Annotated in this window: 46 protein-coding genes and 1 pseudogene (1 of these 47 running past the window's edge); 16 read left to right on the top strand and 31 right to left on the bottom strand. The window is 37.4% G+C overall.

The genetic code is table 11. The features are described 5' to 3' along the window. Window positions 1-1,443: the final stretch of a sugar-binding domain-containing protein gene (locus IIF7_RS17460; RefSeq protein ID WP_245801668.1), read on the top strand. It extends 1,467 nt beyond the left edge of the window; the window shows 1,443 of its 2,910 coding nt (coding positions 1,468-2,910); its start codon lies off the left edge, out of view; its stop codon occupies window positions 1,441-1,443. A 24-nt stretch (window positions 1,444-1,467) separates the two neighbouring features. Next, window positions 1,468-3,297 (top strand): rhamnogalacturonan lyase, encoded by a 1,830-nt coding sequence (locus tag IIF7_RS17455; RefSeq protein WP_176218989.1) that lies wholly within the window; start codon window positions 1,468-1,470, stop codon window positions 3,295-3,297. An 11-nt stretch (window positions 3,298-3,308) separates the two neighbouring features. On the opposite strand, the gene IIF7_RS17450 is transcribed toward IIF7_RS17455, so the two are convergent. From IIF7_RS17450 to IIF7_RS17440, 3 genes are read right to left on the bottom strand one after another with little or no spacing between them, the layout of a single operon-like run. After that, window positions 3,309-4,115 carry an SDR family oxidoreductase gene (locus IIF7_RS17450; protein ID WP_084842971.1) on the bottom strand — a complete coding sequence of 269 codons (807 nt, stop codon included), beginning with the start codon at window positions 4,113-4,115 and terminating at the stop codon, window positions 3,309-3,311. Between the two features lie 4 nt (window positions 4,116-4,119). Then, window positions 4,120-5,304: a mannonate dehydratase gene (gene uxuA, locus IIF7_RS17445; RefSeq protein WP_084842970.1), complete on the bottom strand. Its 1,185-nt coding sequence runs from the start codon at window positions 5,302-5,304 to the stop codon at window positions 4,120-4,122. Between the two features lie 6 nt (window positions 5,305-5,310). Continuing rightward, window positions 5,311-8,148, bottom strand: a complete 2,838-nt coding sequence (locus tag IIF7_RS17440; protein ID WP_084842969.1) for a glycosyl hydrolase 115 family protein — start codon at window positions 8,146-8,148, stop codon at window positions 5,311-5,313. A gap of 161 nt (window positions 8,149-8,309) precedes the next feature. Here IIF7_RS17440 and IIF7_RS17435 point away from each other — a divergent pair, with 161 nt between their 5' ends. Continuing rightward, window positions 8,310-10,112, top strand: coding sequence for an alpha-amylase family glycosyl hydrolase (locus tag IIF7_RS17435; RefSeq protein WP_084842968.1), 1,803 nt, complete (start codon window positions 8,310-8,312; stop codon window positions 10,110-10,112). Window positions 10,113-10,352: 240 nt separating this feature from the next. Here the strand turns inward: IIF7_RS17435 and IIF7_RS17430 are convergent, their stop codons facing one another. Beyond that, window positions 10,353-10,943, bottom strand: a complete 591-nt coding sequence (locus IIF7_RS17430) for a nucleotidyltransferase family protein (protein WP_084842967.1) — start codon at window positions 10,941-10,943, stop codon at window positions 10,353-10,355. Window positions 10,944-10,954: 11 nt separating this feature from the next. Continuing rightward, window positions 10,955-11,965: an XdhC family protein gene (locus tag IIF7_RS17425; RefSeq protein WP_084842966.1), complete on the bottom strand. Its 1,011-nt coding sequence runs from the start codon at window positions 11,963-11,965 to the stop codon at window positions 10,955-10,957. Window positions 11,966-12,220: 255 nt separating this feature from the next. On the opposite strand from IIF7_RS17425, the gene IIF7_RS17420 reads away from it, so the two are divergent. From IIF7_RS17420 to IIF7_RS17370, 11 genes are all read left to right on the top strand, one after another. Then, a complete protein-coding gene (locus tag IIF7_RS17420; protein ID WP_084842965.1) occupies window positions 12,221-12,457 on the top strand; it encodes a MoaD/ThiS family protein in 237 nt (78 codons plus the stop codon). 31 nt (window positions 12,458-12,488) lie between these two features. Then, complete coding sequence (locus IIF7_RS17415) at window positions 12,489-12,908, top strand: molybdenum cofactor biosynthesis protein MoaE (RefSeq protein ID WP_084842964.1); 420 nt, start codon at window positions 12,489-12,491, stop codon at window positions 12,906-12,908. A gap of 33 nt (window positions 12,909-12,941) precedes the next feature. Next, entirely contained in the window at window positions 12,942-13,928 is a 987-nt protein-coding gene (moaA, locus tag IIF7_RS17410; protein ID WP_084842963.1) for a GTP 3',8-cyclase MoaA, read from the top strand. Further along, a complete protein-coding gene (gene moaC, locus IIF7_RS17405; RefSeq protein WP_084842995.1) occupies window positions 13,921-14,394 on the top strand; it encodes a cyclic pyranopterin monophosphate synthase MoaC in 474 nt (157 codons plus the stop codon). Before moaA ends, moaC begins: the two co-directional genes overlap by 8 nt. A gap of 155 nt (window positions 14,395-14,549) precedes the next feature. Continuing rightward, the gene (gene mobA, locus IIF7_RS17400; protein ID WP_084842962.1) at window positions 14,550-15,146 is read left to right on the top strand and encodes a molybdenum cofactor guanylyltransferase; all 597 of its coding nucleotides are present in this window, start codon (window positions 14,550-14,552) and stop codon (window positions 15,144-15,146) included. Continuing rightward, entirely contained in the window at window positions 15,136-16,233 is a 1,098-nt protein-coding gene (gene moeB / locus IIF7_RS17395) for a HesA/MoeB/ThiF family protein (RefSeq protein ID WP_084842961.1), read from the top strand. Before mobA ends, moeB begins: the two co-directional genes overlap by 11 nt. Window positions 16,234-16,237: 4 nt before the next feature. Beyond that, a complete protein-coding gene (gene modA / locus IIF7_RS17390) occupies window positions 16,238-17,008 on the top strand; it encodes a molybdate ABC transporter substrate-binding protein (RefSeq protein ID WP_084842960.1) in 771 nt (256 codons plus the stop codon). Window positions 17,009-17,323: 315 nt separating this feature from the next. Beyond that, complete coding sequence (locus IIF7_RS17385; RefSeq protein ID WP_084842959.1) at window positions 17,324-17,725, top strand: TOBE domain-containing protein; 402 nt, start codon at window positions 17,324-17,326, stop codon at window positions 17,723-17,725. Next, entirely contained in the window at window positions 17,722-18,393 is a 672-nt protein-coding gene (gene modB, locus IIF7_RS17380; protein ID WP_084842958.1) for a molybdate ABC transporter permease subunit, read from the top strand. The genes IIF7_RS17385 and modB overlap by 4 nt, the downstream gene beginning before the upstream one ends. Next, complete coding sequence (locus IIF7_RS17375; RefSeq protein WP_084842957.1) at window positions 18,390-19,265, top strand: ABC transporter ATP-binding protein; 876 nt, start codon at window positions 18,390-18,392, stop codon at window positions 19,263-19,265. The genes modB and IIF7_RS17375 overlap by 4 nt, the downstream gene beginning before the upstream one ends. Before the next feature lie 47 nt (window positions 19,266-19,312). Then, window positions 19,313-20,497 carry a molybdopterin molybdotransferase MoeA gene (locus IIF7_RS17370; protein ID WP_084842956.1) on the top strand — a complete coding sequence of 395 codons (1,185 nt, stop codon included), beginning with the start codon at window positions 19,313-19,315 and terminating at the stop codon, window positions 20,495-20,497. A gap of 113 nt (window positions 20,498-20,610) precedes the next feature. Here the strand turns inward: IIF7_RS17370 and IIF7_RS17365 are convergent, their stop codons facing one another. The 6 genes from IIF7_RS17365 to IIF7_RS17340 all read right to left on the bottom strand — a co-directional run bounded on the left by IIF7_RS17365 (window position 20,611) and on the right by IIF7_RS17340 (window position 28,793). Next, on the bottom strand, window positions 20,611-22,782 hold the full coding sequence (locus IIF7_RS17365; RefSeq protein ID WP_084842955.1) for a xanthine dehydrogenase family protein molybdopterin-binding subunit: 2,172 nt from the start codon (window positions 22,780-22,782) through the stop codon (window positions 20,611-20,613). A 24-nt stretch (window positions 22,783-22,806) separates the two neighbouring features. Beyond that, window positions 22,807-23,793, bottom strand: a complete 987-nt coding sequence (locus IIF7_RS17360; RefSeq protein WP_084842954.1) for an FAD binding domain-containing protein — start codon at window positions 23,791-23,793, stop codon at window positions 22,807-22,809. Window positions 23,794-23,862: 69 nt separating this feature from the next. Then, window positions 23,863-24,663: a 2Fe-2S iron-sulfur cluster-binding protein gene (locus IIF7_RS17355; protein ID WP_084842953.1), complete on the bottom strand. Its 801-nt coding sequence runs from the start codon at window positions 24,661-24,663 to the stop codon at window positions 23,863-23,865. A 174-nt stretch (window positions 24,664-24,837) separates the two neighbouring features. After that, window positions 24,838-26,040, bottom strand: a complete 1,203-nt coding sequence (locus IIF7_RS17350) for a Gfo/Idh/MocA family protein (protein ID WP_084842952.1) — start codon at window positions 26,038-26,040, stop codon at window positions 24,838-24,840. Between the two features lie 40 nt (window positions 26,041-26,080). Then, a complete protein-coding gene (locus tag IIF7_RS17345; protein WP_084842951.1) occupies window positions 26,081-27,433 on the bottom strand; it encodes a Gfo/Idh/MocA family protein in 1,353 nt (450 codons plus the stop codon). A gap of 1 nt (window position 27,434) precedes the next feature. Continuing rightward, on the bottom strand, window positions 27,435-28,793 hold the full coding sequence (locus tag IIF7_RS17340; protein ID WP_084842950.1) for a 3-keto-disaccharide hydrolase: 1,359 nt from the start codon (window positions 28,791-28,793) through the stop codon (window positions 27,435-27,437). A gap of 171 nt (window positions 28,794-28,964) precedes the next feature. Here IIF7_RS17340 and IIF7_RS17335 point away from each other — a divergent pair, with 171 nt between their 5' ends. Continuing rightward, on the top strand, window positions 28,965-31,577 hold the full coding sequence (locus tag IIF7_RS17335) for an alpha-L-rhamnosidase (RefSeq protein WP_084842949.1): 2,613 nt from the start codon (window positions 28,965-28,967) through the stop codon (window positions 31,575-31,577). On the opposite strand, the gene IIF7_RS17330 is transcribed toward IIF7_RS17335, so the two are convergent. The 16 genes from IIF7_RS17330 to IIF7_RS17255 form a co-directional block, all read right to left on the bottom strand. Continuing rightward, on the bottom strand, window positions 31,574-31,882 hold the full coding sequence (locus IIF7_RS17330; RefSeq protein ID WP_084842948.1) for a hypothetical protein: 309 nt from the start codon (window positions 31,880-31,882) through the stop codon (window positions 31,574-31,576). The two genes, IIF7_RS17335 and IIF7_RS17330, sit on opposite strands and share 4 nt — an antisense overlap. A gap of 174 nt (window positions 31,883-32,056) precedes the next feature. Then, window positions 32,057-33,367 (bottom strand): xylose isomerase, encoded by a 1,311-nt coding sequence (xylA, locus tag IIF7_RS17325; protein WP_084842994.1) that lies wholly within the window; start codon window positions 33,365-33,367, stop codon window positions 32,057-32,059. Window positions 33,368-33,371: 4 nt separating this feature from the next. Then, complete coding sequence (locus tag IIF7_RS17320) at window positions 33,372-34,859, bottom strand: xylulokinase (RefSeq protein ID WP_084842947.1); 1,488 nt, start codon at window positions 34,857-34,859, stop codon at window positions 33,372-33,374. Window positions 34,860-35,218: 359 nt separating this feature from the next. After that, window positions 35,219-36,349: a formylglycine-generating enzyme family protein gene (locus IIF7_RS17315; RefSeq protein ID WP_084842946.1), complete on the bottom strand. Its 1,131-nt coding sequence runs from the start codon at window positions 36,347-36,349 to the stop codon at window positions 35,219-35,221. A 160-nt stretch (window positions 36,350-36,509) separates the two neighbouring features. Beyond that, on the bottom strand, window positions 36,510-37,922 hold the full coding sequence (locus IIF7_RS17310; RefSeq protein ID WP_084842945.1) for an MBL fold metallo-hydrolase: 1,413 nt from the start codon (window positions 37,920-37,922) through the stop codon (window positions 36,510-36,512). Window positions 37,923-38,271: 349 nt separating this feature from the next. After that, window positions 38,272-39,408, bottom strand: coding sequence for a DUF4625 domain-containing protein (locus tag IIF7_RS17305; protein WP_084842944.1), 1,137 nt, complete (start codon window positions 39,406-39,408; stop codon window positions 38,272-38,274). Between the two features lie 92 nt (window positions 39,409-39,500). After that, the gene (locus tag IIF7_RS17300) at window positions 39,501-39,833 is read right to left on the bottom strand and encodes a hypothetical protein (protein ID WP_084842943.1); all 333 of its coding nucleotides are present in this window, start codon (window positions 39,831-39,833) and stop codon (window positions 39,501-39,503) included. Beyond that, window positions 39,830-42,208 (bottom strand): TonB-dependent receptor, encoded by a 2,379-nt coding sequence (locus IIF7_RS17295; RefSeq protein WP_176218988.1) that lies wholly within the window; start codon window positions 42,206-42,208, stop codon window positions 39,830-39,832. The genes IIF7_RS17300 and IIF7_RS17295 overlap by 4 nt, the downstream gene beginning before the upstream one ends. 84 nt (window positions 42,209-42,292) lie before the next feature. Beyond that, window positions 42,293-42,634 carry a hypothetical protein gene (locus IIF7_RS17290; protein ID WP_084842941.1) on the bottom strand — a complete coding sequence of 114 codons (342 nt, stop codon included), beginning with the start codon at window positions 42,632-42,634 and terminating at the stop codon, window positions 42,293-42,295. 173 nt (window positions 42,635-42,807) lie between these two features. Beyond that, window positions 42,808-44,424 (bottom strand): D-xylose transporter XylE, encoded by a 1,617-nt coding sequence (gene xylE / locus IIF7_RS17285; RefSeq protein ID WP_084842940.1) that lies wholly within the window; start codon window positions 44,422-44,424, stop codon window positions 42,808-42,810. 125 nt (window positions 44,425-44,549) lie between these two features. Then, window positions 44,550-45,923, bottom strand: coding sequence for a glucuronyl esterase domain-containing protein (locus IIF7_RS17280; RefSeq protein WP_084842939.1), 1,374 nt, complete (start codon window positions 45,921-45,923; stop codon window positions 44,550-44,552). A 230-nt stretch (window positions 45,924-46,153) separates the two neighbouring features. Continuing rightward, window positions 46,154-47,878 (bottom strand): glycoside hydrolase family 43 protein, encoded by a 1,725-nt coding sequence (locus IIF7_RS17275; protein ID WP_084842938.1) that lies wholly within the window; start codon window positions 47,876-47,878, stop codon window positions 46,154-46,156. A gap of 53 nt (window positions 47,879-47,931) precedes the next feature. Beyond that, complete coding sequence (locus IIF7_RS17270) at window positions 47,932-49,182, bottom strand: SGNH/GDSL hydrolase family protein (RefSeq protein ID WP_084842937.1); 1,251 nt, start codon at window positions 49,180-49,182, stop codon at window positions 47,932-47,934. Between the two features lie 28 nt (window positions 49,183-49,210). Beyond that, a complete protein-coding gene (locus tag IIF7_RS17265; protein ID WP_084842936.1) occupies window positions 49,211-50,257 on the bottom strand; it encodes an aldose epimerase family protein in 1,047 nt (348 codons plus the stop codon). 84 nt (window positions 50,258-50,341) lie between these two features. Then, window positions 50,342-52,258 (bottom strand): sialate O-acetylesterase, encoded by a 1,917-nt coding sequence (locus IIF7_RS17260; RefSeq protein WP_084842935.1) that lies wholly within the window; start codon window positions 52,256-52,258, stop codon window positions 50,342-50,344. Window positions 52,259-52,261: 3 nt separating this feature from the next. Continuing rightward, a complete protein-coding gene (locus IIF7_RS17255) occupies window positions 52,262-53,374 on the bottom strand; it encodes a glycoside hydrolase family 43 protein (RefSeq protein WP_084842934.1) in 1,113 nt (370 codons plus the stop codon). A gap of 308 nt (window positions 53,375-53,682) precedes the next feature. Here IIF7_RS17255 and IIF7_RS17250 point away from each other — a divergent pair, with 308 nt between their 5' ends. After that, window positions 53,683-54,720: a LacI family DNA-binding transcriptional regulator gene (locus tag IIF7_RS17250; protein ID WP_084842933.1), complete on the top strand. Its 1,038-nt coding sequence runs from the start codon at window positions 53,683-53,685 to the stop codon at window positions 54,718-54,720. A gap of 50 nt (window positions 54,721-54,770) precedes the next feature. Here the strand turns inward: IIF7_RS17250 and IIF7_RS17245 are convergent, their stop codons facing one another. The 4 genes and pseudogenes from IIF7_RS17245 to IIF7_RS17230 form a co-directional block, all read right to left on the bottom strand. Continuing rightward, window positions 54,771-56,057, bottom strand: coding sequence for a TRAP transporter large permease (locus tag IIF7_RS17245; protein WP_084842993.1), 1,287 nt, complete (start codon window positions 56,055-56,057; stop codon window positions 54,771-54,773). 5 nt (window positions 56,058-56,062) lie between these two features. Next, entirely contained in the window at window positions 56,063-56,518 is a 456-nt protein-coding gene (locus IIF7_RS17240) for a TRAP transporter small permease (protein ID WP_084842932.1), read from the bottom strand. Then, complete coding sequence (locus IIF7_RS17235) at window positions 56,515-57,492, bottom strand: TRAP transporter substrate-binding protein (RefSeq protein ID WP_084842931.1); 978 nt, start codon at window positions 57,490-57,492, stop codon at window positions 56,515-56,517. The genes IIF7_RS17240 and IIF7_RS17235 overlap by 4 nt, the downstream gene beginning before the upstream one ends. Continuing rightward, a pseudogene (locus IIF7_RS17230) lies at window positions 57,489-57,671 on the bottom strand (bifunctional 4-hydroxy-2-oxoglutarate aldolase/2-dehydro-3-deoxy-phosphogluconate aldolase); the annotation flags it as partial. The gene IIF7_RS17235 and the pseudogene IIF7_RS17230, both read right to left, overlap by 4 nt.

The raw sequence follows: 57,671 nt of genomic DNA, 5'->3' as shown, positions 1-57,671 counted from the left end.
CCTCCTTTTCACAAAGAAGGCGACGGGCCGCTCTACAAAGGAAATCCTGCCACTTCATATAACCACAATCAAGATGCACACGCTATTGAAAATGTGGTGCGTTGGTTTGATTATTTTGAAGCAAGACCCGGCACCGGAAATCGAGTAAGTTCGGGGGGCGTCAACATCATTTTTTCAGACTCGAACACGCATCATCGCGGTGAAGAAAATTACCGTTCTAGTGGTGAAGTAGATCCTATGCGCATTCCGAAAGATAATTATTTTGTGCATCAGATAATGTGGAATGGTTGGGTAGATATTGAAAAGCATTCTTCACATATTTTAGGACATTGGAATTACAAAGAAGGTACCGTAAAGAATGAATATGTAGTTGCTACCGGAGCTAAAGTAGAATTATTTCTGAATGGAAAATCGCTTGGTTTTGGCAAACAGAGTTATCAATTTTTATTCACTTTTGAAAACATCCAATTTGAACACGGAACTTTAAAAGCGGTGAGTTATGATGCTGATGGAAATATTCTTTCAGAAAGCACTAAAAAAACAGCCGGCGAACCTAAAGAAATTCGTTTACAGCTACGAACTGCTCCAAATGGATTGCTTGCCGATGCTGCAGATATTGCCTTGGTAGATGTAGAAGTTGTAGATGAAGATGGAAATCGTTGCCCTGTAGATCATTCAGAAATCACCTTTGAACTTTCTGGAAAAGCTGATTGGTTGGGCGGACTAGCAGATGGCTCTAACAACAATATTCTTTCTAAAAAGTTACCAGTGATCAACGGTATCAATCGCGTAATGTTTCGTTCTACCACTGAAGCTGGAAAAATCAAATTAAAAGCAAAAGCAAAAGGATTAAAATCGGCGCAAATCACCTTGAATTCTGTTCCTTTTGAATCTACAAACGGATTGTCTACACAATTTCCGGGAGCAGATCTACCGCTGAATTTAGAACGTGGTCCCACACCAAAAACGCCTTCTTACAGTAAAAAAAGAGAAACTATTTATATCGCCAATGCTACTGCTGGGGCAAATCTGGAAGAAACCTATCATACCTACGATGACAACGAATTAACCGAGTGGACCAACGATGGCAGCATAAACACCGGATGGATTGAATATGAATTTGCAAAACCCGTAACTGCAAGTCAATGCGTGATAAAACTTACGGGATGGCGCACCAAAACGTATCCAATTCGCATTACCGCAAAAGATCAAGTTTTGTTTGAAGGTGAAACCTGGCAAAGTTTGGGGTATATTACGATTCCACTAGAAAAAGTAGAAACAGATGCTATCAAAATCGCATTGATTGGTGCCAATACCGAAGCTGATGCTTACAACGAAATTATAGAAGTAGACCCAACAAAAGAACTTGATTTGTACAAAGACAAAAAAGCCGCCGATGCCAAAGGCCAATTACGTATTGTTGAGATCGAGTTTTACGAATAAAATCAATAGCTATAAACCAAAACCATGTTCTGTAAATCCCTACCAAGCCTTTTTATTCTATTCATATTTCCAATGTTGGTAATGAGTCAGCAACCGGAAAAATTAGATCGTGGATTGGTGGCGATCAAAAAAAGTGAAAAGGAAGTTTTTATCAGTTGGCGCTCTTTTCAAGAAGATGCGGCCGACTTAGGTTTCAATATCTACAGATCGTCAGACGGAGAAACTGTTAAATTGAATTCTACTCCCATTACCTCAAAAACATGGTTTATAGATGCTACTTTTCAAGCTAAACAAAACAATACCTGGTTTGTAAAAAGTGTATTGAATTCAAAAGAAAAAAAGGAAGCCGGAGAATTTACAATTTCGGCAAATAGTGAAGTAAACCCATACTTTTCAATTCCATTACAAACTCCCGAAGGTTATTCGCCCAACGATGCCTCTGTAGGCGATTTAGATGGTGATGGTGCCTATGAAATTGTGTTGCATCAAAGTGGTCGTGCACATGACAATTCACATAGCGGTTTGACAGATCCTCCAATTTTTCAAGCTTATAAAATGGATGGCACTTTTCTTTGGGAAATCAATTTAGGGAAAAACATCCGTGAAGGTGCACATTACACGCAGTTCTTAGTGTATGATTTTGATGGAGACGGAAAAGCTGAACTAGTTTGTAAAACCGCCGATGGCACTACAGACGGAGCAGGAAATGTGATTGGAGACGCTAGCAAAGACTGGCGTAGTTTGGACGAAAATGCAAAAACCTACGGAAAAATTTTAGACGGACCTGAATACCTAACTGTTTTTGAAGGCACTACCGGAAAAGCACTTGCAACAACAGATTATATTCCAGCTCGCGGAAACATTGGTGGTTGGGGCGGTAAAGGTGGTAACGGTGGAAACGACCGAAGCGGTAATCGTGTAGACCGTTTTACTGCTGCTGTAGCTTATTTAGACGGAAAACATCCTAGTTTTGTGATGTGTCGTGGATACTATGGAAGATCAGTTTTGGCGGCTTTCGATTTTAAGAATGGAAAAATTAAATCTCGTTGGGTATTTGATACCGAAAATGGTAGAAATCCATATTCCGGACAAGGAAATCATGGCTTGTCTGTTGCCGATGTTGATGATGACGGAAAAGACGAAATTATCTTTGGCGCTATGACGGTTGACGATGATGGAACCGGACTGTACACTACCGGATTTAGACATGGCGATGCCTTGCATGTTTCAGACTTAGATCCTGAAAATCCGGGATTGGAAGTTTTTGGAGTCCACGAAATTGAAGATCACACCACAGGTCCCGGAGTCACCCTTAGAAAAGCCATTGATGGTAGTGTTTTGTTCACTGCAGCACCTAATAGAGATATTGGCCGTGGTGTCGCTGCTAATATCGACACAAATACTATTGGTGCCCAAATGTGGTGGCTTGGCGACCGAAATTTGTATGATATAAAAGGAAATAAAATTGGTAGAGCGCCACGTGAAACAAATTTTTTGATCTGGTGGGATGGCGATGCTACACGCGAGATTTTAGATCGCACACACATTACCAAATACGGAAAAGGAGTAATTTTTGAAGCTATTGGAACACGATCCAACAATTGGTCTAAAGCAACACCTACGTTATCAGGTGATATCTTAGGCGATTGGCGTGAGGAACTCATCTTGCCTTCTAAGGACAATCAGGAACTAAGAGTTTATTCGACCACAATTCCTACGGAAATCAAACTACCAACTTTAATGCAAGACAGGCAATACCGTTTAAGCATTGCCTGGCAAAATGTGGGTTACAATCAGCCGCCACACCCTAGTTTTTATTTGGGAACAGGCTGGGAAAAATTTTATTCAGAATAGATAAATAAAGATCAAACACCTCCAAAAGCGCTAAAACCACCATCTACAGGTACAACGATACCCGTTACAAAAGCTGAGGCGTCGCTTGCTAACCAAACTGCAGCACCCTGCAATTCTTCAGGTTTTCCAAATCTGGCCATTGGTGTGTTATCTACAATCTTTTGCCCACGAGCTGTTAAAGAACCATCTTGATTCAAAAGAAGATCACGGTTCTGCTCTCCAACAAAAAATCCAGGTGCAATCGCATTTACACGAACGCCTTCACCATACTTATGATTTAATTCTACAGAAAGCCATTTTGTAAAATTATCAATTGCTGCTTTTGAAGCAGAATATCCCATTACTCTGGTAATCGATTTTTGTGCCGCCATCGAAGAAATATTGATAATACTTCCTTTCTTTTGCTTCACCATTTCTTCTGAAAAAATTAAAGTTGGAAGAATTGTACCATTAAAATTCAGCTGATTAACACCATCTAAAGCTTCCATAGAAAGATCAAAAAACTCCTGATCTGGTGTGATTACCGCACCTTTTTTATTTCCGCCGGCTCCATTCACTAAAATATCGATGCTTCCCCATTCGGCAAGAATTTTATCTTTCGCTTTGATTAAACTTTCCTTATCTAACACGTCGGCAACTAAAGCTAAGGCTTCACCGCCTGCTTCTTTAATCTCTTTTACTCTTGCATTAACTGTCTCTTCAGTTCTACCTAAAACAGCCACTTTAGCACCATTTTTTGATAGTCCGTGTGCAATCGCTCCGCCTAAAACACCATTTCCACCGGTTACAATTGCTACTTTACCATTTAATTTAAACATATTTTTATTTCAATGAATTTATAATTCCGAATTCTAAACCTCGTAATTCTGCTAAACCACGTAAACGACCAATAGCTGAATACCCCGGATAATACGGTTTTCCCTGATCATCCATCATTTCATGACCGTGATCTGGTCGCATTGGTAAGACCCTTTGATTGGTTTGATGACAATCATAAAAAGTTTTTATCAATTCAAACATTTGAGCACTTCCTTCTAAATGATTGGCTTCATAAAAATGATATGGCGCTACCCTATTTACCGAACGCAAATGCACAAAGTGAATGCGATCGTAATACGTTTTAATAATTTCCGGCAGATTATTTTCTTCTGAAGCGCCTAAACTTCCGCTACAAAATGTAAGTCCGTTATGAATTGAAGGAACCGCTTCAAAAATAAATTTGAGATCTTCAGCAGTGCTTACAATTCTTGGTAAACCAAAAACAGGCCATGGCGGATCGTCTGGATGAATGGCCAACACAACGCCTAATTCTTCCGCAACCGGAATTACTTCTTTCAGAAAGTAAATTAAATTCTCCTGTAATTGCTCCCGTGAAATTCCATCGTATTGTTGTAAACCGTTTTTCAATTTTTCAATAGTAAAACCATCTTTATCTCCCGGCAATGCCATCAATAAACTCTGCTTCAAAACAGCAATTTCTTCGTCACTAAGACTTTCATATTTTGCTTTAGCCTGAATTAAAATAGCTTCTGAATATGATTTTTCAGCACCTTCACGTTGCAACATATAAATATCGAAAATCACCACATCTACCATTTCATGAAGTAAAGCTGTACTTCCATCTTCCAACTCGTAGCGAACATTAGTTCTTAACCAATCCAGAATCGGCATAAAATTGTAGCAAATGCTTGTAACTCCGCAAGCCGCTAAATTTTTCAGACTCTCTTTATAATTCTCGATCAAATGATCTCGTTCAGGCTTTCCTTGTTTGATAAATTCATGCACCGGAAGACTTTCCACTACATTCCAATGCAATTTAAAAGGATGTAATCGATTGCTTTCATCGAGCTGAGAAATACGTTCTTGAATAGCTTCTTTTGTCCATATATCGCCAACAGGAATTTGGTGTAAAGCAGTCACCACACCGTGCGCTCCTGCTTGTTTTATTGTAGCTAGATTTACAGGATCATTAGGCCCGTACCAACGCCAGCTTTGTTCAAAAATCATGATGAATTAGTTTTGTAAGCTTGTTTCCTTTATTAATGTGTAAGGTAACGAAATATCTTTGGTTTTTAAATAAATAAAATCTAGCGCAACTCCCTGATCTATCATAAAAACCTTCAAAGTATGTTTGCCGATATTCGATAATTTTAAAGGTAATTTTACCTGTGCTTTATTACTCAACACATTCACTTTCCAAACAGCACTTCTACCAAAGGTTTCAAAATTTAAAACCTCAACAGGCTCATCATCCCATTGTACTGCAATGCGAACTTTATGCTGATTCGTTAATGGATGCGTTGGCACAGCATTGATGATTAGCTCAGCCGAATCGGTAATTGTTTCTGTGTTGATTTCATAGGTCAGTTTTGGATGATCTTCTTTAAAATTCAGCGTATCTAAAGGCAATTGATCCAAGGGCTTTGCCTGCATTACTGCACCAGAATAACCTAAACCTCCAATTTTCTGCCAAAATCCATTTTCTGAATCTGATTTATTTTTGAAATGCTCGGCATAAACTACCGCAAGATAATTTTTCTCAACAATAGTAGCTTCGCTAAGCTGATATTCGTTAATTTTAAGCTGAATTTCATGGAAATCATCACCAATTTTTAGGATGAGACTATCTTCATTTCTAGTTGAGTTTCCGAATTTATCCCAATCGATTTTGAAATAAATTCGTTGCTGAAATTGCCCAAAATCGGCATTTAATTCTCCATTTTTAGTGGAAACCATTACATATTCTGGCACATCATCTAAACTCCATTTTACAGTTTCAGTCTGACTTAAAAAAACATCAATAAAATAGGTTTCATTCGTTCCTTTATAGAAATTAGGCAATTGATTTTTGCTACCGCCTTCTATAAAAAACGAAGCGGTTTTCTCGATATGCTGAATACTATCCTTAAACTCAGGTTTGTGAAAAACAGGCAGATTTCTTGGTTTCATAGACATCATCCCGTTCCATTTTCCTTCTGAAATAACCTGATTGTATTGGTCTGTTAACTGCTGAACACTATCATAAGCGTTTACTGACTTTCGCTGATATTTTTTAGCTGAAAGTCGGCCTTGTTTAGCATATTTTTCAGCCAAATCTCTGTTCAATTGTTTTTCATTCATCAACGCAGCACCTTTTATCGGATAGTGTACCAACTGGAAATAACTATCTTTTAAATCGGCTGGTAATTTCTTGAAAATTGAATCTGTTTTATGTGCTAAACTTTGATATGCGTTTAATCTATGTTGAATTTCATCTCCAAAATCAAAAGGCGAATAGTCGGTTGACTTTACCTCAGTTGTTGGTTCGGTTTGACTCCATCCCATAAACTCCGGTTTGCGTTCCCAGGCCAGTTGATAATATTCTTTTCTGATGGCTGAAACTTCATTTCCAAGATCATTTCCGAAGATATCTTTATAAAATTGATTTCTATGTTTTTCAATCTTTTCAGGTGCATCAAATTTTTCCATGTCATAAGCCATATCCATAAAAAACTGCATGTTGTACTCTGCCGGTTTGATATCGCCTACATTTAAAATCCATATTTTTTTAGCGTTCATTTGATAGGCCTTGTGCATTTCTTCCCAAATCAAAGCAGGATTAGTAGTGCTTAACCACAAATAATCGTGCGGGCGTCCCCAATATGACGCATGATAATAAACTCCGGCACCACCGCTTCGGGCACGCTCCTGCTCATTTCCCAAACGTCTGATGTATCCATAATTATCATCCGTCCAAACCAGTGTAATATCTTCCGGTAACTGCATCCCGTGATCGTACAAATTCAAAACTTCTTTATACACTGTAAAGGCTTGCGGAATTTCAGAGGCACTTTTGCCACGATGTTTTTCTAGCATAGATCGCTGATCGGCAATCACGGTTTTTAACAAATTCGCTGCTTCTTCCGTGCTCTTCACGCCTTCCATTCCACTATCGTGAATACCGCGCATGCCAACTGTGAAAATCGCGTCAATATCTTTAGATTCTGCTACGCGTTCATCCCAATAGTTCTGAACAGTTTCACGGTTGCTTTTATAATCAAATCTCCCAAATTCTTTTGTCCATTCGTCTACATTGTTCCGTAACATTGGTTCGGCATGCGAACTACCCAAAACAATATGGTATTTTTCGGCCATTTTAGGATTTCCGGGATAATGAAAAAAGGCTTTGGTAGACGGATGCATCGCCGGCCAAATGGTGTTGGCTTTTAAGCGTAGAAGCAACTCAAAGATTTTTGCGTAAGTTTTGGGTCCAATATCTCCTGTTTCAGACTCAAAAGTATTCTCTGCCCACGGCTGTAATCCCCAATCTTCATCATTTAAAAAAATACCACGAAACTCTACCGATGGCTCTTTAGAAAAGTACGATTCGGCTGGAAAATCCAATTTTGTTTTTTGCTCTACAGGAACATCAGCCCACCAATACCATGGTGAAACACCGTTCAATTTAGAAAAATCGAATACACCAAAAGCTGTTCCGCGAGCATCGGTTCCGGCAATGATAAAATGCGTTTGATCTTTTGACCACCCTTGGTAATAACTTTCTTTTAGTTGCTGAAAAGAAGCCGGAATTTCTTCTGAAAGTTGTTCTTGAATAAATTCAGAATTGATACTCCCGATAAGAATCGAGTTTTCTGAAATAGCTTTATCAGACGTTAAAACTTCAGGTTTTTCACCGGTAATTTTGAAAATATCTTCTGCCAGTAAATGAGCGGAAATAGAATCTAGCGAAGTTCCGTTTACATCATAATAAACAAAATCTACATCCTTTCGATCTAAATTTGCCTGCTGAAAAGCAAAACTCTGTATTGAAACTAAAATTAGTAAGCTAAATATCAAATTTATTTTAGACATAGATATAATTTATACCTCAAAGCTAATAATTGCCAGAAGTTACTCATCCTGTTCTTTCCTGAAAAATGACAAAATTCTTAAATAATTCACAGCAGGTTAAATATCTCACAATTAAAATCATACAATCAAACTGGGTATTAAATTAGAATAAAAAATTGAAGATGAAGAACGAAAATGTTTTAAGTTATCCCATTGCTCCTTCTGCTGGTATGGGTGCAATAATCGAAAATAATTACACCACCTTTAGAGTTTGGGCGCCAAATGCTAATCGAGTTTCGGTAGTTGGAGATTTTAACGATTGGAATAATGATGATCTTGAATTAGAATCTGAAGAAAATGGTTATTGGGCGGGAACAACAGACAAAGCTAAAAAAGGAGATCAGTATAAATATTATATCGAAAATGGCGAAATATCGTTGTTTAAAAATGATCCATACGCTTTTGAAGTAACCAACAGCGACGGCAATTCGATAATCAGAGATCTGGATTTTGATTGGGAAGATGATAACTATCAATTACCAAGCTGGAATTCGCTAGTGATCTACGAACTTCATGTAGGTACTTTCAATCGTAAAGATCCCAATTCCGTTGGTACATTTCAGGATGTTATCGAAAAACTGGATTACCTAAAATCACTTGGCATTAATTGTATCGAATTACTTCCGGTAGCCGAATTTGCCGGTGGAATTTCATGGGGTTACAATCCTGCACATCCTTTTGCTATCGAGCAGGATTATGGTGGTCCAGATGGTTTATTTCAGCTAATAAAAACAGCACATCAAAAAGGAATTGGTGTTATTATGGATGTCGTATATAATCACTTAGGGCCATCTGATGTAGATCTTTGGCAGTTTGATGGCTGGCACGAAAATGATAAAGGCGGAATTTATTTTTATAACGATCACCGTAGTGATACGCCCTGGGGCGATACTCGACCAGATTATGGCCGGCCAGAAGTTAGACAGTATTTTAGGGATAATGCCTTGATGTGGATCGAGAAATATCATTGTGATGGTTTGCGAATGGACGCCACATCCTATATTCGTTACGAAGGTGGTGGATTAGGTTTTGATACTGAAATTTTAGAAGGTATCATTATGATGCGAGATATTAATGCTGAAATTCGACATAAATACCCCTATATTATTACCATTGCTGAAGATCTAAAGGCCGATAATATTATCACGGCTTCTACCGAAAATGGTGGCATTGGTTACGCAACGCAATGGGATATGAAGTTCGTGCATCCAGTTCGAGAAGTTTTAACTCAGCTAAATGATAATGATCGCGATCTACAAAAAATCGTCGATGCTATTCTTTACAAATATAACTACGATGTTTTCAATCGCGTGATTTACACTGAATCCCACGATGAAGTGGCTAACGGCAAAGCCAGAGTTCCTGAAGAAATTCAACCTGGTGATGCTGAAAGTGCGTTTGCGAAGAAAAGGGCCATTTTGGGATTAGTTTTGGTGATGACGTCTCCCGGTATTCCAATGATCTTCCAGGGACAGGAATTTTTGGAAGACGGCTATTTTAAAGATACCGAGGAGCTTAATTGGGATAAATTAAACCGACTGGAAGGAATCGATCATTTAAGCGCAGATCTAATTAAACTAACAACCGGTGAAACTGAAGGTGCAGGCGGACTCCAAGGTCAGCAAACCGAAATTATACATTTTAACCAGGAAAATAAGATTCTGGCTTACAAACGAAATATGGATGAGCAGTCTGTTCTCATTATTCTTAACTTCGGAAATAAGGATTTTGAAGACTACGGAATTGGTGTTGAAGAAGATAAAAACTGGAAAATAAAATTTAACAGCTCCTGGAAAGGATACGACCAGGATTTCTCTGATCTACCGGTTGAAGATATCGAAAAAATTCATGAAGAAACCGACCAAAAACCATGGACAGGTAAAGTAAATATTCCTGCTTACGCTGCACTTATTTATGCGTTGTAAACGTTAGACAATGTGATGATTTGTTAATTCGGTAATATGGTAATGTCGTGATGTGAAGATTCGGTGATTAATTTGAAAATGTTATAATTTGAAGATTAAACCTAATTAATACTGAAAGCTGAGACCTTGAAAATGTGATATTTTTTTTATTCGGAAAAATTATAATTTGAAGTTGATTAATGTTGAATTTTCAGTATTGAATCTCAAAATCACTAAAAGCTGACGGCTGAGAGCTGAGAGCTAAAATCTCAAAACCTTTTTATAATCCTCGGGGCTATCGACATCAAATGTGTTTTCAGCTTCGAGTTTTACGATATTTTTCTCACCTCGCAATAACTCTTTTGCGCCGCTATCACCACTAAGTTTCGTTAATTCTGAAAAGATTTTCTGCGGAAATAATGCAGGAACACCCGGCTTCCCTGAATAACTGGTGGCAACGATCTCTGATTGATTTTCGTTATATTTCTCGATCATTTTATCCAAATATTCTGAAGAAATAAACGGCTGATCGCCCAACATCACTAAAATTCCGTCATAATCTTTACAATTCTGAATAGCTTCTACTCCAACCGCAATAGATTTCCCTAAACCCTCATTCCAATCGTCATTTTGGATAATTTCTATACTCTGAAAATCTACTTTTTGCTGAATTTCTTCCTTATTTGCTCCTAAAACACAAAAAACCTGATCATTTTTGCTCATTTTGGCTGTTTTCAAAGCATTTTCTAAAAGCGTAGAATCCTTAAAAGCTAAAATTTGCTTTATATCGTTCATTCTTCGGGAAGCACCAGCGGCAAGTACCAAAACTGCAACTTTAAAATCTGTATTCATTTTATCGAATCTTAGTGTATAGCGCCCATTTTTTCTCGTAAAGACGGAATCGATTTTCCTCGTTTTACTGCCAAAATTTCTGCTAAGATCGAAACAGCAATTTCTTCTGGAGTTATCGCGCCGATATCAATTCCGGCCGGGCCATAAAGCTTATCGAAAAAATCAAATTCGATATCATTTTGCATTTCGATCAATTCATTATACATTTTTTCACGACGCTTGGTCGAACCTAAAATACCAATGTAAAAAGGATCTTTATCTTTTATCGATAGCAAAAAGTGAAGATCACGTGCATAATTATGCGTCATTAGAACAACCGCGGTTTGGCTATCGATTTCCAAATCTTTCGCCTGCTCTGGATCGATCGCTAAAACTTCTTTACTTCCGGGGAAATTTTCTGTGGTTTTAGGATCTCTAGGCGAAGAAATAATGCTTACCTCCCAACCTAATTGAGACGCCGAAAGTCCTAATTTTACAGCATCATGTTCAGCACCGATCAAAATTAATCTTGAAATCGCCGGTAACTGCTGACTAAATTTTTCTAAACCAGAATGATCTGCTAATTCTCTTGAAGTCATCGAAAATTGCCTTTCTCCAAAATCAATTAAAGATTCTAAAGCTTCAAATTCACCGACTTCCTTTCTAAAAAACGAATCAATTTTAAAGGATTTTCTATTCTCAATTTGCTGAAAAAATAACTGCTCAAATTCCGAAGAAATCGCCACAGGCTCCAGTAAAATATATAAAATGCCTTCGCATCCTAAACGATACCGGCCATCGTAGGTCATCATTTTTGCGACTCCGGTTTTTAATACGGTTTGTGCTTCTAACAAAACATCTTTTTCTACACAACCACCACTCACAGCTCCGGTCATTCCTCCATCTTCAGTGATCAACATTCTAACGCCCGGTTTTCGGTAAGACGAACCATCTAATGCAACCACACTTGCCAAAACACTTCGTTTCCCTTGTTGCTGATTTTGTAAAACCTGACTTATTATTTCTTTAAACTCGTGTGTCATTTTTATTCATTTCCTCTACAAGCTAAATTTTCTCTGCTTAAATCTACAATATCAGGATGTAAACAGATTGTTTTTCATAGTTTAAAATTCACTTGTAAAACTGCACATTTTAAAATCAATTTTGAAATTAATCAATAGAATAGCTTCAATTTGAGCAATAGCTCTTAAATCTTTCTTAATTTTAGAAACTTACTAAAGGAAAGTTTGAATTTCATAAGTGATTGTGCAATTCAGCTTTTATATTTACCTTAAAAAATGAAAATCTTACTTTTCGGAGTTGCGAAAGATATTGTAGGAAATCAGGTGCTGGAAGAGCCTTCTTTTAAAGCTAAAAATGTAGCCGAATTAAAGCAGGAGCTCATCAAAAAATATCCGGAATTTGCGAAGCTTTCTTCTCTGGCTATCGCTGTAGACGAAGAATATGCCAGTGATGAAAAATTAATTTCCGCAGAAAATGAGATCGCAATTATTCCACCGGTTAGCGGAGGTTAATGAAGTTTGAAGGATCCTTAACTAGGGATATATGGAAAAGAAAATTGAAATTATAGAAAATATCGATCCGTCTTTGATCCATAAAGACCTTTCCCACCCTGCAAGCGGTGGAATTTGTGTTTTTATAGGCGCTGTTCGTGATACTACCCAAAATCAAAAAGTAAACTCCCTTTTTTTTGAAGCCTACGAAGCGATGGCGCTTAAAGAAATGGAGAAGATCGCAGAGGCAGCAAGTAAGCAATGGAATTTAAACCGACTTATTATGCAGCACGCGGTTGGCGATAAGAAAGTTGAAGAACCCGTTGTGCTTGTGGGTGCTTCCTCTGCACATCGCGATGATTGCTTTGAAGCCTGTAGATTTTTAATCGATACGCTAAAAGAAAAAGTTCCCATCTGGAAAAAAGAATTTTTCGACGGTAAAGACGAAGTTTGGGTGACACCGCATCCATAATCGCACATTTTAAATCCCCAAAAGAAGACGTTAATGCTTATAGATAATCACCAAAGAAAAATTAATTACCTGCGACTAGCGGTGACCGACCGTTGTAACTTGCGATGCAATTATTGCATGCCAGAAAGCGGAATTAATTTTGCAAAAAAAGATAAACTACTATCGATCGATGAGTTATATCGCTTAAGCAAAACTTTGGTAGAACAGGGCATCACAAAGATCAGGATTACCGGCGGCGAACCTTTTGTTCGCAAAGATTTAATGATATTGCTTCGTAAACTTTCTGTGCTCCCAAAACTCGAAGATATTAGCATTACCACAAACGCAACTTTAATTGGGCAGCATATTCCTGAGTTAAAAGAATTAGGCATAAAAAACATCAATTTGAGCCTGGATTCTATCACTCCAGAAACTTTTAAAAAAGTAACTCGGCGTGACCAGTTTGAAACAGTTTATGGCAATTTGATCAAGTTGATTCAGGAAGATTTTAATGTAAAGGTGAATTTTATCGCATTAGACGGGCAGAATACTGAAGATATGATTCCGATTTTGGAAGATCTAACGCGACATTATCCGGTTTCGGTTCGTTTTTTAGAAGAAATGCCTTTTAACGGTGGAAGCAAAAATTTCCAAACCATAAAATGGAATCATAAAGCGATTTACAATTATATCGCTTCCTATTACCCAAATATCGAAAAGCTTTCTTCTGAAAAAACTTCGACTTCAGTAAATTATAAGATTGCAGGTTTTGAGGGTAGTTTTGGAATCATCCCAAGTTTTACCCGTAATTTCTGCGGAAGCTGTAACCGCTTAAGGATTACCGCTACCGGCGATGTTATTACCTGCCTTTACGCCAGTTCCGATCGAAATATTCGCGATATTCTTCGTGCTGAAAATTCTGAAGAAAATATCAAAAATGAAATATTAAAAGCTGTTGGAAGTAGAGCAAAAGATGGTTTTGAAGCTGAAGCTCGAAATAAAAATTATTACGAAAATTCAATGACAAGTATTGGTGGATAAAAAACTCTCACATATCAACAAGCAGGGAAATGCTGAAATGGTAGACGTTTCTGAAAAGGAAATCACCAGCCGAACTGCGATTGCAAGCGGCCGAATTATATTTCCTGCGGAAGTTTTTAAGCAACTCCAAAAAGATGATTTTCTAAGCAAAAAAGGAAGCATCACTCAAACAGCGATCATTGCAGGAATTCAGGCGGTAAAGAAAACTTCAGATCTAATTCCGCTTTGTCATCCGCTTCGTTTGTCGAAAATTAATATTGACATTCAACCTGGTGAAAATTCGTTGGATATTGAATGTTTGGTAAAATGCAACGAACGCACGGGAGTAGAAATGGAAGCCTTAACCGGAGTTTCTACCGCAGCGCTTACCATTTATGATATGACCAAAGCTTTAAGCCACGATCTGGAAATTTCAGAAATAAAACTGAATAAGAAAACCGGCGGAAAAAGCGACTTTGGAGTTTGATGATGTGTTGATTTGCTAATTTGCTGATGTGTAAATTTGATAATGAGATATTCGATTGTGTTGAATTTTGAATGTCAAATTTTGAACTTTGAATATGCCATAAGCTGACAGCTAAAAACTGTTAATTGTAAACCGTGAACTGTAAACTTCACTCAATGAAAACTAAACTAAACGGACTCGTACTTGCAGGTGGAAAAAGCACCCGAATGGGCACCGATAAAGGTGAGCTTGCTTACCACGGCAAACCGCATCGCGAGTATTTATACGAACTTTTAGCAGAATTTTGCGACGATGTTTACCTAAGCGTACGACGTGAGCAACAGCAAAATTTATCTGAAAACTTAAAAACGATCACCGATAAAGACCAATATCGAGGTCCGCTAAACGGAATAATTAGTGCGCATCAGGAATTTCCTGAAGTCGCCTGGTTAGTAGTTGCGACCGATTTACCGTTAATCGATAAAAATTCAATTGAGCAATTGATCGAGCAGCGAAATCCTGAAAAAATAGCCACGGCTTACGCCACGCATCAATCGGGATTACCAGAACCGATGTTTGCGATTTGGGAAGCAAATTCTTTTCCAAAAGCCATCGAATATCTGGAAAGCGGCACGAATACTTGTCCGCGTAAGTTTTTGATCAATTCAGAAACCGAATTGATTTTCCCTTCCAGCGACGATATTTTGATCAACGCGAACAATAAAGAAGAATACCAACTCGCACTAAAAAAATTACACCAAGTTGAATCCTGAACGCTATACAAGACAAACTCGGCTTCAGGGATTTGGTGAAGCCGGGCAAAAGAAATTGGCTGATGCTAAAGTTTTGGTGATCGGTGCAGGTGGTCTTGGCGTTCCCGTTTTACAATATCTAAGCGGAATGGGCGTGGGAACTATCGGTATTGTTGATAACGACGTGGTTGATATTAGCAATTTACAGCGACAAATTTTATATTCAGAAAATGATCTTGGCCAATCCAAAGTTGAAATTGCGAAGCAGAAATTAACTGCCCTAAACAGCGAAATTGAGATCATAACTTTCCCGACTTTTATTTCTACGGAAAATGCTTTGGAAATTATAACCGATTTTGATGTGATCGTTGATGCATCAGATAATTTCCCTACTCGATTTTTGGTAAATGACGCCTGTGTAATTCTGAAAAAACCTTTGGTTTACGGTGCTTTGCATGCTTTTGAAGGGCAGGTAAGCGTTTTTAATTATAAAGGCGGCCCAACTTATCGATGTTTATTCCCTGAAATGCCAAATCCTGAAGAAATCCCCGATTGTAATGAAAATGGTGTTTTAGGAATTATCCCCGGAATTATAGGAAGTTTACAGGCTTTAGAAGCTATAAAAGTGATTACCGGCATTGGCGAAACTTTATCGGGAAAATTGCTTTTATTTGATGGATTAAATCAGTCTCAGCAAAAAATAAAATTCGGTTTAAATCTGAAGAATCTTGAAATTAAGGAACTTCAAAAATCCTATGAATTTAGTTGCGCTACCGAAGTAAAATCGATAGAAGCTGAAGCATTTCTCAAAAAATGGAATTCAGAAAATATTCAACTTATTGATGTGCGAAATCCTGAAGAAGTAGAAAGACAAAATTTACCCGAAACTCAGCAGAAAGATTGGAAAAATATTCCGCTAAGTGAAGTTCAGGAAAAATCGGCAAAAATCGATCTTCAGAAACCAACATATTTTTTATGCCAATCGGGTATGCGGAGTTTAAAAGCGATCAATCTATTGCAAGATTTAAAAATCTACGGAGATTTTGTAGACGTAAAAGGTGGAATGAATGCAATTTCAAAACTAACCACAACTACAAAAAACTCTTGATTTAATGCCAAAATTCGATAAAATCAGGCTGCTTTTTTTATGTTGTTTTGCAATCTTCTTTTTCTCTTGTAAATCTGAAAAAGAATCAGATGTCCTAAAAATCGCTACGGCTGCGAATATGCAGTTCGCGATGAACGATTTAATTGAAACCTTTCAGCAGGAAACCGGTATACAATGCGAGATCGTAATAACTTCTTCTGGGAAATTAACGGCACAAATTAAAGCAGGAGCGCCTTTTGACGTTTTTGTTTCCGCAGATTTAAAATATCCGAATACACTTTTTAAAGAAGGTTTTGGTGAAGAAAAACCAAAGATTTACGCTAACGGAACTTTGGTGTTGTGGACGACTTCAGAAAATATAGAACCCTCATTGGACATTCTTTTCAAAGAAAAAATAAAACATATCGCAGTTGCGAATCCTAAAACCGCTCCTTATGGTCGTGCTACGGAAGAATTCTTAGAAAAAACAGGGAAATTCAACGAATTAGAGTCAAAATTAGTGTTTGGCGAAAGTATTTCAGCAGTTAATCGCTATATTCATTCAGGTTCCGCAGCAATTGGATTTACGGCCAAATCGGTTGTACTCTCTCCAAAAATGAAAAATGTGGGAAATTGGATCGAAATAGATCCTTCTCAATACTCATCTATTCAACAAGCAGCATTATTATTGAAATCTGAACAGCCAGAAACTATAAAAAATGCTCGTAAATTTTACGAATTTCTGTTTTCAGCAAAAGCGAAAGAGATTTTGGAGGAGTATGGATATAGAAGTTGATTTTTATGATTTGAAAAAATATGGTGATGTGATAATCTTGAATTCTGAATGTTGAATATTGAGTGTTGAATGATGAATGATGAATGATGTAACTAAAAGCTGACTGCTTTAAAATGTGGCGATGTTAGCATATCTATTATCAAGTAATAATGATGCGCCACCCTGAACTTGTTTCAGGGTCTCATAGTCTTAAAAGCTCTTATGAGATTCTGAGTCAAGCTCAGAATGACAGGTGTCAAATATTAAGGATTCGTAATTGCTGAAAGCTGACAGCTAGAAGCTGAGAACTCAGCTATAAACCGTTAACTAACTAAAATGAATAACCTCTCCGGAAAAATAAAACACATCAAAAATTCAGAATATCTCTCTGAAGTCAGTATCGAATTAGAAAATAATTCAATTTTCAGTGTTTTTCTGGTGGAAACTCCGCAATCTGCTTCGTACTTAGCACCGGACAAAAAAATCAAACTCCTTTTTAAAGAAACTGAGGTTATTATTTCAAAGCATTTGATGCCAGAAATTTCAATTCGAAATCAATTAAAAGCTGAAATTATCGAAATTAAACCGGGGAAAATTTTAAGCGAAATTGTACTGAAATCAGCTGTAGGTGAAATTAAAAGTTTACTAAGTTCTGCTCTTTTGCAACAAATGAATTTCGCCGAATCCCAAGAGGTTCTTATTTTAGTAAAAGCGAACGAAATTATGCTTTCCGAATGATCTGGGAATCCCTTTGGCTCACCTTAAAACTGGCTTTAATTACAACGCTTTTGCTATTTGTGATCGGTACGCCATTAGCGTACTGGCTCTCGGCGACCAAAAGTAAAACCAAACCCGTTTGGGAAACCTTAATAAGTATGCCGCTTATTCTACCGCCAACGGTTTTAGGTTTTTACATCTTAATCGCGTTTGGACAATCAAGTTTTCTAGGCAAGTTTTTAGATGGAGTATTCGGGTTGCAATTGGTGTTTTCGTTTAGCGGACTAGTACTTGCATCAGTCATTTACAGCTTGCCATTTATGGTGCATCCCATCCAAAGCGGATTTAGTTCGCTGCCAATTCATTTAAAAGAAGCTGCATATTCTTTAGGGAAATCGAAAACTACTACGTTTTTTAAAATCATGCTCCCAAATATCAAGCCTGCCTTGTTAACGGGAATTGTACTTTCTTTTGCGCATACGATTGGCGAATTTGGTGTGGTTTTAATGATCGGCGGGAATTTACCCGGCGAAACCCGTGTGGCTTCGATCGCTATCTATGATGAAGTTGAAGCGCTAAATTACAGCAGCGCTAATACGCTTTCCTTTATTCTTTTTGTGCTGAGTTTCGCTATTTTACTTTCTGTTTACCTCATCAATAATAAATCTTTAAACCGAATTGTAAAATGATCGAATGTAAACTGAAAAAAGAGCTATCTGCCGCAGAAGGAAAAATGATTTTGAATGTTGATTTTCGATTAAATGAAGGCGATTTTGTAGTGTTATATGGAAATTCTGGTGCGGGAAAAACGTCAATTTTAAGAATGCTTTCGGGTTTATTACGTCCGGAAGATGGCTATATAAATCAGGATTCTAATGTTTGGTTTAATGCTGAAAAAAAGATCGATATACCGATACAAAAACGGAAAATCGGACTCGTTTTTCAGGATTATGCGTTGTTTCCGAATATGAATGTAGAAGAGAATATTTACTTCTCGCTTCCGCAGAAAAAAGACAAAAAAACTGCTGAAGAATTAATCGAATTGATGGAGCTTGGAAATCTTCGGAAACAAAAAATTCAGCAACTCTCTGGTGGGCAACAACAGCGTGTTGCACTGGCCAGAGCTTTGGCTAGAAAGCCTAAACTTTTATTGTTGGACGAACCTTTAAGCGCTTTAGATCATGGTATGAGAACTAAGCTTCAGGAGTATATTTTGAAGCTACATAAAACCTACAATCTAACTACTATTCTGGTAAGCCACGATCCTGCAGAAATTATTAAAATGGCCAATAAAGTTTTGGTTCTTGAAAACGGCAAATTTACCAAAACCGGAACTCCCATTTCGATCTTTAGTGAAAGTAAACTGAGTGGAAAATTTCAGTTTACCGGAGAAGTATTAGCAAAGATCGACGAAGAAGTGGTTTCGATCTTGCATATTTTGATTGGTAATAATGTGATCAAATCGGTTTCTGCAAAAGATGAAATTGCACATATTCAAAAAGGCGATAAAGTGCTTGTTGCATCAAAAGCCTTTAACCCCATTGTAACAAAGATTGAATAAAATTTGATATAATTTGAAAAGATAAGATTCAGCCTAAATAAAAATTTATGATCTCACACCCTGAAGCTTTACAAAAAGTACTCGCTACAATCACCAATTTCGGTACAGAAAAAGTCGCGCTATTAGAAAGTGTAAATAGAATCTTGGCTGAAGATATTTTTGCCGATCGTGATTTCCCTCCTTTTGATCGTGTAACCAAAGATGGAATCGCGGTAAATTCAAAAGCCTTGGAAAATGGCAAAACTTCTTTCAAAATTGAAGCAGTTTACGCAGCCGGGAGTCCGCAGGGAATTTTAAAAGATCCTGAAAATTGCGTAGAGATTATGACGGGTGCGATGTTGCCGAAAAATTGTGATTCGGTTATTATGTACGAAGATATTGAAATTGAAAACGGAATTGCGACACTTCAGACTGAAGTAAAAGCTAAGGTAAATATTCATCGCCAGGGAAGTGATCGCCAGAGCGGAGAAAAAATATTATCCAAAAATCAACGAATTTCGGCTATAGAAATTGGGGTTTTGGCTACGGTTGGGAAAGCTGAAGTTATGGTTAAGAAATTGCCCAAAATCGCTATTATCTCTACCGGAGATGAATTGGTTGATGTTGCTGAAACTCCGCTTCCACATCAAATTAGGACTTCAAATACCTTAAGTTTATTTGCTGCTTTGGAGCAAGAGAAAATCACACCGACTTTACTACATATTCGAGATGAAAAGAAGGTAATGTTACAGCAGGTAGAAAACGCTATTAATAACCACGATGTATTATTGCTGAGTGGTGGCGTTTCTAAAGGGAAATTCGATTATTTACCTGAAATCTTAGAAGAATTAAAGGTTGAAAAGCTCTTTCATCGTGTTTTGCAACGTCCCGGCAAACCTTTGTGGTTTGGGAAGCAACACGAAAAGAATGTTACTGTTTTTTCATTTCCTGGAAACCCAAATTCCACTTTTGTGAATTTTCATATTTACTTTGAAAGATGGCTTGCAGCATCTTTGGAACTTGAAACCTCAACTTCAGAAGTTATTCTAAAAACTGATATCGCTAACAATCCAAAGATTACAAGATATTTACTGGTAAAAACTAAAGCTGAAAATGGCCAATTTCAAGCTGAATTATTAAATGAAAATGGCTCTGGCGATTTAATTAGTCTGGCAAATGCCGATGGCGTAATTATGCTTCCGCCAGAAAAAGATTTTAAACAAGGTGATGTTGTTGAGTTTATTAAGTTTTGATTTGTAGTGAGCAATGAGCAAAATAAAAAACAGGGACTGAAATTTCTCAATTTAGTCCCTGTTTTTAATCTAATTTCTATTTTCTAGCAGCGAAACGGTCTATTTTCTTTCCATTAAGCAACTCCCGGTTCTAAACCTGCTTCAATTAGTTTTTCAGGAGTAATTGGTAAATCTCTCATTCGCTTACCGGTTGCATTGAAAATTGCATTGGCAATCGATGCCGCCACACTGGTAATTCCTAATTCTCCAATTCCTTTAACGCCCATTTCATTGGCAATTTTATCGTCTTCCGGTAAGAAAACCACGTCGATATTAGCCATATCCAAATTTACAGGTACGTGATAATCGGCTAAAGTCCTGGTTATAAAATTACCATAATTTGGTTCTACCTGCGTACGTTCGGCAATGACCATTCCTGCACCCATTGTTAGTCCGCCAATAATTTGTCCGTAGGCCGTTTTTGGATTCAGGATCTTTCCGGCAGAACCCACATTTACCATACGTTTGATTCGGTACATACCGGTGTCTTTATCTACCCAAACTTCAGTAAAATTGGCTCCAAAAGAGAAAACCGAATGTTTTTTGTATTCTTCGGAAGGTTCTGCTGTTCCTTCAGCTTCAAAAGTAGTCAGGTTATTTTGCTGCAATAATTCAGCAACTTCAATCTCCTCAGATTCGGTAATATTTTGCTTCTTTTTTAATTTAGCAATCGCATTTTCGCAAGCTTTTCTAGCTCCATTACAATACGAAGCGGCTCCCCACGAACCACCAGAACCCGGAGTTACAGGAAATTCAGAATCTCCAATTTCAACTTTTACATTTTCTACCGGAATTCCTAAATATTCAGAAACTGTCTGTGCCACGATCGTATATGTTCCTGTACCAATATCTGTCGCATCCATCTTGATGTTCGCGTTTACCGCAGCTTCATTGAGCTCTAACACTACTTTAGCAGATGTTTTCATATACGGCGCGCGACGTGAAGCTGCACTTACACCATAACCTATTAACCAGTTTCCTTTTTTATTGGTTCCAGGTTGCATTTTGCGATTTTCCCAACCAAATTTATCGGCTCCAATACGTAAACATTCTATAAGCAAGCGAGAAGAGAATGGCTTATCGGCTCCCATATCTACCTGCGTATCATTTTTTATTCTGAAATCGATAGGATCCATTTTTAATTTCCACGCCAGCTCATCCATTGCCGACTCTAAAGCGAAACTCCCGGTAGCTTCTCCTGGTGCACGCATAGAACTTGGACACTGAATATTAAGTGGAATCAAGCGATGCGTAACCGCATTATTCGGAGTTTTATATAACATTTTAGACACATTCCCACAAGCCTCGAAATACTGAAGATTCTTAGCGGTATGCGAAGTTGTATGATGCGCTAAAGCGGTTAAAGAACCATCTTTCTTAGCTCCCAATCGCATTTCTTGCTCATCGAACTGGCGCATCCCGGTATTCGTAAACATTTGGTGACGAGTCACTGTAATTTGCACTGGTCTTCCAATCATCTTAGAAGCCATCGTTGCCATGGTGATATGCTTATATACATTCAATTTTGAACCAAAGCCACCACCAATGTATGGCGTAATGATCTGAACATCTTCTTTAGGTATTCCAAAAGTTTCTGAAATTGAAGTTGTAGCCTGATTTAGAATTTGCTGATTAGCATACATCTTCACCTTTCCATCGTTCCAATTTACAATGGCTGCATGCAACTCCATTGGTTGTTGATGCTCGATAGGTGTCGTATAAGTTTGCTCTAGAGTAACATCAGCTTCACGCATTCCTGCATCCATATCTCCGCGGCTAAAATCTGCGCTTTCGCCAGGTTTATATGCTTTTCCTCTATTTTTATCTAAATGTATATCTGGTGTTTCTTCTTCGTAGGTCACTTTTATTAAGCGACAGGCATATTGTGCCTGCTCAAAAGTTTCTGCTACAACGCAGGCGATATATTGCCCGTAATAATGAACCTGGCGATCCTGGAATACTGGAGCTACCGTGGTTAATGAAAAATTGGTCATATCCTTTGGATAATTTTTCAATTTTTCAGCATTTTTATAAGTGATTACTGCTAAGACTCCGTTTTGCTTTTCTGCTTCTGAAGTATCTATGGAAGTAATTTTTCCTTTTGCGATCGTACTGTTTACGCCTTGCGCATACACCATATTTTCGACAGGAAATTCTGAAGCATATTTTGCTTTTCCCGCAACCTTCAGGTGTCCTTCAATTCTATCTATAGGATTTCCTATTCCTGATGCTTTTATTGATTTCATAGTTTTTTGCTAAGATTAGGGATTTTATGCTTCTCTTTCAAAAGCCTGGGTAAGCGCTCTAACGATCGCTTTTTTACCCATTTCAACTTTATATTTATTACCCTCAAAAGGTTTAGCGTCTTGCATTGCCATTTCAGCTGCAGCCTTAAAGTTTACTTTATTCGGCTTCTTTCCTTCTAAATATTTTTCAACTTTAGTAAACTTCCAGGGTTTATGTGCTACGCCGCCCATTGCTAAGCCAGCTTTAGTGATCACACCCCTTTTAATTTGTAAACCGGCAGCTACAGAAACTAAAGCAAAAGCATAACTAGACCGCTCACGTATCTTTAAATAATAATAATGATCTGAAAATTTAGGTTCATCTAAATGAATAACAGTGATCAACTCACCAGGTTCTAAAGTGTTATCTTTTTCGGGCTGATTTCCCGGTAATCGATGAAAGTCAGTAAAATCTATAGTTCTTGAAGAACCATCTGTTTTTTGAACTTCAACTTTTGCATTCATCGCAGCCAAGGCCACGCACATATCTGAAGGATGTGTTGCGATGCATTTATCACTATATCCAAAAATAGCGTGTAAGGCATTCATTCCATCTTTAGCACCACAACCCGAACCCGGTTCACGTTTATTGCAGGGCATTGAAGTTTCAAAGAAATAAGGACATCTTGTACGTTGCAATAAATTTCCTGCATTGGTCGCCATATTTCTAATCTGCGCTGTTGCAGCCGAAAGCATCGCCATTGATAATAATGGATAATTTTTTCGAATATCAGGATGATTAGCAGTTTCAGAATTGCTTAGCATTCCGCCCAGTGTATATCCTCCTTCGTTATTTTTAGTTATATTTTTGTACTCAAGATTGGCTACTTCGATTAATTGATCGGGACGTTCTACATCTTCCTTCATCAAATCGACCAAATTGGTTCCTCCACCTAAATAATGGGAGGTCTTAGTAAAAGTTTGAAGCGCCTGTTCTTTATTTTTAGCATTCGTATAAGAGAATGGTCTCATAGTTAGTTTGTGTTTATCCTCGATAGAGGCATTTGAAAAGATAATCGATTCTAAAAATCAATAAATAGATCAGGAATTTTTAGCTTTCTCCATTTGCTTGGCAGTAGCGAATTCCCAGGTTGGCATCTCATCGTCGCCGGAATGTACTTCTTTAAATGCCTGAACGATATTGTTGTAAGCTCCACAACGGCAAATATTACCAGACATTCTTTCTCTAATTTCTTCTTCGGAAAGTTTTAAGTCGGTTTTTACATCTTTGAAGTCTTCTGTCACATAACTTGCTTCTCCATTCTTTGCTTCTTCCAATAGCGCTACTGAAGAACAGATTTGTCCCGGAGTACAGTATCCACATTGAAAGCCGTCGTGTTTTAGGAAAGCTTCCTGCATTGGGTGAAGATTACCGTTTTCAGCTAAACCTTCTATGGTAGTGATCTCTTTATCTTCACATGTTGCAGCTAAAGTTAAACAAGAAAGTTTACGCTTCCCATCGACCATTACAGTACAGGCACCACATTGGCCATGATCACATCCTTTTTTGGTTCCGGTAAGTTGTAAGCGTTCTCGAAGCGCGTCTAAAAGTGAAGTCCTGGAATCTAGCGCTAGCTGTTTTACCATATCATTTACCCTAAGATTTACACGTACTTCGTTTAAAAGTATTTCAGGGTTATCGGGTAAAGTTCTTGCCGGACTAGCCAACAAATCTGAAGTTAAATAAGATGAAGCCCAAATACTTAAACTCGCGGCAGACATCTGTTTCAGGAATTTCCTGCGTGAAGTTCCGTTTAAACCAATTTCATCAAAGATCTTTTCTTCATCTTTTGAAAGTTGGTCTGTATCTGAACCATTTTTCCATTTTTCCATTTCGTCCATATGCAATTTTTTTGAAGGTAATTGATATTTGAAGTCTAAAAATTTTTAGATAAATTTTAGAAACTGAAAATCAATGCTTCAATTTAAAGAATTGAATACAGAACAAATGTTTTAGGAATGTTATTATTATGCTAAAGAGGCCATAATCGTTAAATAACTATCTCATTTAAAGGATTATGAATATAAATTTTTAAAATCGTTTCTCCATTTAACAATTTCGTTATTATACATGGCATCCAATCCCATCTGAACCGCTATCGCAGCTTTAGCTCCTGTTACAAAATCTGATTTAGGACGTGTGTTATTTAAAACACTATCTGAAAAATCCATTAAAGCCTGTTTTGAAGAATGGGTATGGCCAACCTCTATTGGAATTCCTTTACCTTTTACCCATTGCATTGTAGCGCCAGATACACCATCTACATCACCTAACTCTCTATCATCAAAATTTCCTTCTGGATAAAACCAGGCATTCTCGTAATCCAAAATAATAGTTCCCTTATCTCCTAAAACATTAATTTGATAATCGTTCATGGCGTTCGATGTTAAACAGGTGAATTTTGCTTTTACACCATTTGGATAGTTATAGATCAAATGAATATTATCGTAAGTTTCCCTGCCATCTTTCCAATAATCAATACCACCGGCTCCCATCACCTGTTCTGGTACAGCATCCAATACCCAGTTCACAAAATCAATTTGATGAGAACATAACTCGGCCACCAAACCTCCTGAATATTCGCGATACATTCTCCAGTTAATGAGTCGTTCTAACTCTGGATCAGGTACAGGACGGCGCCAATTGCCATGGCGATTCCATTGGCATTCAAAAGCTGTTATATTACCTATCTTCCCTTGTTGGATCAATTCGACAACATGAGTGTATAGTCGAGAACTATGATATTGATGTCCTGTTTGGAAAATTGATTTGCTCTCTTTTTTCTTATCATTGAGTTTTTTAATGCCCTGGTAACCTTTTGCCGTAGTTTTCTCTCCATAAATATGTTTACCGGCATCTAAAGCATCGATTTCTATAGCCGAATGTGTACTAAATGGCGTGGCCACTAAAACCGCATCGATATCTTTATTATCAAGCATTTTGCGATAATCTGAATAGCCTTTAAGTTTTCTCGAAGCTCGTTCTATACCTTTCTCCAATCGAAAAGGTAAAATATCACAGCAGGCGATTAAATTTAAATTTGGAATTTCATCAATTACGGGCATCAGTCCGCCACCGCGATCACCTGTACCGATAACTCCAATATTAATCTGATCATTTTTAGAAAAAGACAAGGCATTTAAAGAAGGGATGGACATCGTTGCCATAGCTCCAAGAGCTCCCATGCTACTTCGCTTTACAAAACTTCTTCGCTTCATCATATCGTATTTAATGGTATTTTTTTGTAATTGATTCCGGTTATAATTTAAGTTCCCAACCTGGTTCGTAAGTTCTGCTCCATAAATTCATCGCCTCACGATCATATATTCTCCCTGAGTTTTCATCGATAGCAAATCCTTTATTGATGCGGTAGGCAATATTGGCATAATGAACCATGGCCATACTTACACTGGCATCGTCGATAGGGGCATTTAGTGTTTCTTTTCCCCTAATAGTATTAAAGAAGTTAAGCATATGAGCTGTGGTCGTATCGCCACCGCCACCCAATGCTGTACCCGCTTCCTGCGAACCAGATTCCGTGGATTTTATCATTTTACCAGATCGATCGTACATTTCATATTTATTACGATCTACGAAAACTGTCCCTTCGCTACCATAAATAATGGTTCCCCGGCCACCATTAAAAAGATCGTATCCACTTCGGCTGCGGCCATCCCATTCAATAATTTTATCATCTGCAAAATTAAAGGTGGCTTTCATAGTATCATACATTTCCCAGCCATCCTCTTTAAAATGTCGTTTATAAGCTTCTACTTTCGCTTCTCTAGGAAAATCTACACCTAAGGCCCAACGGGCTACATCAAGTTCGTGAGTTCCATTATTCCCTGCTTCAGCAGTACCATAATCCCAGCCATACCAGTGCCAGTTATAGTCCCAGGTATTATCAGTGTATTCCCTTCTTGGTGCAGGTCCCTGCCATAAATCCCAATCCAGTCCTTTGGGAACAGGGGCTGATTTCTGATTAGGAACCTCGCTCCGAGCGTTGGTATAAAATGCGATAGCTTTAAAAGGAGTACCAATTTCACCATTGTGAATTGCTTTAATAACAGCTATGGTATGCGCCGAAGAACGCTGCTGATTTCCCATCTGAACGACCTTACCATATTTATTGGCTGCAGCCACCAGTTTTTCATTTTCGTCCATCGTATGACTACAGGGTTTTTCTACATACACATGTTTCCCCGCTTTTAAAGCCATGATCGATCCCGGTGTATGCCAATGATCTGGTGTAGCATTAACCAGAATATCGATCTTTTTATCATCGATAAGCTTACGGATATCATTTTCTCCTTTAGGTGAATAGCCCAATCGTTCTGAAAAGCGCTTAACCGCATTCTCCCTTTGATGTTGCATAACATCACAAAGGTAAACCAGCTCTACGTTAGATTCCTTTAGCGCAATAGGATCTAAATAAGCACCAAGACGCCTTCCTAATCCGGCAATACCTATATGCAATTTATCATTAGCTCCAATAATCTTTCGATAACTACTGGCAGGCATAGCCATAGCAGTACTTGATGCAACAGTGGATGCGGCTACTGCAGCACTTCCTAAAATAGATTTGGTAATAAAGTCTCTTCTTGATGCCATTCTATAATGTTTTTATCTTGATGTTCTTAAATGATACCCGGTTACCGTGATCCTGCAATAAAATGCGACCTTCCTCCAATTCTCCAAAACGATCCCACTTGGCGTATTTACTCTCGGAAACCAATTTTCTAAACTCCTCGCTACCACGTTCGTATTCTAATACCTTGCTACCGTTTAACCAGTGTTCTACATGATGATCTTTAGATACAATTCTTGCAGTATTCCACTCACCAACCGGATGAATGGGTTTATCAGGATCAGCTTTTATAAGATCATAAAGGGAAGCTACAGTTCGACTGCCCTCGTGATTTCCTAACTTAGCATCTGGATGTTTATCATCATCCAAAACCTGGTATTCCAAACCTATAGAAGATCCAGGACCTTTATTGATATCAGTATCCACATAATATTTGATCCCACTATTGGCTCCTTCCGTAATTTTAAAATCTACGCTTAATTCAAAGTCGCCAAAAACAGCTTCAGTTACAATATCACCACCGGCCGCCGATTCGGCCCCGCCACTAGCAAGAACTGTAAGAACTCCATCCTTAATCTCCCAGCCTTGTTTTGGGAATTCGTCCAAACGCGCTCCACGCCAACCTTTGGTAGTTTTACCGTCCCAAAGCAATTTCCATCCATCCTTTTTTTCAGATGTGGTCAACGCATTTTTGGTACTTCTAGGCTCGATAGCCATTGTTTGAGTATATTGATCAAGACTATCGGTTTGAATACGAATATTCTTCCACATAATGGCTTTTCCGGGTTCATCATCTTTACCTATACTGTGTACCTGTAATGCTATAAATCCGCTTGCGGTTTTATCGTCTATTAGGAAACTGGCAGGTACACCATTGATCCAGGTTTTTATACTATCGCCAATTGCTTCAATACGGTAATGATTCCACTCATTTTGTTTAAATGCCTTTTGGGCCTTAGAATTATCCTCTAAGGATACTAACCAGCCACGGCGGGCTTCATCATATATCCCCGCACTCCAGGCACGATCTGAAGGATCGATCTCGATCTGATATCCATGTACACGACCATTCATATAGGACGGAAGGCTATTACTGCGAATCTGAATACCCGAATTCATACTGGGATCTACTTTATAATCTAATTCAAGAATAAAATCATCATACATTTTATTGGTGGTTAAAAACGAATTAGGGGTACCACTAACGGTTTTCCCTACAATTACACCATCTTCGACAGCATAATCTGCCTCGCCACCCATTTGAGTCCAGCCTGAAAGATCTTTTTCATTAAACAAAGCCTCTCCAGGTTTCTCCTTTTTTGAAGACTCTTTGCAGGACATAAAAAATACTAATAAAACGAAAGTGAGAATACGTAAATACATTATCAATTTATTAAAAGTAAAACGTTATAGCAGTTTGAATCATCAATATATAAATAAATATTTTAATATAATATTACATTTAAAAAAGTTTTTCTTATAAACACTTAGATCACTATAAACACCAGCTAAAACGATTAATTCACTATCTTTAATTTTTCGAATTTTACAATTATGCGATATAGATTTCTTTATCTTTTAATCATACTTCCCAGCATCTTATTGGCGCAATCTAAAATCACCGCTCTGCAATGTGAATACATGATAAAACCTAGCGGAATAGACATGCAAAATCCCAGACTAATGTGGAAGTATGAATCTGATTCTTATTTAAAACAGAAATCTTATAGAATTCTTGTAGCTACTTCAAAAGAGAAATTAAGCGCAGCAAAAGCAGACATATGGAATTCTGGCTTTATTAAATCTCAGGATCAATTGGTGTATTATTCAGGAGAAGAATTGACTTCAGATCAAACTTATTATTGGTTAATACAGGCCAAAACTTCTGAAGGAAAAATAAGCTCTAATATTACACATTTTCAAACAGGAAAATTTCATAAATCAGATTGGAAAGCAAATTGGATAACCGATAGCCATGACAAATCTTTTGAGCCTTCGCCCCGATTTAGAAAAGAATTTGAAACTAATAAAAAGATTGCTTCGGCTAAATGCTATATAAGTGGTTTGGGGTATTATCAACTTTCAATAAATGGCAAAAAAATTAACCAAAATCATCTTGATCCAGGATTTACAGATTATGGTAAACGAGTACTCTACAATAGCCTGGATATTACAAAGCATCTAAAACAAGGAAAAAATGCCATTGGAGTAGAATTAGGTAATGGATGGTTTAACGAGCAGACACCTACTGTTTGGAATTTTGATATAGCTCCCTGGCGAAAACGACCTCAACTACTTTGTGAAATTAAGATTACATATAATGACGGCTCTACTAAAGTTATAGCCACAGATACTACCTGGAAAACCAATACCGGCCCCTTACTTTTTGATAATATTCATGTAGGTGTAATTTATGACGCTCGATTAGAACAATCCGGCTGGAACACGATTAATTATAATGATAAAAACTGGAATAATGCAAAAATTACCCAGGAACCTTCAACAATCATAGAAAGTCAGAAAATGGCTTTAATTTCTTCCGAAGAAATTTTAGAACCTATTGCAGTGCAGCAATTAAACGACACTTCTCTAGTTTTTGATATGGGTATTAATACCGCCGGTGTGGTAGAATTAAATATCGAAGGAAAAAAAGGAATGGAAGTTAAACTGAAACATGGTGAAATGTTGCTGGAAGATGGTAGTGTAGACCAGCGAAATATCGATATGCATTTACGACCAAGAAATGAAAAAGAACGCATCCAAACCGATACTTATATTTTAAAGGGAGATGGCGTTGAAACTTATACCCCAAGTTTCACCTATCACGGTTTTAGATATGTACAGGTAAGCAGTAAAGATCCTTTGTCTGCCCAAAATGTATATTTAAAGACGATAAAATTACATAGCAATGTAGAAAGTATTGGCTCTTTTAAAACTTCTAATGAGACCTTAAATTCTATTTTCGAAATTTGTAAAAACTCTTATTTAAGCAATCTTTTTAGTATTCCAACAGATTGCCCAACCCGAGAAAAAAATGGTTGGATGGCAGATGGGTTTATGGTGCAGGAAGCAGGAATGCTTAATTATGATTCCCGAAATATTTACGCTAAATGGATAAAAGACATGGTAGATGCCCAGCAGGAAAACGGAAATATGCCAGGTATCGTTCCCACTTCTCACCATTGGGATAGTAATTGGGCCGGGCCAATTTGGGATGCAGCTATCTTTATCGTCCCAGATCTTTTATATCAATATTCTGGCGATGTAGAGAGCATCAAGACCATTTATCCCAGCGCTAAAAAGTACCTTAAATATTTAGAATCTCAGGAAAATGAAATGGGAATTATCGATTTTGGCCTTGGGGACTGGCTTTTTTATAAAGCTGAAACCTCAACTCCGTTTATGGTCACCGCCTATTATTATTACGACAATGTTTTAATGGCGAAAATGGCCAGATTATTAGAGAAAAATGAAGAAGCCAAGAAATACGATGAGAAAGCAGCAATATTAAAAGAAAGGATAAATAGGATCTTTTTTGATACTGAAAATCTTACTTATGCCAACCAAACCCAGCTTTCTTATGCATTACCGCTTTATATGGATATCGCTCCTGAAGCCTATAAAAATCAACTTGCTGAGAAATTAAATCTACAATTAAAAAACAATGACTATTTTCTTGATTTTGGCTTTATAGGCAGCTTAATTGTTCCTGAAGTATTATCTAATTACGGCTACCAGGAAAGTGTTTATAAAATGGTTGCCAAAGAAGAAATGCCATCATGGGGATATTGGATCAAAGAACATAATGCTACCAGTTTATTTGAAACCTGGGATATCAAAAGAAGAATTTTTGATGCCTCTCTAAATCATCCTTCAATGGGAGCGATTGCAGCCTGGATGTACAAATCTTTAGCGGGTATCAAATTAGATAAAAATGAGACCTCTTTTAAAAAGATCATTATAGAACCCTCTTTTATAGAAGATTTGGATTTTGTTGATGCAAGCTACAATTCTCTATACGGAGAAATTAAGGTAAAATGGACAAAAGAAAATAACAATGTAAAACTGGAAATTGAAATTCCGTCTACGTCAACAGCTCAATTAAAATTACCACAAAAAAGCCATAATATTAAGGGAGGAAAACACCAATTTGAATTTCAACTTTAAACAGATTGCATACTAACAGAATTTAATAATTGTTTAAGATAGGTAGCAAAATTCTCTCTGGATCTTAAACGATCCCATTCTTCTCTTCTCTTAAATTCATCCTGAAATTCACCCAAAAAGAAATTATAGATTTCAGGATATTTTGATGTATAGATTTCAAAATTAAAAATTACGAGGTCCATTTTGTAGTTTGCCCTATCTCTTCGTCTTTTTCGATCTGCTATTTGGTATAATCCTTCAGCAGTTTTAAAATCTTTTATAAATTGTTCTATAACATCAAAGTGTCTGTAAATTAAATGATTCATAATAATTTTAGTTAGATTATCTTGCAAAGTACAATGACTACTAAATTATTAATCATTTGTACTTACATCAATACCCATTTACGGGTATTTTACAATTTCTTTAACAAAGAAAATTATAATATAAAAAAGAGACCGTAAAAATGGTCTCTTTCATAATCTTTTAAAATTCAAAACTTAGTATGCATTCGCAATTATTTGCTCGTAAAGCTCTTGTTTTCCACTCATTTTTGTTGGTTCTCCATTTGCTTTTCCTATTTCGCCTAATTGCTCTAATGTAAGTTTTCCTGTTTCAAAATCTTTACCGCTACCACTATCAAAAGAAGCGTAACGATCTTTTTTAAGGCTGCTGTATTTTGTATTATTAAGAATATGCTCTGCAGTAATTAATCCACGTGCAAAAACATCCATTCCAGAGATATGAGCAATAAATTTATCTTCAAGATCTGTAGAATTTCTTCTAACTTTTGCATCAAAGTTAATTCCGCCTCCCTGAATTCCGCCACCTTTAAGAATGATCATCATTGCCTGGGTAACTTCAAATAGATCGATTGGGAATTGATCTGTGTCCCATCCATTTTGATAATCTCCACGGTTTGCATCGATACTTCCTAATTTTCCGGCATCGATAGCAGTTTGCAATTCATGCTCAAATGTGTGACCAGCAAGTGTAGCGTGATTTACTTCGATATTCAGTTTAAAGTCATCTTGCAATCCATATTTATTGATAAAACCTAAACAAGTTGCTGCATCAAAATCGTATTGATGTTTAGTTGGTTCCATTGGTTTTGGCTCTAAGAAAAAGTTCCCTTTAAAACCTTGCTTTCTGGCATAATCTCTACACATTCCTAAGAACATTGCCATGTGCTCCTGCTCTCTTTTCATATCGGTATTAAGCAAGCTCATATAACCTTCACGACCACCCCAGAATACATAATTCTCGCCGCCTAAAGCCATAGTAGCATCTAAAGCGATCTTTGCCTGTGCACCGGCATACGCCACAACATCAAAATTAGGATTGGTTGCCGCACCATTCATATATCTTGGATTGGTAAACAAGTTAGATGTTCCCCAAAGTAATTTTAAACCACTTTCTTCCTGCTTTTGCTTTGCATATTCTGTAACAGCCTGAATTCTTTTTTCAAACTCTCCCAAAGTTGGTGCTTCATCTACAAGATCTACATCATGAAAACAATAATAAGGAACACCAAGCTTGGTCATAAATTCGAAAGCAGCATCCATTTTATCTTTGGCGCGCGCTACCGGATCTTCTTTCTTATCCCACTCAAAAACTTCGGTATCTGCTCCAAAAGGATCTCCTCCTTTGTTATTAAATGTATGCCAGTACGCCACCGCAAATCTTAAATGCTCTTTTAAAGTTTTGCCGGCTACAACTTTATTTTCATCATAATATTTAAAAGCTAAAGGATTATCACTCTCTTTACCTTCAAATTTTATGGTATCGATGTTCTTAAAATAATTACTCATAATATTAATTTTTAATGGCTTTTTTCCAGTTATTATATATTGATTTATAGGTTTCAACCAGTTCTGGTTTTGGTTTTATAGTTTGAAGACATTCCAGGCTTTCAAAGGCATCTTCAAGGCTTTCGTAGTGGCCATAACCATAGGCTGCTCCTCTGGCCGCACCATCTGCACCGTTGGTTTTATAAAGCTGAAGTGTAGTATTGGTAGTATTCACGAAAATTTCCTGAAAAACCGGACTCAAAAACAAGTTATCTTTCCCGGCTCTTACTGTTTTTCCTGAAGCGCCAACTTCCTGCATAATTTCGAATCCGTAATTCATCGCAAACACGATTCCCTCGCAGGCTGCTCTTACTAAATGCGGAGTTTTATGAATGTTGAAGTTAAGATTCGATATCCCAGAAGAAACTTCTTTATTCTGAAAAATTCGTTCTACTCCATTTCCAAAAGGATGAAAAAGTAAACCTTCACTTCCTGGTTTCGACTGTGCAGCCATCTCATTTAAATACTCATAATCGACAATTTTCTCTCGGCCGGAAGACAAAATATTTCGTAACCACTGGTAAAGAATCCCAGAACCGTTGATGCAAACCATCACACCATTCCTAATTTCATCTACATTGTTATTTACGTGCAAAAAGGTATTGATCCTGTTTTTTCTGTCGAAAGAATGGTTCTCACTAACCGAATAAATTACTGCGGAAGTTCCTGCGGTAGTCGCAATTTCACCCGGACTCAGCACATTCAGCGACATCGCATTATTGGGCTGATCACCGGCACGATATGTTATTTTCACGTCTTCTGAAAGACCAAGCTCTTTTGCAACTTTTGAAGAAATCACGGCCTGATCTCCAAAATTAGAAACCACTTCAGGAATAAGATCTTCTGAAATTCCGTAGTGATCTAGAATCTCTTTTGCTAATCGCTGTTCTTTAAAATGCCAAAGCATTCCTTCAGATAATCCACCTTTACTTATTTGCGGCTTTTCACTAAAACAGGCAGCGATATAATCGCCAGGCAACATCATATAAGCCGCTTTTTGATAAATTTCAGGCTCATTTTCTTTTACCCATTTTAATTTTGAAGCCGTAAAATTTCCCGGGCTACCCAAGATCATATCGTGACATTGCTCCTCCCCTATTTCTTCGAATGCTTTATCTCCAATTGCAGCTGCACGGCTATCGCACCAAATTATAGATGGACGCACAGGCTTTAGATCCTTATCGGTTAACACCAAACCATGCATCTGGTAAGCGACACCAATGGCTTTTATTTTGGTTAAATCGATTTCGTGTTCAGATCGTAAACGTTGTAGTGCAATTTTCACATTTTCCCACCATTGATTTGGATCCTGCTCTGCCCAACCGGGCTGCAAAGCTTCCATTGCCATTTCAGATTTTGGCTCGCCCACGGCAGCAATACTTTGTTGAGAATTAGCATCGAAAATCGATAATTTCACCGAACTACTTCCCAGATCTATTCCTAAAAAATACATTCTAAGTCGATTTTATTAGTTTTTGAAGTAATTTTCAAAACACTAATAGTTTATTTGACTACAAGTATAATTTAAATTTTGAATATTATCAAAAATTAGAAGATAAAAATGACTAATACTGAAATAAAATTTGAAATAATAAGATATAATCTGTTTTCAGGGTATTTTGAATAAATATTTCTGAATAATTTGAATGAATTTATTCAGAAATTGAAGATTATTTTAAAATCGATGATCTAAACTATCGATGTTAGCGGAAGATTGATTTAAAAAAGTATAAATTCAGTAGAAATCAAAACAACCAAAAATAAAAAAAGCCCTGAAAAATCAGGGCTCATTTTATATAATTTCAGCAATAATTATTTTACACGGTAAACTGTTCTAAATCCTAAATGATCTGTTCCAGAATCCATCGAAGTTCCCATCCTGGCTGAAATTCGATAACTGGCACAATACGATTTATTACATAAAAACGAACCGCCCTTTATCACTTTTTCCTTTTGATAAGGATTATCTTCATTAAAATAAGTAGTAGAACCTTTTGGATTCAATAATTCTCCCTGTTGCAAGGCTTGCTGGTAATACCTGGTATTAAAATTATCTTTAGTGAACTCCCAAACATTTCCTGCCATATCGTACAAATTAAGGCTGTTTGGAGGAAAAGATTTCACAGGAGCTGCGTATTTAAAACCGTCCTCGGGAACATTTTTAACCGGAAATTGTCCCTGCCAGGTATTGGCTTCTTCATTTAATTTCGATTCGTCGTCACCCCAGGTGTAAATCCCACCATGACGTTGTCCGTGCGCTGCAGCTTCCCATTCGGCTTCTGTTGGAAGATCACGTCCCGCCCAACTTGCATAAGCTAAAGCATCCTCATATGCAACATGCACAACCGGCAAATCATCTTTGCCTTCGATACTGCTATCTGGGCCTTGCGGATGCTTCCAATCGGCACCGCTTTTCCATTCCCACCACTGGCCATAATCGTTAAGATTAGCCACATTTTCTAAGTCTTTTCTAAAGATTAAAGAACCAGGCTGCAATACACTATCTGGCGGTTTAGGTGTTCCCGGCGGTACTTGTTTTTTTAATTCTTCCCAATCAACAGGACGCTCTGCAATGGTTAAATACCCTGTTTCTTCCACAAATTTCTTAAACTGCGCATTGGTTACTTCGGTTTGATCGATAAAAAAACCATCTACAGCTACCGGATGCGCTGGCTTCTCTCTTGGTAATGCATAAGGATCACCATCTGTCGCGCCCATGGTAAACTTAACACCAGAAACCCAAACCATCCCTTCTGGAGCTTCAATTTCTTCTGGCTGTTGTTTTAAGAGATCTTCAGGATTTACTTTATTGACTTCAGCAGAAGTTTGCTTTTCAGTTTGCTGATTTTCGTTAGTTTGAGATTCTTTTTTTTCAGCTTCATTCTTACAGGAGAAAAATAAAAGGCTAAACAAAAGAACCGGATATATCGATAATTTTAGCATTAATGTATTTTTTATCAAATATAATTAGTATTCCGAAGAAATCATACCTATTAACACAATGCTTCTTAATAATACAATAAAAAAAGGCCGACTATCGGAAGTCGGCCTTCAAATCACCTAAACTCAATCTTATCTATAAATAGATCTCCAATCTTCTTTTTTATAACAGCGTACTAGGACAAACATAAGCTGTAACCGGAATTTTAGTTTCCTTTATCGCTTTAAAGCCATCGATAACATCTGTTAGTTGTGACCAACCGCGCTGCTGTAAAATCGAGGCAGCGATCATGCTTCGATAACCACCGGCACAATGCAGTATAAATTCCTGTTCCTTCGGAAACTTTTCTAAATGCTGATTAATTTGATTTAGCGGAACGTTAACTGCACCTTCCACATGCTCTGAATCGAATTCACTTTTCTTACGCACATCGATAACCACAAGATCGCCCTTCATTTTTTGCTGAAGCTCTTCCGCAGTAATTCTATTTACAGCATCAATCTCTTTGCCAGCCGCTTCCCAGCTTTTCATACCATCTGCTAAATAACCCTGAGTATTATCGTAACCTACACGACTCAATCTTGTAATAGCTTCTTCTTCTTTTCCTTCTTCAGTAACCAGTAAAATTGGCATTTCAAGATCTGGAATCATCTCTCCTACCCAAGGCGCAAAACTTCCCTGTAATCCAATATTTATGCTATTTGGGATATGAGATTTTGCATACTCATCAGCATTTCTTGTGTCTAGAACAAGTGCTCCTTCTTCGTTAGCAACCACTTCAAATTCTTCCGGAATTAAAGCTCGTGCCGCCTGCTTCATCACTTTATCAAAACTTTTATATCCACCAATATTCAATAATACGTTCTGCGGAAAGTATTTTGGTGGTGCAGTTAAACCGGTTAAAAGTTCTTTTACAAACTCTTCTTTGGTCATATCTGCTCTTAATGCATAGTTTGTCTTTTTCTGATTGCCCAGCGTATCAGTAGTTTCTTTACTCATTTTTTTACCACAAGCAGATCCTGCACCATGATTAGGATACACAATTAAATCATCGCTTAAAGGCATAATTTTTTTTCGAAGCGATTCAAACAAATGCCCGGCAAGTTTTTCTTCTGTTAGATCTGAAACTACATGCTGTGCTAGATCTGGTCTTCCCACATCGCCGATAAATAAAGTATCACCCGTAATGATCCCATGTTCTTTTCCTTTATCATCGATCAGTAAATACGTAGTACTCTCCATTGTATGGCCGGGAGTATGTAAAACTTTTACTTTATAATCACCAATCTGGAAGATCTGGCCATCTTCAGCAAGGATAGTCTCGTAATTTGGTTTAGCATTTGGCCCAAAAACGATCTGCGCGCCGGTCTTTTTTTGTAGATCTAAATGACCGCTAACAAAATCGGCATGAAAATGCGTTTCAAAAACGTATTTAATTTTCGCATTATCATTTTCTGCTTTCTGGATATATGGATTAACTTCTCTTAATGGATCAAAAATGGCTGCTTCACCTTTACTTGCGATATAATAAGCCGCATGGGCAAGACAACCGGTATATATTTGTTCTACTTTCATAATTTCTAAATTTAATATGAAGTGATTTTGTTTGTTTCTGAGTGTAAAAATAATAGAACAATAATATTTAGACGGTAACTCTTGTTACAATTCCCATTTTTAGTAAACTATCTTGGAGCAAGCCCTCGAGGCACTCGTTAGAAACAAATTTTAATTTCGAGAAAAGCCTCGGGGTTTTACACCCTTTGGCGGTGCGAATAAAAATTAAGTCTGATTTTATCCAAAAATAGAAAAGGAGATCCCGAAGAATCTCCTTTTTACAGTTAAGCATAATAATCGATAAAGCCTGTAAAACCAAGCATGTATTGCTTTATCGATCGTAAAACTAACTAAAAATCAGCTTAACTAATTATTCAGTAATATTGAAATGTGCATCTGCACTGGCAACATTACCATCGTGATCTGTTACTTCTAAAGACAGGTGATATTCTCCTGCTGCGGCATCTGCTGGCACATCAAAATGTTCATGGAAATCGATAGCAGTTTCATCTTCGTAAGTGTAAGATTGCTCAAATTCCCAACCTTCTCCCTCTTCAGAATGGATATGAATTTCTACATTTTCGATTCCGTGTTCACCTGCGATTTCAGCATCTACATGCATTTCTTCTCCGGCAGCTACATTTTCGTCTACTGTTATTTCTGAAATTGTTATCGCCTCAGCATCGTTGTCTTCATCAGTTACATGAAAGTGAGAACCTTCAGAATATGAATTACCTTCAGCATCAATAACAGTGATCGTAATATGATATTCTCCTAAAGCTGCATTTGCAGGCACGTCGATATGCTCATGAAATTCAGCTGAAGTTCCTGAATAATCATCATAAGTTTCATCGAAAGTCCATTCGATTTCCCCTTCAGCTGGCTCTAGATCGTGACCGTGAATACTTACTGAAACCGAACCTATTTCGTGATCTGCAGCTATTTGTGCTTCTGCATGAAATTCTCCTCCTCTAACAGCATCTTCACTATGGATATCTGTAATCGTAATTCCGTGTTCTTCACCGGTGTGATCTTCTCCAATGATCACTTCTACATATACCTGATTTACGTTACCAGACATATCGATTACCGTAATTCCCAAATGATAAGGACCTTCAGCAATATCGTCTGGAATTTCGATATGTTCGTGGGCATGGTAGGTTTGTGGTGCTCCTTCAATATTAAAAGTCTGATTAAAAGACCAAGGACTTACTGAAGTTGCCTGCATTACAGGATCAAAAGAAACAGTACTATTTAAAACGCCAGAATGTGTATGCCCGTCAAAATTATTATGAATATCAACTCTGTAAGAAGATAACGCATCATTATCGCTAAAGTTTACATCAAAATGCAACTCACCACCTACTTCAAAAGCTTCTCCTTCTACAGGATCGTTTACTGTAATCTCTGGACGTTCACTATCCAGGATTTCATCGTCATCACTGCTACAGGCCGCAAAAAATGTAAGTGTAAAAAGTGCTATAAGTTTTATTGAAAAATTTTTCATCTTAAAATTTGAGATTTTTATATTATTTATCCTCCAAAAAGGAAAAAACCTTTAAGGCTATGTTATTTTGAATTTTGTAAAAAGTATTTGTCTTAAACTAAATCGAAAACAGGAGGTCCCCTAACAAAAAACCTTAACTGATGAAAAGTTTTGTGGCTAATCCTAACCTCAGAAAAGGCATTTTTAACTACGATTATTAATGGAAGTTCTTCTTTATAATTTTCCTTCGGAAGTATCCCGCGATATTCCCCATGTAAAAAATGCGAACAGGTATGTGGTGATGCTATTTTCTGAAAACTAAGCTCATTTTGCTCAAAAGAATTGGCATGCTCGTTAAGAATGATATGCGCCGACCATAAAATTGGACCAACCGGCAGTAAAACCAATAAAAAGCGACTTATATGTTTTAACCACCAATTTTTCATGACTGTCCAAATGGAATTTTAATACTCAGCTGAATATTTCTTCCCATCTCGGGAATTTGCAATCGGCGATAAAAACTGGTATGGTTAAAATACTTTGTATTGAAAAGATTATCTATTCTGAAGTTAATATTGGCCTTAAAATCATCGAATTTTAGCTTAGTTTGAAAACCCATTCCCCAAAGCGAATAGCCCGGCGTGATATCTTCGCCCTGAGCAATTCGATCTTGCTTCATCACAGATCTATTATTGATATTTACTTCTGAAGCGTTAAAAACTTTAGAATCTTTGAAAAGCTGGTAACCAACTTCAGTAAACACATTATTTGCTGGCGTAAACGGTAACGGATAATTGCGCGACCTGCTGGAAGTTAACTGCTGATTGTATAAATATTCTCCTGCTACACCAAAATGCCAACGACCAAGTTCCTTATCGATCTTCAGTTCTAAACCGGTAAGTAAAGCTTCAGATTCGGTATAACTATACAATTGCCCGGAATGTGGCAGCAACGAAAAAGTTCCGCTAGGACGTAAAAAAATATAATTACTGAAAAAATAGGCATACGGACTCAGGTTGATATTCCATGAATTTTCAGCATAATTTAAACTTACATCGGCCATAAAACCCTGCTCAGGATCGAGATTTGGGTCGCCTTGCTCATGCCTGAAAGATCCATGATGAATTCCGTTTGCACCAAGTTCTATCGCTGTTGGTATACGAAAAGCCGTTCCTAAATTAACTTTACTGCTAAATTGGTCGTTAAACTGATGATCCCAACCTAGACGAGCATTAAAACTTGTAAAATCACGGTTAAGATCCTGGCTTCGCTGTGCGTAAGCAGTTGCTGTTTCTTCAGATTGGTTATTTCCTATTAAAAATTCATACAAATTGGGATCGTAATACCCCTCCATATCGATCGTTCCATAATCGAAACGAAGACCTAAAGTCCATAAATTCTGCTTAGAAGCTTCGAACTCGTGAATGGCGAAAATCGCATAATTAGCCGACTGATATTCTGGTAACAGGAAGTTGAATCCCTGTATTTCGTTATTTTTCCATTGCAAATCCAGCCCAACCTGAATTTCGTGTTGCTTATTAAAATCGTGATGATAAGTGGTTTTTGCGCCGTAGGTATCCAGATCAAAATCCAATTCTAAATTTGGATTGATTTCTGGTGGCTGTTGCCCGGCGTAATGTGTGTGAAACAAACTCCATTCCTGTCGATGATTTTTTTGGAAAGAAAGATCTACATCTAATTCTCCATTCTTAAAAATAAAGTTCGAATTACTAATTACTTTAAAATGCGTAGCACGCTGAAAAGGTTCTTCTATATTTCTGGTATCACCATCTGGTTGTACTCGGCTAACATCTGGAATTCCATGTGAACCAGGGAAAAACCCAGATTTTTGATACACATTACTCACACTTAAGGTAGACGAAAATCGATCTTTAACCACTCCCACCTGCGTGTACCAATCGAGCTCTTTCCCCGCAGTATTCTTTAATTGCTCGTCGTAAATGGGAATATCAAAATTTAAATACGAGATCTGGTCTGTGGGTAAATTATAATCCCCAAATGTTAGTCCGGTTAATTTTCCTTTTACAAACCAATCATTCTTTTTATAAGCGATTTGTGCAGAACCTCCCAAACTATTATTCACACTTTTAGTGAAAGTATAAACGCTACCCGATAAACCATCTTCAGGCACTTTGTTATTCTTAATCCGCACCACGCCTCCCAAAGCATCACTACCATAAGCGATTGAACCTACTCCTTTAATTATTTCCAGATCTTCAACCTGAAGCGCATCGATTTCTAAGCCATGATCTGCGCCCCATTGCTGCCCTTCCTGTTTTACGCCATTTTCTGCTACGGCAACACGATTAAGACCCAGCCCTCGAATTATTGGTTTAGACGCTCCAGAACCAATTTGCATTGCGTTGAATCCAGGTAGTTTTTCAAGACTCGATGCAAGAGAACCCGAAAATTGCTCATGTAAATACTCATTATCGACATATAAGACCTGCTGACTCGTTTTTTTATGCTGATGTCCTTCTAACATCACCTCATCCAAGCCATTTACAGACTGCTCTAAAGCAAAGTCTAATTTCCGATTTTCATGAAGCTGAATTACCGTATCTAATGACGTAAAGCCAATGATAGAAACTTCGATTTGGTAGGTTCCTTCAGCTAATTTTGCTGAATAAAAACCATCTTCTGAAGTCCAAAAATATTGATCTCCAACTTTAATATAAGCACCATCTAAGGCATCCCCTGTTTGAGAAGTAACTGTTCCTGAAAGCTCAAAATTAAAATCCTGAGCAAAAGAATTGAAGGTTAACAGGGATAAGTATAAACCTATCCAAAAGAATTTCATAAACCGAATCCGTAAATAAAAATGTAACATTGCCTAAAACCTACAAAGATCCATAATGGGTTTTTAGGCGTTAAAAAACACTAATTAAGCACGGATGGCTGGTGGAGCCCGTAAAGAAAAATAAGGATCTGGGCAGTCCCAGATAGTTTGCGATAGTGAAAGTGAATAAACAGATTCTTTATTCGGGATAAAAAGATCGAACGTAAAGAACTCTGGTGAATCAAAGCCAGAAAAATGGAAATCGCAAATTTTACAATCCATACCAGATTTTACGATATTCTTATCCATTTGCACAATGTGCGTATGGTCTTTTGACATTGAATCCTGAGAAAAACCATGTTCAAAAATATGAACATAAGGATATACCAACGCAAATGCAATTAAGAGCGCAGTAAGAATAGCTGTATATCCAGTTATTTTTTTCATTGAACGCAAATGTAGCAACTATTTATGCGCTTGCAAGCTATTTCTTCAGAAAATAATAAATCGTTTTATCGAGTTTGAACAAAAAAAACAGGATAGCTTAGTTTTACTAAACCAAACTATCCTGAATATCAATATTGTATATTTTTAGATACTATTTTAAAAGAGTATCATTTTTATTCCTGTTCCTTTTTAAGCCAAAGTTGTTCCATATCTTCCAAAGATCTTCCTTTGGTTTCTGGTACGAATTTCCATACAAATATCGCTGAAATTACTGCAAAAGCGCCATAAACCCAGTAAGAGAATCCATGATTAAAGGTATCTACCAGGAAAGGATTGTTATTCATAATTGGGAAAGTCCAGGAAATTACAAGATTCGCTAACCACTGCACGGCAACGGCAACAGCCATTACTCCCTTTATCGAATTTGGGAATATTTCTGAAAGTAATACCCAGGTAACCGGTCCCCAGGAAACTGCAAAAGCAGCAATATAAACTAACATCAACAATAAAGAGGTAAATCCAACTGCTCCAGAAAATAGCGAGAATCCTAAACCTATCATGCTAATTCCCATCACTACGCTACCAATTAATAAAAGCTTTTTTCGACCAAAATTATCTACCGTCATAATCGCAATTACCGTAAAGATCATATTTATAGCCCCGACAATAATAGTTTGCAACATCGAAGCATTGGTATCTACACCCATTCCTTTAAAAATTTCTGGAGCGTAATATAAAACCACGTTAATTCCTACGAATTGCTGAAAAACAGAAAGCAATAATCCTACTATGATCACCGGCCACCCGTAAAATAACCAGTGTGCTTTCTTAGTTTTGAACGAGTTTTTGATTTCAGACAGAATTCTATCTGAAGAAGATTTTACATTCAATTTATCTAATATCGTCTTGGCTTTTTCTTCATTTCCTTTCATTACCTCAAAACGCGGAGTCTTCGGCATAAAAAGTAAAAGCACAAAGAATAAGAAAGCAGGAATTACTTCAGATAAAAACATATAACGCCAACCCGATTCTGTAATCCAGTCATCAGATTGTCCCTGCACAATAAAGTAATTCACAAAATACACTACCAACATACCGGTTACAATAGCCAGCTGATTAAAAGAAACCATTTTTCCACGAATATTAGCCGGCGCCATTTCAGCAATATAAAGCGGTGCCAACATACTCGCGACCCCTACGCCCATTCCTCCAATAATTCTATAAATGATAAAAGAAGAAAGTGTTTGGATACCAAATACATTAAAAGCTTCTGGGTATCCAGATCCTAAAGCAGAGATTAAAAATAGAATAGCAGCAATCACTAATCCGTTTCTACGTCCTACCGAGTTTGCTATAAAATCTCCAAAAGATGCACCTAAAATACATCCAACCAGAGCACTACTCGTCATAAAACCTAAAATAGAATTTCTAAGGTTCTCGGTTAAAACATCTGGAAGATCTAAGAAATACATTTTGAATAACGGGATAGCGATCAAAAGGAATATTACGATTATGGCTATCGAGGTTACTTTCTTAAAAAACTTGAACAAGAAATAACCAAATAGTACCAGCACGCCAATTGATACGATGCTAATGATACTTTTAAATTCTATAATTGCTCCGGAAGCTAAAACGTTATCGTTATCGAGCGGATTAATAAAAAAGGAGTTCATCGCCCCAACTGCTCCAGAGATCACAGCGGTATCGTAACCAAATAGCAAACCTCCCAGGCTTGCTACAAGTGTGATTAGGATGATAAGCTTATTGTTGAAAGAGTTTTTGTTTTCCATTTCACTAATAGTTATTAAGACTACAAGTATAATCTAATTTTATATATTTTTCAATAAATACATCAGTTTTTTATCAGTTAATAATTTTAAAAGCCTAAAATCATCTATAGCTCTAAAATTAATCATCAAAAGTTCCAATATCTGCTTGCCCAAGCAATCCATGTACTCCAGTTTGGACCTGTGCTGTGACCACCGGCATGCTGCCTAAAAGAGATTTCACCATCGGCCAAAGCGGTTCCCAGTTTTGGAAATTCTAAACTTTCTAATCCGGTTTTACCCAATAGCTCATAGACCGGTGTTGCATGAACTCCGGCTAAGAACATTCCTTTTGCATCTACCCACTGCCCTTCAACTAAATGAGAACCAGAACTAATAAAAACAGGTCTCGGTGCGCATAAAGCAACTAATTGATGTGAATCTACCGGTAAATCTTCAGTTTCTAACGTTGAGGCATATTTTATGAAATTTCCGCAGAACCAGTGATATTCTCCAGAACTCGCTAGGTTTTCTATCTGTTCGCCAAAATTTCTTCGCAGTAAAGAAGTTCCGCCTGCTCCAGCAGAGCCAAAAAATCCTAGAGAAATTCGATCATCAAAAGCCATGCTTACGATGGCTGCTTTCCCGTATCTTGAAACGCCTTCTACTGCAATTCGGTTTTCATCGATCTTAGGATTGGTTTCAAAATAATCCATTGCGCGACTTGCTCCCCAGCCCCAGGCTCTTAATGCTCCCCATTGCTCGGGCTTTCTGGGTTTCCCATGATTTACCAAACCAATAATTCCTGAAGTTAATCCTGCACCATTATCTGCCTGGATACTATTAGGAACTAAAATCGCGTAACCTATATTTTGTGATAATACCTGTTGCTTCCACTTTGGCTCGTAAGCCGAAGCAAAATAGCTACCCGGTTCGCTTGCACTTCTTTCAAAGGGTGAATTTATAAATCCAAATTCCATCACCATAGGCACAGCTTCTTTTGCTCTTTTAGGAATCCCGACCAAAAGTTCGATTTTCACCTCGATCTCTGGATAAGCCGAATTATCAACAACACCTTCTAAAAGAATTTCGGTTACAGGATAAGAATATAGGGTTGTATCCTTTTCTGAAACAATATTCCATGTTACTGAGGGAATATTTTCTGGTAGGCGACCATAGACTGAAGTTTCAAAATCTTCCACAATTTCTGGTCTGCGAATTTCCCACCAGTCTTCAGCAGTAGTGATCTTCTTTCCGTTATTACTCACCAATACTTCAGGGAGATCGTAAGATTTCACTTTACTTTCGTCGAAATTAGCCGAATTTTCTGAAGCTGGATTCCCGGAAGGTCCCGGCCTGTTTTCAGCAGTAATTCCCAACTGCTTTTTCATTTGAACAAAGTTTTGATAGTTCAATTTATTGATACTATCCTGGTATGCTTTGTAATCTTGTGCTTCTGCAGAAAAACTTAGCAGCAAAAAAAGGACTGCGAAAACATCGAATATCGATCTTATGTTTCTCATAACTTATAAATTCTGAGTAAAATACCTCGGGCAAGCCCACAAGGCATTTGTTGGAGATAAATTTTTTATTTCATGGCGAGCTTCTGGATATTATAGCCTTTGGCGGCACCAATAAAAACCTCGAAACCAAGGGCTTGTTATGAGGAATTTTTATTTTTTAGGAAATTTGTAAACCTTATATTGAAATTAGTATTCGGCGTGTGTTAAAACCGAATACTAATTTTTGATATCTAGTTGGGTACAGCATTGTTTCCAGAAGTTGCGTATAATCCCATCATACTACCGGTGAAACCGCCCGCAACATCTGTAGATAAAATGTCGCCAGAAACTGTTCCGCCAAGATTGGTAAAGTCCTCGCCTTCTTTTGCAAAACTGAATTTATATTGATCACCATCTGCTTCTACTTTTAATTGCAGATCACCTTTGTAATCTATTTTCTTACTGGCCAAGATGGTCTTTTTTGAATCTTCTGTACGCTGTAACAACAAATAGTAATCCTTATCCTTTTTAGTTACTCCAAAAACATAATTGAAGTTTTCATTCTGTAAACAAACAATTCCGGCAAGATCTTTTTCAAATTTTGGAGTGTAGTTCATCTCTGCTGAAAAAGAAAAATTATTATGCTGCTGGCGATAGAACAAAGTCGAAGTTGGCGCTAATTCGTTGATATTGGTTTCAAGCGGATTAAGTTTTAATCCGTTTTTATCTTTTTCGATAAAATTCTCACGAGGTGCTCTAAGGCTTATCCAGCGATAATCTAAAGTATCTGCACTAAAATCTTCTTCGTAAGTGAAATTTCCGTTAGGAAAATAACCCTCTTCAGTAGTTTTATTCTCTACACCTTCTGGCATTTCTAGTTTCGGCTCTAAAGGCACTAATCCGTTTTCAAAAACAGGAAATTCTCCAGACCAGTCTACCGGTAAAATAAAAGTTTCTCTACCTGTATTTACACGATTTTCCTCATTGGGTCTAACCGCAAGAAAAACTCCGTAATACTTATCATCTGGACCTTTAACCAAATCGGCATGCCCGGCCCAATCTACTTTATTTTCACGATTTGTATTTAGATGACGTTGTGATAAAATTGGGTTATTTCCAGAAGGAATAAATGGTCCTTTTGGCGAATCACTTTTAAAGATCACCTCACTATGCCATCCACCGGTACCACCTTCAGCACACATTAGATAATAACTTCCATCTTTTTTATACATATGAGGAGCTTCGATCCAAATAGGTTGCTTGGCCAAATCTACACCACCATTTACGATCACTTTATCTGTACCAGGAATTACCTGGTCTTTCTCTATATCATATTCCCACACTTTAATTACTCGATGTCCCTGGTAAAGTGCTTCTTTTGGAGCATCGTTATGTACCACATAAGCCGATCCATCATCATCAAAAAAGATGGAAGGATCGATCCCTTCAAAATCTAATTTTATAGGATCGCTCCATCCCTTCATAGGATCTTTTGTTTTCACTACGATATTCCCCATACCGGCAGTAATTGCCGTAGTGATCATGTAAAACGTATCGTTGTTTGGGTTGTAGGTTATTCCGGGAGCATATACACCTCTACTTATCCCGGCATTGGTTACGTCTAACTGAGACGTTCTTTCTAACACGTGTCCAATTTGCTTCCAGTTTACTAAATCTTTTGAATGAAAAATAGGCACTCCAGGAAACATCGCAAAGGATGAACAAACCATATAATAATCGTCTTCTTTTCTGGTGATCGCAGGATCTGGGTAAGTTCCCTGCAAAATAGGATTGTAAAACTCTCCTTCTTTTAAAGGATTTTCTTTGTAAACATCGTCATTACCATTATAAACCACTTTCGAGAATACGGGCTCATTTTTTTTTGGTTTAGTTTCGTCGATTTCACCATTATTTTTCCCTAAAAAGGAAAATAACGCAAGGAATAATGGCAGAATAAATAATATCTTTCTGTTCATTGTTAGGCTTATTAATTATATAATCTGATTTTATTTAGTTTTCGAATTAATTTTTATTTCGTGAAAAGTGAAAGATCAATAGATTCGCCCATTACTTTATAACCTTTCTCGTTAGGATGTAAATAATCACCAGATTGCAGGTCTGGATGAATTACATTTGGCTCATCAGGATTTTCAAGGAATTTCGAAAAGTCGATCACCGCATCGAATGCGCCACTATTTCTTATCCAATCGTTCACCTTTAGGCGCGCTTCTTCTCTATAATCTTTATAATAAAATGACTTTTCAATAGGTGTGATCGTACCACCATACACCTTTATATCTTTAGCGTGTGCTTTATCGATCATGGTTTTATAGGCTTCGATCAAGCCATTAGCCACATTAAATGCTGCTGTGCTATCTGGCGTCCCACCAAGATCATTCACGCCTTCCATAATGATTAGATACTTTACCCCATTTTGGCTTAAAATATCACGGTCAAAACGATTTAATCCTGTTGGTCCTAAACCACCTCTTAACACAGCATTTCCACCGATTCCCATGTTTAGCACTCCCACGTTTTTTGTTTCTGAATGCTGAAGTAAACTCTCGGCTAAAATATCTGGCCAGCGATTTTGCTTATTGGTTCCAGAGCCACGCCCATCTGTGATAGAGTTTCCAAGAATCGCAATTGCCGAAGCATTCTCGACAGCCATTACTTCAAGGGTATTTATTGCATACCAATGATCTGTGGTTACAGCCTTTGTAAAATCTTCTTCTGCAATTTCCTGATTTCCTTCCACTAAATACGAAGTGGTTCTGGAACCTGGATGCCCGGTAATTTTTTCGGCTGTTTCACCAAATTTAATGGTGATCGCCAACTTTGTTCTAGGATTAAATTCGAAAGTTAAAGCGTCTGAAAACACCGCTTCACCTGCCGGCATGCTAACTCCTTCCTCTCCATCGAATTTCAAAGTTTTCTTTGTTGAAATATCAATTGAAGGTTGCTCTGTGACTATCGCGATTTCTACAGATTTCATTTCTACAGGACGATCACTAAACTCGTTAGAGAATTTTAGTCGGATGCTTTTTCCTCCTAAAGACGGACTAATAATTTGCCGCAATGTATTTCCTGTTAAGCCCGGTGCTGGTGGCACATTTCTTGGCTCAACTAGTTGCGGAGCGGTACTCCAACTCCCCACCCATTTTTGTTGATTTTCATTATTTTTTGAAGTAGAATTAGAAGAGCCGCAGGATGCCAGCAATATTAAAAATGATGCTATGATCAAGCCGATTCCAGTTCTATGTTTTAATGTTCGTAACATTCTAAATCTCTTTTTCAATTTGAAATTGTTATATCTTATTATTTTCTTCAGTTTTTACTGAAAATTTATAAATCGTTTCTGAAGAAAACTCCTCTCCTGCCTGCAAAATCACTGAAGGAAAATCGGGACGATTTGGAGAATCAGGGAAATGCTGTGTCTCAAAACAAAAACCAGATCGCTTTTTATAATTCCCTGTTTGATTCGGGATTTTAAGACTTCCATCTAAAGAATTCCCGGTATAGAATTGCATTCCTGGTTCTGTAGTAAAAACTTCTAAAAATCGACCAGTTTCAGGATCGTAAGCGCATGCCGCAAAACTTAAGTCTTTATTATTTTCTTTATTCAGAATAAAACAATGATCGTAACCACCGGCAGTTTCTAATTGTTGTTCATTTTGGTTAATTTCAGCTATAATTTTTTTCGGCTTTCTAAAATCAAAAACATCATTTGCTACAGCTCGAAATTCCCCGGTTGGAATAGTTCCTGAAATTGGTAAAAACGAGTCAGCATTTATTAACACCTCATGATCTTCGATGTTTTTATTAAAATCTGCCGTAAGATTAAAATAAGAATGTTGCGTTAGATTAATGATCGTTTCCATATCAGAAATAGCACGATAAAAAATCTTTAATTCATTGGCATCAGTGAGTTCGTAATAAACTTTCACTTTTAGATTTCCCGGAAATCCCATTTCTAAATGCGGACTATCATAGCTTAAAACTACTTTAGACTCGCTTAGTTTTTCAACGTCCCAAAAAACAGCATCAAAACCTCCAACACCGCCATGCAGGCAATTTTCACCTTCATTTTTATCGACCTCGTAAGTCTCTCCATTCAACCTAAAACTGGCATTTGCAATTCGGTTAGCGTATCTCCCAATTAAAGCCCCAATAAATGGATTTGGCTTTAAGTAATCTTCTTCACTAAGATTTAATACCACATTCCCAAACTTTCCATTTCCATCCGGTACTTCAAGATTAATAATTCGGCCGCCATAATTAATAAGACTCAGCTTAGTGCCGCCCGAATTTTCAAGGAAATAGGTTTCTATTTTATGTTCTGTTTCAATACTCATTTTTGTGTTTTTGATTGATTATCTCTGGCTGGGTGCGGGGTTAAACTCAACCAGAGATTTGTTAATCAACTGCAAAATTCTAAGTTATTCTTGCGCCCAGTCATCGGTTCTAAACGGCGATGCCGGCAAATCTTCTTCGTTATATAAATTCGCGTTTTGGGGATTATCTGCCCAGGCGTAGCGAACTGCTACGGGATGATCTACTTTTGGGCTATAGACGATCACTTTATCTCCTTCGATCTTAGCTATTGCCCAAACGAATTTTTTATCGCTCCCGGCAATTGCAAAACCTTTTAATTCTTCAGCATTCTTAGTTTTTAAACCGCTGCCTACATGATCAAAATTCAATATGATCGAATCTTCTTTAATTTCTGAAGAAGTATACATTGGCCCGGAAGCAACTACTGAAGTTTCGCCATAAGCCACTTTTTTTGCTGAAGTTGCCAGGCGATCACCAACCGTTTTTTTATCTAAAGGATGAATATCGTTCCACTCGCCTACATCGATGATCACGGCCATACCGGTTTTCGATACTTTTAAGGCATCTTTTTGCGATTCTCTAAGTCGAGCCCAATTAGAATCTTTTGGATATTCCCGACTTTCCATAAAATTAGCCAGCTGCACAAAAAGAAACGGAAAATTTGAAGAATCTTGACGCCAATTTTCTCTCCAGCTCTCGATCATAGTTGGAAATAACTCGCTGTATTTTTCAGCCTCGCCCGTATTCGATTCTCCCTGATACCAAATAGCACCTTTAATATTGTAATCCAGCAAAGGATGTATCATTGCGTTATAAAGTCCGGTTGGTTTCCATTGATAAAAAGTTTGCGATGGCAAAGCTTTTGCTGCCTTACCCACTTTATATTTCCAAGTTCCTGCAAGATCGATGCTATCGCTTTCAAAAATGATCTGGTAATCTTTATCTTTTACAAATCCCACACTACCTCTTTCGCTAATTAATTTTACTGCAATTGTATTTTCTCCAGCTTTTAAAAGATTAGACGGAATTTTATATCTTCTTGGGGGATATTGATAAGTTGTATTCCCTACAAAAGTTCCGTTTACAAAAACCGAATCTGCATCGACCATTCTCCCAATTAAAAGTGAAGCCGATTTTCCCGAAAATTGACTTTTAACCTCAAATTTCTTTCTAAACCAAATCACTCCGTTTACCTGTTCATTTAATAATGCAGGCATTTCGATACTCTTCCAATCGCTATCATCGATATTCGATGTTTTCCAGGCATTTTTTACACCAAGATCTTCAGCATTTATTCTGGTGTACCAATTTTTAATTCGGTCTTGATCTAGTCGTTCTAAACTATCGATCGTGCCTTCAGGCTTTAGCCTTTCTACTTCAGCAATAGCTTCTGGAAAATTTTTAAGCGCTTTTTCACTCATCCAGGCTTCAACAGGTGAACCACCAAGACTGGCATCGATCAAACCTATTGGGATTTGATAATTTTCGTAAAGTTTTTTAGCAAAGAAATACGGTACAGCTGCAAAATCGCCAATGGTATTTGGATGCACTGCAACCCATTTCCCGCGAGAAATATCATCTAACTTTTCAGAAAGATTATATTTTTTTGGCACCTGAAAATATCTAATTTCAGGATTATTGGCCGTCTTTATTTCTTCTGGATATTTTGGCGCTACACGAGACATGGGAAGTTCCATATTCGACTGACCAGAACATAGCCAAACATCACCTACATAAAGAGAATCTAATTGGATATCATTTTCTCCTGAAATTTCCATTTTATAGGGTCCTCCAACCGAAGGATCTTCAAGAAAAATTTCCCATTTACCACCTTCTGAATTGGTTTTGTAAGTTTTTTGCTGAAATTTTATTTCAACCGCTTCTCCTTCTGAAGCCCATCCCCAAATACGTACATTACTATTACGCTGTAAAACCATCCCGTCACTCACCAATTTTGGTAAACGAACCTGGGCTAACAGCGTATTAGTAAATAAAAAAAGTAACAGATAAAAAAAACGCATTGCTTAGTTTATTGAATCCTGAACAGCAGCATTAATAGTTTGTATAGAGCCGTCCTCGTTAAATGTAAGCTCGGTCATCTTTACACTTCTTAAAAATGTTTTTCCTTTTGAAAGTGAACTATCATGAAAAAACAAATACCATTTTCCTTTAAACTGAACAATAGAATGATGGTTAGTCCAACCTAATACCGGTTCTAAGATCACTCCTTGATAAGTAAAAGGTCCGTAAGGATTATCTGAAGTAGCGTAAACAATTTTATGTGTATCTCCTGTTGAATACGATAGGTAATAGGTCCCATCGATCTTATGCACCCAGGCAGCTTCAAAGAAACGACGGTCGTTATCACCTGTAAGAAGGTCATTTCCTTCTTCATCTAACAGTTGAATTCTCTTTGGCTCTTCGCTAAAAGAGACCATGTTTTTATCTAATTTCGCAATTCTTGGCTCTATTGCTTTTACACTATCTACCGGATATTTATCTGCATCTGCAAAACTTCCGGTCTCCCAGCGTTGTAACTGTCCACCCCAAATTCCACCAAAATACATATAATATTCACCATCCGTATCCTCGAAAACCGCAGGATCTATACTGTAAGAATTTTCAATATAATCTGGCATTGGCGTAAATGGCCCTTCTGGAGTATTAGCCACAGCCACACCAATTCTAAAGATATCGTTTTCGTCTTTTGCCGGAAAATACAGGTAATATTTACCGTCTTTCTCTGCTGCATCTGGTGCCCACATTTGGCGTGTTGCCCACTCTACATCATCTACATCTAAAACAACGCCGTGATCTGTAACTTCACCACCTGCACTATCCATAGAATAGACGTGATAATCTCTCATATTAAAGTGATTCCCAAGGTCATCTTCAGGAACACCAGAATCGAAATCATGACTTGGGTAAATGTATATTTTATCATTAAACACGTGAGCTGAAGGATCTGCCGTAAAATCTTTGGTCACTAAAGGCTCAGTTTCTACTTTTCTAACATCGTTTTGAGCGGTTTCAGAAACATCAGACTTTTCTTCTGTTTTATCTTTTTCGGCTTCATTTTTACAAGACATTAAAATCAAGCCGATTAGCATCACAGAATACAAAGAGCGCTTATTCATTTTTAATTAAAGTTTTATATTATGATGATAAATATAGGAAAAATTACTCAATCGTATTCGTAAAATTTAAAACACTTTTTAAACTGATAATCAGTTATTTATATAATTTTATGATATTCAAAAAGAGTTTAGAAACAAAAATAAAGGCAATCGGTTGCGTAAATTATAGAAAAGGTTAAATTTGTTAAACCGTTTGAGCCTAACTGAAGCAAAATTCGTATTTTGCTCGAATTCACAAGATTTCTATTTAGAAATATATTAGGACGCAGAATATTTTCTGATTGATAAGCTGAAAGAACCAAAAAAGGATGAGCAAAAAGAAAAATAAGGTTGTAACTATTTACGACATTGCCAATGAGTTGAATTATTCTCCCAGCACTATTTCCAGAGCACTTAAAAATCACAAGAGTATTGGAAAGGATACTACAAAACAAATTCAGGAAACGGCGAAAAAGCTGGGATACAGACCAAATTCTTTAGCGGCGAGTCTTAGAAACAACAGAAGTAACAATATTGGAATTCTTATTGCCAGAATTAACAGGCCTTTCATTTCTTCTCTTATTAGCGGTGTAGAAAATTCGGCCAGAGCTGCCGGATACAATGTTCTTATTTCTCAATCTGACGATAATTACAAGAATGAAGTTGCCAATGCAAAGGCGCTTTACGATAGCCGCGTTTGTGGTATTGTAGCTTCACTAAGTATGGAAACTAAAAATGCAGATCATTTTAAGCAATTCCTAGAGCAGGATATTCCTGTGGTTTTTGTGGACCGTGTACCTTCAGATCTTAATAGTTACCGGGTGATCATCGACAATTATTCCGCTGGTTATAAAGCTACCGAGCATTTAATTCAGCAGGGATGTACACGAATAGCGCATTTTGCTGGAGCACAACATCTTAATATTTATAAACTTCGGAAAAATGGTTATATCGATGCTTTAAAAGCACATGGTATAACTCCAGATAAAGAGCTACTGATTTACATGAATACCATGAGTTTTGAAGAAGGCCAGGAAGCTACTTCAAAATTACTAAATATGAAAAAACCACCCGATGCGATCTTCTCATCTAATGATACTGCGGCCGTGAGTGCGATCATGCAGGCTAAAAAGCAGGGAGTGAAAATTCCTGAAGAACTTGCCGTAATTGGTTTTAATGACGATCCTATAGCTTCGATCGTAGAGCCGGCACTTTCTTCGATCTCACATCCCGCAATGAAAATGGGCGAGCTTTCTACCAAAAGAATTCTGGAACATGCCGATAAAAAGATCGAGCAAGGCGTTTCAGAAATCACTGTTTTAGACACCGAAGTTATAGTAAGAGCCTCCAGTTTACGAAAAAAATAAATTTAGATTTCAGAAAATAGCTGCTAAAAACATCCAATTTGGACCGCTATCTAGAGACCAAATAATTCAGGCAGCCATAAACTTAATTTAGGGAATAAAATCACCAATGCCAGGGAAACGATCATTCCTACGAACAATGGCAATAAAGGTTTGATAACTTTTCTAATACTGGTATTTGCTACTCCTACTCCAATAAATAAAACTGATCCTACCGGTGGCGTACATAAACCTATGCATAAATTTAAAACCATTATCACCCCAAAATGAACAGGATCTACGCCTAATGCCGTAACTACAGGTAGGAAAATTGGAGTAAAAATTAATACTGCTGGCGTCATATCCATAAAAATACCAATCACCAATAGAATAATATTGATCATGATCATCACTACGATCGGATTCTCGCTATAACCCAATAAGGCCGAAGTTACCTGCTCTGGAATATCTGCATAAGACATCACCCAGGACATCGCGATACTCAATGCAATTAGGATCATTACAAGTGCAATAGTTTCAGCCGATTTTATTAAAATTCCCTTCAATTTATCGAAACTCAGTTCTTTATAAACCATACCAAGAATTAAGCAATACACCACGGCTACAGATGAAGCTTCGGTTGCAGTAAAAATGCCACCAACGATTCCGCCGATAATCACCAAAAGCAACATTAAACTAGGTAAAGCATCCAAAAAGCTTTTTAAAACCTGATTCATCGAAGAACGTTTTGCTGTAGGAAAACCTTTTCGTTTTGCCCAAACTAAAGCAATGATCATTAAAATTAAACCTGTTAAAATACCAGGAATATAACCCGCTAAAAATAAGGCGCCAATACTTACGCCGCCACTTGCTAAAGAATAAATAATAAAAATATTACTAGGCGGAATTAACAAGCCTGTAGTTGCAGAAGTAACATTTACCGCCACCCCATATTCTTTGGTATAGCCTTCTTCTTCCATTTTAGTACTCATAAAACTACCAATTGCCGCTGCCGCTGCTCCTGCTGAACCTGCTATAGCTCCAAAAAGCATCGCTGCCACAATATTTACGTGAGCCAATCCTCCCGGTAAACTTCCTACGAGCGCTTTCGCGAAAGCTATGAGTCTTTTTGCAATACCCCCACTATTCATTAAGTGCCCTGCCAAAATAAAAAACGGAATGGCTAATAACGAAAAACTATCAAGTCCTGTGACCATTCGTTGTGCAATAGTTGCAACAGCGGGCAAAGAATCAATACTAAAAAATAAGGTTATTAAAGATGCAATACCTATGCTCCATGCCACGGGAACTCGTATTCCTACTAATACCACAAAACTTACAGCAAGTACAATTATTTCCATCTCTATCATTTTAAATCTTTAATTAGAAATCCTATTCGGTAAAAAAGCACACAAAAACCTGTTAATGGTAAGATTAGATAAATATATCCCATGGGAATCTCTAATGCAGCTGATGTTTGCCAAAGTTTAAATGAAACATAGATATATCGTATTCCCCCAACAATAAAAACGGCAAAAACAAATAGAATAATCACCAAGCTAACGCTTACATCCATTATCCTACCATATTTTTTGATCACATGCTCTGGCCAAAGATCTATCGTGATATGATCTCGTTTTCCCGAGACATAAGCTGCTCCAAGCATACTCACCCAAATAAGAAAAAATCGAGCAAGCTCTTCAGTCCAGGAACTTGGGCTATCCATAATGTATCTAGCACACACGCCCCATAGAACAGTAAAAAGCATAGCACTTAGTAACAAAACTATAAACCAGCCCAAATAAAAATCTAGTTTTTTCATGGTTGTATAGATTTTATCTCTTGGATCAATTTATATAATTCAGGATTTTCAGATTTCAAATTGGTTATTATCGCTTCACTTTCTTTTTTGAATACCTCGATATCAGGCTCAGTTACTTTTACTCCGGCTTTTTTGATTTCGACCAAGGATTCCTTTTCTGCCTTTTCCCATAATCTGCGCTGCTCTATTGCGGCTTCCTGTGCACTTAGCCTTAAAACGTTCTTTTCCTGCTCATTAAGATCTTCATAAATAATAGAACTCATCACTAAAATATCAGGCAAAGAGCTATGTTTATCGAGACATAGATTTTTGCAGATCTCGTAATGCTTTGATGAGTAAAAACTTGGCAAGTTATTTTCTGCGCCATCAACTACTCCCTGCTGCAATGAAGTATATAATTCTCCCCAGGACACCGGTGTAGGCGAGCCCCCCATTGCATTTACCAGTTTAATCGCCGTGGGACTTTGCATCACTCGCACTTTTAATCCTTTTAGATCTGAAGGCTTAGTGATTTGTGTATTTTTAGTGTAAAAACTTCGACTTCCGGCGTCAAAATAGGTTAATCCATGCAGCCAGTATTTCTCGCCATCAGCTAAAAGTTCTTTTCCCAGATCACTATCATAGAGTGCATAACGTTGCTTTTTGGATTCAAATAAATAAGGATAGCCGAAAACCTTCAATTTTGGAGAGAAGTTTTCCATCACTGCGGAAGAAACTTTCGTCATCGCCAAACTTCCTAACTGAAGTAATTCTAAACATTCACGCTCTGATCCTAACTGACTACTTGGATAGATCTTAATCTCCATTTTCCCTTCGGAATGCAGAGCCACTCTTTCTGCAAAATAAGTCATTGCTTTATGTACTGGATGACTATTACTAAGGCTATGCGCCAGTTTTAATTCTTTTACTGAAGAATCTTTGGTACATCCCAGCATAAAGAACACCCCTAAAACAATAAGCAATTTCCTGATCATGCTCTTAGCTCTTTAACGATTTGAATAGCTGAAGTCACCTGTTGCTGCACTTTTTTATAGTCGAACTTACCGTCTTCATTTTTGATGAACAGCTTGGAACCAATTCCCACACAATGCACCCCGGCTGTCATCCATTCTTTTAAATTCTCTGCCGTTGGGGAAACACCGCCAGTCGGCAT

The organism is Zunongwangia atlantica 22II14-10F7 (assembly GCF_002094855.1).
Lineage (GTDB): Bacteria > Bacteroidota > Bacteroidia > Flavobacteriales > Flavobacteriaceae > Zunongwangia > Zunongwangia atlantica.
This window is presented reverse-complemented; position numbering and strand designations above follow the sequence as displayed.

Coding starts and splice junctions, on each gene's coding strand:
- IIF7_RS17455 (WP_176218989.1), top strand. CDS start 1,468: ATGTTCTGTAAATCCCTACCAAGCCTTTTTATTCTATTCATATTTCCA.
- IIF7_RS17450 (WP_084842971.1), bottom strand. CDS start 4,115: ATGTTTAAATTAAATGGTAAAGTAGCAATTGTAACCGGTGGAAATGGT.
- uxuA (WP_084842970.1), bottom strand. CDS start 5,304: ATGATTTTTGAACAAAGCTGGCGTTGGTACGGGCCTAATGATCCTGTA.
- IIF7_RS17440 (WP_084842969.1), bottom strand. CDS start 8,148: ATGTCTAAAATAAATTTGATATTTAGCTTACTAATTTTAGTTTCAATA.
- IIF7_RS17435 (WP_084842968.1), top strand. CDS start 8,310: ATGAAGAACGAAAATGTTTTAAGTTATCCCATTGCTCCTTCTGCTGGT.
- IIF7_RS17430 (WP_084842967.1), bottom strand. CDS start 10,943: ATGAATACAGATTTTAAAGTTGCAGTTTTGGTACTTGCCGCTGGTGCT.
- IIF7_RS17425 (WP_084842966.1), bottom strand. CDS start 11,965: ATGACACACGAGTTTAAAGAAATAATAAGTCAGGTTTTACAAAATCAG.
- IIF7_RS17420 (WP_084842965.1), top strand. CDS start 12,221: ATGAAAATCTTACTTTTCGGAGTTGCGAAAGATATTGTAGGAAATCAG.
- IIF7_RS17415 (WP_084842964.1), top strand. CDS start 12,489: ATGGAAAAGAAAATTGAAATTATAGAAAATATCGATCCGTCTTTGATC.
- moaA (WP_084842963.1), top strand. CDS start 12,942: ATGCTTATAGATAATCACCAAAGAAAAATTAATTACCTGCGACTAGCG.
- mobA (WP_084842962.1), top strand. CDS start 14,550: ATGAAAACTAAACTAAACGGACTCGTACTTGCAGGTGGAAAAAGCACC.
- modA (WP_084842960.1), top strand. CDS start 16,238: ATGCCAAAATTCGATAAAATCAGGCTGCTTTTTTTATGTTGTTTTGCA.
- IIF7_RS17385 (WP_084842959.1), top strand. CDS start 17,324: ATGAATAACCTCTCCGGAAAAATAAAACACATCAAAAATTCAGAATAT.
- modB (WP_084842958.1), top strand. CDS start 17,722: ATGATCTGGGAATCCCTTTGGCTCACCTTAAAACTGGCTTTAATTACA.
- IIF7_RS17375 (WP_084842957.1), top strand. CDS start 18,390: ATGATCGAATGTAAACTGAAAAAAGAGCTATCTGCCGCAGAAGGAAAA.
- IIF7_RS17370 (WP_084842956.1), top strand. CDS start 19,313: ATGATCTCACACCCTGAAGCTTTACAAAAAGTACTCGCTACAATCACC.
- IIF7_RS17365 (WP_084842955.1), bottom strand. CDS start 22,782: ATGAAATCAATAAAAGCATCAGGAATAGGAAATCCTATAGATAGAATT.
- IIF7_RS17360 (WP_084842954.1), bottom strand. CDS start 23,793: ATGAGACCATTCTCTTATACGAATGCTAAAAATAAAGAACAGGCGCTT.
- IIF7_RS17355 (WP_084842953.1), bottom strand. CDS start 24,663: ATGGACGAAATGGAAAAATGGAAAAATGGTTCAGATACAGACCAACTT.
- IIF7_RS17350 (WP_084842952.1), bottom strand. CDS start 26,040: ATGAAGCGAAGAAGTTTTGTAAAGCGAAGTAGCATGGGAGCTCTTGGA.
- IIF7_RS17345 (WP_084842951.1), bottom strand. CDS start 27,433: ATGGCATCAAGAAGAGACTTTATTACCAAATCTATTTTAGGAAGTGCT.
- IIF7_RS17340 (WP_084842950.1), bottom strand. CDS start 28,793: ATGTATTTACGTATTCTCACTTTCGTTTTATTAGTATTTTTTATGTCC.
- IIF7_RS17335 (WP_084842949.1), top strand. CDS start 28,965: ATGCGATATAGATTTCTTTATCTTTTAATCATACTTCCCAGCATCTTA.
- IIF7_RS17330 (WP_084842948.1), bottom strand. CDS start 31,882: ATGAATCATTTAATTTACAGACACTTTGATGTTATAGAACAATTTATA.
- xylA (WP_084842994.1), bottom strand. CDS start 33,367: ATGAGTAATTATTTTAAGAACATCGATACCATAAAATTTGAAGGTAAA.
- IIF7_RS17320 (WP_084842947.1), bottom strand. CDS start 34,859: ATGTATTTTTTAGGAATAGATCTGGGAAGTAGTTCGGTGAAATTATCG.
- IIF7_RS17315 (WP_084842946.1), bottom strand. CDS start 36,349: ATGCTAAAATTATCGATATATCCGGTTCTTTTGTTTAGCCTTTTATTT.
- IIF7_RS17310 (WP_084842945.1), bottom strand. CDS start 37,922: ATGAAAGTAGAACAAATATATACCGGTTGTCTTGCCCATGCGGCTTAT.
- IIF7_RS17305 (WP_084842944.1), bottom strand. CDS start 39,408: ATGAAAAATTTTTCAATAAAACTTATAGCACTTTTTACACTTACATTT.
- IIF7_RS17300 (WP_084842943.1), bottom strand. CDS start 39,833: ATGAAAAATTGGTGGTTAAAACATATAAGTCGCTTTTTATTGGTTTTA.
- IIF7_RS17295 (WP_176218988.1), bottom strand. CDS start 42,208: ATGAAATTCTTTTGGATAGGTTTATACTTATCCCTGTTAACCTTCAAT.
- IIF7_RS17290 (WP_084842941.1), bottom strand. CDS start 42,634: ATGAAAAAAATAACTGGATATACAGCTATTCTTACTGCGCTCTTAATT.
- xylE (WP_084842940.1), bottom strand. CDS start 44,424: ATGGAAAACAAAAACTCTTTCAACAATAAGCTTATCATCCTAATCACA.
- IIF7_RS17280 (WP_084842939.1), bottom strand. CDS start 45,923: ATGAGAAACATAAGATCGATATTCGATGTTTTCGCAGTCCTTTTTTTG.
- IIF7_RS17275 (WP_084842938.1), bottom strand. CDS start 47,878: ATGAACAGAAAGATATTATTTATTCTGCCATTATTCCTTGCGTTATTT.
- IIF7_RS17270 (WP_084842937.1), bottom strand. CDS start 49,182: ATGTTACGAACATTAAAACATAGAACTGGAATCGGCTTGATCATAGCA.
- IIF7_RS17265 (WP_084842936.1), bottom strand. CDS start 50,257: ATGAGTATTGAAACAGAACATAAAATAGAAACCTATTTCCTTGAAAAT.
- IIF7_RS17260 (WP_084842935.1), bottom strand. CDS start 52,258: ATGCGTTTTTTTTATCTGTTACTTTTTTTATTTACTAATACGCTGTTA.
- IIF7_RS17255 (WP_084842934.1), bottom strand. CDS start 53,374: ATGAATAAGCGCTCTTTGTATTCTGTGATGCTAATCGGCTTGATTTTA.
- IIF7_RS17250 (WP_084842933.1), top strand. CDS start 53,683: ATGAGCAAAAAGAAAAATAAGGTTGTAACTATTTACGACATTGCCAAT.
- IIF7_RS17245 (WP_084842993.1), bottom strand. CDS start 56,057: ATGGAAATAATTGTACTTGCTGTAAGTTTTGTGGTATTAGTAGGAATA.
- IIF7_RS17240 (WP_084842932.1), bottom strand. CDS start 56,518: ATGAAAAAACTAGATTTTTATTTGGGCTGGTTTATAGTTTTGTTACTA.
- IIF7_RS17235 (WP_084842931.1), bottom strand. CDS start 57,492: ATGATCAGGAAATTGCTTATTGTTTTAGGGGTGTTCTTTATGCTGGGA.